60 protein-coding genes and 2 pseudogenes (2 of these 62 cut by a window edge) are annotated in these 57,329 nt (G+C 43.8%); 16 read left to right on the plus strand and 46 right to left on the minus strand.

Annotated elements, in window-relative coordinates:
* Positions 1–909, plus strand: the 3' portion of a protein-coding gene (locus NFS34_RS01570) for a 6-phosphofructokinase (protein ID WP_251358082.1). The gene continues 357 nt to the left of window position 1, outside the view; 909 of the gene's 1,266 nt are visible here — the last part of the coding sequence; its start codon lies off the left edge, out of view; its stop codon occupies positions 907–909.
* Complete coding sequence (locus tag NFS34_RS01575; RefSeq protein WP_251358083.1) at positions 902–1,594, plus strand: serine aminopeptidase domain-containing protein; 693 nt, start codon at positions 902–904, stop codon at positions 1,592–1,594. The genes NFS34_RS01570 and NFS34_RS01575 overlap by 8 nt, the downstream gene beginning before the upstream one ends.
* Before the next feature lie 106 nt (positions 1,595–1,700).
* On the opposite strand, the gene NFS34_RS01580 is transcribed toward NFS34_RS01575, so the two are convergent.
* On the minus strand, positions 1,701–2,258 hold the full coding sequence (locus NFS34_RS01580; RefSeq protein WP_251358084.1) for a TonB family protein: 558 nt from the start codon (positions 2,256–2,258) through the stop codon (positions 1,701–1,703).
* Between the two features lie 139 nt (positions 2,259–2,397).
* On the opposite strand from NFS34_RS01580, the gene NFS34_RS01585 reads away from it, so the two are divergent.
* Positions 2,398–3,894: a rhomboid family intramembrane serine protease gene (locus NFS34_RS01585; protein WP_251358085.1), complete on the plus strand. Its 1,497-nt coding sequence runs from the start codon at positions 2,398–2,400 to the stop codon at positions 3,892–3,894.
* Between the two features lie 55 nt (positions 3,895–3,949).
* Here NFS34_RS01585 and NFS34_RS01590 read toward each other — a convergent pair whose 3' ends face one another.
* Together NFS34_RS01590 and NFS34_RS01595 are read right to left on the minus strand one after the other, a co-directional pair.
* Entirely contained in the window at positions 3,950–5,377 is a 1,428-nt protein-coding gene (locus NFS34_RS01590; RefSeq protein WP_251358086.1) for a B-box zinc finger protein, read from the minus strand.
* A gap of 257 nt (positions 5,378–5,634) precedes the next feature.
* Positions 5,635–7,629, minus strand: coding sequence for a sodium-translocating pyrophosphatase (locus NFS34_RS01595; protein WP_251358087.1), 1,995 nt, complete (start codon positions 7,627–7,629; stop codon positions 5,635–5,637).
* Between the two features lie 190 nt (positions 7,630–7,819).
* On the opposite strand from NFS34_RS01595, the gene ppa reads away from it, so the two are divergent.
* A complete protein-coding gene (gene ppa, locus NFS34_RS01600; protein WP_251358088.1) occupies positions 7,820–8,353 on the plus strand; it encodes an inorganic diphosphatase in 534 nt (177 codons plus the stop codon).
* A 387-nt stretch (positions 8,354–8,740) separates the two neighbouring features.
* Here the strand turns inward: ppa and NFS34_RS01605 are convergent, their stop codons facing one another.
* The 8 genes from NFS34_RS01605 to NFS34_RS01640 all read right to left on the minus strand — a co-directional run bounded on the left by NFS34_RS01605 (position 8,741) and on the right by NFS34_RS01640 (position 13,613).
* A complete protein-coding gene (locus NFS34_RS01605; RefSeq protein ID WP_251358089.1) occupies positions 8,741–9,283 on the minus strand; it encodes a hypothetical protein in 543 nt (180 codons plus the stop codon).
* Between the two features lie 48 nt (positions 9,284–9,331).
* Positions 9,332–9,889, minus strand: coding sequence for an RNA polymerase sigma factor (locus NFS34_RS01610; protein ID WP_251358090.1), 558 nt, complete (start codon positions 9,887–9,889; stop codon positions 9,332–9,334).
* 560 nt (positions 9,890–10,449) lie between these two features.
* Positions 10,450–10,869 (minus strand): hypothetical protein, encoded by a 420-nt coding sequence (locus NFS34_RS01615; protein WP_251358091.1) that lies wholly within the window; start codon positions 10,867–10,869, stop codon positions 10,450–10,452.
* On the minus strand, positions 10,866–11,384 hold the full coding sequence (locus NFS34_RS01620; protein ID WP_251358092.1) for a hypothetical protein: 519 nt from the start codon (positions 11,382–11,384) through the stop codon (positions 10,866–10,868). Before NFS34_RS01620 ends, NFS34_RS01615 begins: the two co-directional genes overlap by 4 nt.
* Positions 11,336–11,674, minus strand: coding sequence for a hypothetical protein (locus NFS34_RS01625; RefSeq protein ID WP_251358093.1), 339 nt, complete (start codon positions 11,672–11,674; stop codon positions 11,336–11,338). The genes NFS34_RS01620 and NFS34_RS01625 overlap by 49 nt, the downstream gene beginning before the upstream one ends.
* Positions 11,652–12,122, minus strand: coding sequence for an RHS repeat domain-containing protein (locus tag NFS34_RS01630; protein WP_251358094.1), 471 nt, complete (start codon positions 12,120–12,122; stop codon positions 11,652–11,654). Before NFS34_RS01630 ends, NFS34_RS01625 begins: the two co-directional genes overlap by 23 nt.
* Positions 12,122–13,120, minus strand: a complete 999-nt coding sequence (locus tag NFS34_RS01635; protein ID WP_251358095.1) for a DUF2333 family protein — start codon at positions 13,118–13,120, stop codon at positions 12,122–12,124. The genes NFS34_RS01630 and NFS34_RS01635 overlap by 1 nt, the downstream gene beginning before the upstream one ends.
* A gap of 25 nt (positions 13,121–13,145) precedes the next feature.
* The gene (locus NFS34_RS01640) at positions 13,146–13,613 is read right to left on the minus strand and encodes a copper chaperone PCu(A)C (RefSeq protein ID WP_251358096.1); all 468 of its coding nucleotides are present in this window, start codon (positions 13,611–13,613) and stop codon (positions 13,146–13,148) included.
* Between the two features lie 77 nt (positions 13,614–13,690).
* On the opposite strand from NFS34_RS01640, the gene NFS34_RS01645 reads away from it, so the two are divergent.
* Entirely contained in the window at positions 13,691–14,371 is a 681-nt protein-coding gene (locus NFS34_RS01645) for a fumarylacetoacetate hydrolase family protein (RefSeq protein ID WP_251358097.1), read from the plus strand.
* Between the two features lie 14 nt (positions 14,372–14,385).
* On the opposite strand, the gene NFS34_RS01650 is transcribed toward NFS34_RS01645, so the two are convergent.
* The gene (locus NFS34_RS01650) at positions 14,386–15,291 is read right to left on the minus strand and encodes an MBL fold metallo-hydrolase (protein WP_251358098.1); all 906 of its coding nucleotides are present in this window, start codon (positions 15,289–15,291) and stop codon (positions 14,386–14,388) included.
* Positions 15,292–15,410: 119 nt separating this feature from the next.
* Here NFS34_RS01650 and NFS34_RS01655 point away from each other — a divergent pair, with 119 nt between their 5' ends.
* A complete protein-coding gene (locus NFS34_RS01655; protein WP_376707949.1) occupies positions 15,411–16,841 on the plus strand; it encodes a M20 family metallopeptidase in 1,431 nt (476 codons plus the stop codon).
* A 12-nt stretch (positions 16,842–16,853) separates the two neighbouring features.
* A complete protein-coding gene (locus NFS34_RS01660; protein ID WP_251358100.1) occupies positions 16,854–17,168 on the plus strand; it encodes a hypothetical protein in 315 nt (104 codons plus the stop codon).
* A gap of 71 nt (positions 17,169–17,239) precedes the next feature.
* Here NFS34_RS01660 and NFS34_RS01665 read toward each other — a convergent pair whose 3' ends face one another.
* The 11 genes from NFS34_RS01665 to dnaB form a co-directional block, all read right to left on the minus strand.
* Positions 17,240–18,310 carry a phospholipase A gene (locus NFS34_RS01665; RefSeq protein WP_251358101.1) on the minus strand — a complete coding sequence of 357 codons (1,071 nt, stop codon included), beginning with the start codon at positions 18,308–18,310 and terminating at the stop codon, positions 17,240–17,242.
* Between the two features lie 161 nt (positions 18,311–18,471).
* Positions 18,472–21,342 (minus strand): pitrilysin family protein, encoded by a 2,871-nt coding sequence (locus tag NFS34_RS01670; RefSeq protein WP_251358102.1) that lies wholly within the window; start codon positions 21,340–21,342, stop codon positions 18,472–18,474.
* Between the two features lie 142 nt (positions 21,343–21,484).
* Positions 21,485–22,021: an SRPBCC family protein gene (locus NFS34_RS01675; RefSeq protein WP_251358103.1), complete on the minus strand. Its 537-nt coding sequence runs from the start codon at positions 22,019–22,021 to the stop codon at positions 21,485–21,487.
* Between the two features lie 125 nt (positions 22,022–22,146).
* The gene (locus NFS34_RS01680) at positions 22,147–23,136 is read right to left on the minus strand and encodes a hypothetical protein (protein WP_251358104.1); all 990 of its coding nucleotides are present in this window, start codon (positions 23,134–23,136) and stop codon (positions 22,147–22,149) included.
* Positions 23,137–23,168: 32 nt separating this feature from the next.
* Entirely contained in the window at positions 23,169–24,143 is a 975-nt protein-coding gene (gene dusA / locus NFS34_RS01685) for a tRNA dihydrouridine(20/20a) synthase DusA (RefSeq protein ID WP_251358105.1), read from the minus strand.
* Positions 24,144–24,169: 26 nt separating this feature from the next.
* Entirely contained in the window at positions 24,170–25,066 is an 897-nt protein-coding gene (locus NFS34_RS01690; protein ID WP_251358106.1) for a toxin-antitoxin system YwqK family antitoxin, read from the minus strand.
* A gap of 94 nt (positions 25,067–25,160) precedes the next feature.
* Positions 25,161–26,063: a protease HtpX gene (gene htpX, locus NFS34_RS01695; RefSeq protein ID WP_251358107.1), complete on the minus strand. Its 903-nt coding sequence runs from the start codon at positions 26,061–26,063 to the stop codon at positions 25,161–25,163.
* A 261-nt stretch (positions 26,064–26,324) separates the two neighbouring features.
* Positions 26,325–27,026, minus strand: coding sequence for a PepSY domain-containing protein (locus NFS34_RS01700; RefSeq protein WP_251358108.1), 702 nt, complete (start codon positions 27,024–27,026; stop codon positions 26,325–26,327).
* 1 nt (position 27,027) lies between these two features.
* Positions 27,028–27,441, minus strand: a complete 414-nt coding sequence (locus NFS34_RS01705; RefSeq protein WP_251358109.1) for a secondary thiamine-phosphate synthase enzyme YjbQ — start codon at positions 27,439–27,441, stop codon at positions 27,028–27,030.
* 5 nt (positions 27,442–27,446) lie between these two features.
* Entirely contained in the window at positions 27,447–28,553 is a 1,107-nt protein-coding gene (alr, locus tag NFS34_RS01710) for an alanine racemase (RefSeq protein WP_251358110.1), read from the minus strand.
* Between the two features lie 103 nt (positions 28,554–28,656).
* Positions 28,657–30,045, minus strand: a complete 1,389-nt coding sequence (gene dnaB, locus NFS34_RS01715; RefSeq protein WP_251358111.1) for a replicative DNA helicase — start codon at positions 30,043–30,045, stop codon at positions 28,657–28,659.
* Positions 30,046–30,377: 332 nt separating this feature from the next.
* Here dnaB and NFS34_RS01720 point away from each other — a divergent pair, with 332 nt between their 5' ends.
* Positions 30,378–30,566, plus strand: a complete 189-nt coding sequence (locus NFS34_RS01720) for a CDGSH iron-sulfur domain-containing protein (RefSeq protein WP_251358112.1) — start codon at positions 30,378–30,380, stop codon at positions 30,564–30,566.
* Between the two features lie 127 nt (positions 30,567–30,693).
* Here the strand turns inward: NFS34_RS01720 and rplI are convergent, their stop codons facing one another.
* The 4 genes from rplI to asnC all read right to left on the minus strand — a co-directional run bounded on the left by rplI (position 30,694) and on the right by asnC (position 32,488).
* Positions 30,694–31,143, minus strand: a complete 450-nt coding sequence (gene rplI / locus NFS34_RS01725; RefSeq protein ID WP_251358113.1) for a 50S ribosomal protein L9 — start codon at positions 31,141–31,143, stop codon at positions 30,694–30,696.
* Positions 31,144–31,168: 25 nt separating this feature from the next.
* Positions 31,169–31,396, minus strand: coding sequence for a 30S ribosomal protein S18 (gene rpsR, locus NFS34_RS01730; protein ID WP_251358114.1), 228 nt, complete (start codon positions 31,394–31,396; stop codon positions 31,169–31,171).
* 13 nt (positions 31,397–31,409) lie between these two features.
* Positions 31,410–31,841 carry a 30S ribosomal protein S6 gene (gene rpsF, locus NFS34_RS01735; RefSeq protein WP_251358115.1) on the minus strand — a complete coding sequence of 144 codons (432 nt, stop codon included), beginning with the start codon at positions 31,839–31,841 and terminating at the stop codon, positions 31,410–31,412.
* A 182-nt stretch (positions 31,842–32,023) separates the two neighbouring features.
* Positions 32,024–32,488 (minus strand): transcriptional regulator AsnC, encoded by a 465-nt coding sequence (gene asnC / locus NFS34_RS01740; protein WP_251358116.1) that lies wholly within the window; start codon positions 32,486–32,488, stop codon positions 32,024–32,026.
* A 144-nt stretch (positions 32,489–32,632) separates the two neighbouring features.
* Here asnC and asnA point away from each other — a divergent pair, with 144 nt between their 5' ends.
* Positions 32,633–33,625: an aspartate--ammonia ligase gene (asnA, locus tag NFS34_RS01745; RefSeq protein WP_251358117.1), complete on the plus strand. Its 993-nt coding sequence runs from the start codon at positions 32,633–32,635 to the stop codon at positions 33,623–33,625.
* Between the two features lie 25 nt (positions 33,626–33,650).
* On the opposite strand, the gene NFS34_RS01750 is transcribed toward asnA, so the two are convergent.
* The 4 genes from NFS34_RS01750 to NFS34_RS01765 form a co-directional block, all read right to left on the minus strand.
* Entirely contained in the window at positions 33,651–34,328 is a 678-nt protein-coding gene (locus tag NFS34_RS01750) for a hypothetical protein (RefSeq protein ID WP_251358118.1), read from the minus strand.
* 53 nt (positions 34,329–34,381) lie between these two features.
* Entirely contained in the window at positions 34,382–35,119 is a 738-nt protein-coding gene (rlmB, locus tag NFS34_RS01755; RefSeq protein WP_251358119.1) for a 23S rRNA (guanosine(2251)-2'-O)-methyltransferase RlmB, read from the minus strand.
* A gap of 49 nt (positions 35,120–35,168) precedes the next feature.
* Entirely contained in the window at positions 35,169–37,610 is a 2,442-nt protein-coding gene (gene rnr / locus NFS34_RS01760) for a ribonuclease R (RefSeq protein ID WP_251358120.1), read from the minus strand.
* Positions 37,611–37,698: 88 nt separating this feature from the next.
* Positions 37,699–38,448, minus strand: a complete 750-nt coding sequence (locus NFS34_RS01765) for a class I SAM-dependent methyltransferase (RefSeq protein ID WP_251358121.1) — start codon at positions 38,446–38,448, stop codon at positions 37,699–37,701.
* Between the two features lie 314 nt (positions 38,449–38,762).
* On the opposite strand from NFS34_RS01765, the gene NFS34_RS01770 reads away from it, so the two are divergent.
* Entirely contained in the window at positions 38,763–40,529 is a 1,767-nt protein-coding gene (locus NFS34_RS01770; protein WP_251358122.1) for a choice-of-anchor I family protein, read from the plus strand.
* 122 nt (positions 40,530–40,651) lie between these two features.
* Here NFS34_RS01770 and NFS34_RS01775 read toward each other — a convergent pair whose 3' ends face one another.
* From NFS34_RS01775 to orn, 12 genes and pseudogenes are all read right to left on the minus strand, one after another.
* Positions 40,652–40,867 carry a DUF1653 domain-containing protein gene (locus NFS34_RS01775; RefSeq protein WP_251358123.1) on the minus strand — a complete coding sequence of 72 codons (216 nt, stop codon included), beginning with the start codon at positions 40,865–40,867 and terminating at the stop codon, positions 40,652–40,654.
* A gap of 68 nt (positions 40,868–40,935) precedes the next feature.
* On the minus strand, positions 40,936–42,237 hold the full coding sequence (locus NFS34_RS01780) for an adenylosuccinate synthase (protein WP_251358124.1): 1,302 nt from the start codon (positions 42,235–42,237) through the stop codon (positions 40,936–40,938).
* Between the two features lie 205 nt (positions 42,238–42,442).
* Positions 42,443–42,628, minus strand: a complete 186-nt coding sequence (locus NFS34_RS01785) for a DUF2065 domain-containing protein (protein WP_251358125.1) — start codon at positions 42,626–42,628, stop codon at positions 42,443–42,445.
* Positions 42,629–42,739: 111 nt separating this feature from the next.
* A complete protein-coding gene (hflC, locus tag NFS34_RS01790) occupies positions 42,740–43,624 on the minus strand; it encodes a protease modulator HflC (protein ID WP_251358126.1) in 885 nt (294 codons plus the stop codon).
* The gene (gene hflK, locus NFS34_RS01795) at positions 43,617–44,666 is read right to left on the minus strand and encodes an FtsH protease activity modulator HflK (RefSeq protein ID WP_251358127.1); all 1,050 of its coding nucleotides are present in this window, start codon (positions 44,664–44,666) and stop codon (positions 43,617–43,619) included. Before hflK ends, hflC begins: the two co-directional genes overlap by 8 nt.
* A gap of 100 nt (positions 44,667–44,766) precedes the next feature.
* Positions 44,767–46,071 (minus strand): ribosome rescue GTPase HflX, encoded by a 1,305-nt coding sequence (gene hflX, locus NFS34_RS01800; protein WP_251358128.1) that lies wholly within the window; start codon positions 46,069–46,071, stop codon positions 44,767–44,769.
* Between the two features lie 182 nt (positions 46,072–46,253).
* A pseudogene (gene hfq / locus NFS34_RS11615) lies at positions 46,254–46,583 on the minus strand (RNA chaperone Hfq); the annotation flags it as partial.
* A 102-nt stretch (positions 46,584–46,685) separates the two neighbouring features.
* The gene (gene miaA, locus NFS34_RS01810) at positions 46,686–47,630 is read right to left on the minus strand and encodes a tRNA (adenosine(37)-N6)-dimethylallyltransferase MiaA (protein WP_251358130.1); all 945 of its coding nucleotides are present in this window, start codon (positions 47,628–47,630) and stop codon (positions 46,686–46,688) included.
* Positions 47,630–49,333 (minus strand): DNA mismatch repair endonuclease MutL, encoded by a 1,704-nt coding sequence (mutL, locus tag NFS34_RS01815; RefSeq protein WP_251358131.1) that lies wholly within the window; start codon positions 49,331–49,333, stop codon positions 47,630–47,632. The genes miaA and mutL overlap by 1 nt, the downstream gene beginning before the upstream one ends.
* 10 nt (positions 49,334–49,343) lie before the next feature.
* Entirely contained in the window at positions 49,344–50,723 is a 1,380-nt protein-coding gene (locus NFS34_RS01820; protein ID WP_251358132.1) for an N-acetylmuramoyl-L-alanine amidase, read from the minus strand.
* Positions 50,724–50,753: 30 nt separating this feature from the next.
* On the minus strand, positions 50,754–51,236 hold the full coding sequence (gene tsaE, locus NFS34_RS01825) for a tRNA (adenosine(37)-N6)-threonylcarbamoyltransferase complex ATPase subunit type 1 TsaE (protein WP_251358133.1): 483 nt from the start codon (positions 51,234–51,236) through the stop codon (positions 50,754–50,756).
* Between the two features lie 92 nt (positions 51,237–51,328).
* A complete protein-coding gene (orn, locus tag NFS34_RS01830) occupies positions 51,329–51,901 on the minus strand; it encodes an oligoribonuclease (RefSeq protein WP_285834437.1) in 573 nt (190 codons plus the stop codon).
* Positions 51,902–52,025: 124 nt separating this feature from the next.
* Here orn and NFS34_RS01835 point away from each other — a divergent pair, with 124 nt between their 5' ends.
* The 4 genes from NFS34_RS01835 to NFS34_RS01850 all read left to right on the plus strand — a co-directional run bounded on the left by NFS34_RS01835 (position 52,026) and on the right by NFS34_RS01850 (position 54,942).
* On the plus strand, positions 52,026–52,394 hold the full coding sequence (locus tag NFS34_RS01835) for a 4a-hydroxytetrahydrobiopterin dehydratase (protein WP_251358134.1): 369 nt from the start codon (positions 52,026–52,028) through the stop codon (positions 52,392–52,394).
* Positions 52,395–52,418: 24 nt separating this feature from the next.
* On the plus strand, positions 52,419–53,408 hold the full coding sequence (rsgA, locus tag NFS34_RS01840) for a ribosome small subunit-dependent GTPase A (RefSeq protein WP_251358135.1): 990 nt from the start codon (positions 52,419–52,421) through the stop codon (positions 53,406–53,408).
* Positions 53,409–53,466: 58 nt separating this feature from the next.
* Positions 53,467–54,333: an archaetidylserine decarboxylase gene (gene asd / locus NFS34_RS01845; RefSeq protein WP_251358136.1), complete on the plus strand. Its 867-nt coding sequence runs from the start codon at positions 53,467–53,469 to the stop codon at positions 54,331–54,333.
* 78 nt (positions 54,334–54,411) lie between these two features.
* Positions 54,412–54,942, plus strand: coding sequence for a cytochrome b (locus tag NFS34_RS01850; RefSeq protein ID WP_251358137.1), 531 nt, complete (start codon positions 54,412–54,414; stop codon positions 54,940–54,942).
* Positions 54,943–55,024: 82 nt separating this feature from the next.
* On the opposite strand, the gene NFS34_RS01855 is transcribed toward NFS34_RS01850, so the two are convergent.
* Positions 55,025–55,552: a DUF937 domain-containing protein gene (locus NFS34_RS01855; protein WP_251358138.1), complete on the minus strand. Its 528-nt coding sequence runs from the start codon at positions 55,550–55,552 to the stop codon at positions 55,025–55,027.
* Positions 55,553–55,683: 131 nt separating this feature from the next.
* Here NFS34_RS01855 and NFS34_RS01860 point away from each other — a divergent pair, with 131 nt between their 5' ends.
* Positions 55,684–56,046: an MGMT family protein gene (locus NFS34_RS01860; protein WP_251358139.1), complete on the plus strand. Its 363-nt coding sequence runs from the start codon at positions 55,684–55,686 to the stop codon at positions 56,044–56,046.
* On the plus strand, positions 56,047–56,610 hold the full coding sequence (locus tag NFS34_RS01865; RefSeq protein WP_251358140.1) for a TlpA disulfide reductase family protein: 564 nt from the start codon (positions 56,047–56,049) through the stop codon (positions 56,608–56,610).
* Between the two features lie 176 nt (positions 56,611–56,786).
* Here the strand turns inward: NFS34_RS01865 and NFS34_RS01870 are convergent, their stop codons facing one another.
* Positions 56,787–57,128 carry a YqcC family protein gene (locus NFS34_RS01870; RefSeq protein ID WP_251358141.1) on the minus strand — a complete coding sequence of 114 codons (342 nt, stop codon included), beginning with the start codon at positions 57,126–57,128 and terminating at the stop codon, positions 56,787–56,789.
* A pseudogene (locus NFS34_RS01875) lies at positions 57,125–57,329 on the minus strand (DUF2889 domain-containing protein); it runs 353 nt beyond the window's last position. Before NFS34_RS01875 ends, NFS34_RS01870 begins: the two are co-directional and overlap by 4 nt.

Genomic DNA, 57,329 nt, shown 5'->3' on the forward strand with positions numbered 1-57,329 from the left:
ACTGCGCACAAGGTTTCACAACTCAGCGAAACCATGGGCTATCCGATCACCTGTATTGGCGTGCCAAAAACCGTGGATAACGATTTACCCATCACTGACAACTGTCCAGGTTTTGGTTCGGTGGCGAAGTATGTGGCGGTTTCGATCCGCGAAGCCGCTTTTGACGTTAAATCCATGGCGGAAAGCTCGACGAAAGTGTTTGTGATGGAAGTGATGGGACGTCATGCCGGCTGGATCGCCGCCGCAGGTGGTTTGGCATGTGAAAAAGAAGGCGATGCACCGCACATTATTTTGTTCCCCGAAATTGCCTTTAATAAAGAAAAATTCCTTAAGAAAGTCAATCGCACCGTTAAAAAGTTCGGCTATTGTGCGATTGTGGTATCCGAAGGTGCGGCATATAAAGACGGTACTTTCCTAGCGGATGCTGGCTCGGTGGATGCTTTTGGTCATAAGCAATTAGGCGGTGTTGCGCCGGTAGTTGCGCAAATGATCAAAGATGAGCTGGGCTATAAATACCACTGGGCGGTTTCCGATTACTTGCAACGTGCGGCGCGCCATATCGCATCGGCTACCGACGTCGAGCAAGCTTACGCTATGGGTCAAGCAGCAGTAGAGTTTGCCGATGCAGGAAAAAATGCAGTGATGCCGACCATTGTGCGCAAAAAGACTAAAAAATACTCCTGGACCATTGGCGAGGCACAGTTAGCGGACGTTGCCAACGTTGAAAAAATGATGCCGCGCAAATACATTTCGCGGGATGGCTATGGCATTACTGAAGAGTGTCGCGCCTATTTGCAACCACTGATCCAAGGTGAGTCTTACCCACCTTATAAAAATGGTTTGCCACAATATGTGGAACTAAAAAACGAGTTGGTGAAAAAGAAATTAAAGAAAAAGTTTAATGTCTGAGCCAGTATTTCCACTTTTGATATTGATGCCCGGCATGGACGGCTCCGGGCTTTTATATCAACCGCTAGGCGAAAAACTACAACAACTTGAGCTTCCGTTTGTAATAGAGCCACTCAATCCGCATCAAGACAAGTGGGCTTATATCGAATATTTAGAACAAAAGTACCCTGCGCAACCCTTAGTGTTAGTCGCAGAGTCCTATGCTGGCCATATCGCAACCCTAATGGCCATCAGGGGTAATTTAGATATCCAAAAAATCGTATTGATGGCGACATTTTTAGAAACGCCAACCAAACTGACCCAATTGGAAAAATTATTACCTACAAGCTTGATTCAAAAGCCGCCTTTACCTAACTTATTGCTTGGTAAAGCGTTGTTTGGCAAAAACAGCAGTCAAGAATTGTTAGATTTATTTTTCCAAGCTATGGATGACGTTAGCAGTGAACAACTGTCCGAGCGGATCCGCGATATGCGTCATTTGACCGCGCCAACGGAACAATTATCGATCCCTGCTTTGTATATCCAAGCCAGTGACGATTGGTTAGTTCCAGCGCGAAATTATCAGCCCTTCAAAAAAGTTTTTACCCATTTAGGTTTTAGCCAACTTAACGGCAGTCACCTTATTGCCCAAACTCAGCCCCGGCAGTGTGCTTTTTTAATCGAAAGTTTTGTTAAGAAGGCTTAGTAGCACAACTGCTGCTCATTTGTCCGCGACGTCTTGCTCTAAGTTGAACTGCATTTCAACGTACTGATTCTTGACCGCCACAGGCAAACCATTATGTTTTGCTGCTTTAAACTTCCACCGTTTTAGTGCTCTTTTTTGCCGCCAAATCAAAAACCTTGCGAGGCTTTGCCGCAATGACTTTAATATTTACCGCTCTGCCTGTCTTATCGACGTCATAGGCCAACTTAACCCACCCCTCTAACCCCTTGGATAAAGCATCGACGGGATATTGCGGCTGCGCTTGAAAAATGGCAACTAATCCAGAATCTACCGAATGAGCCGCTTGCTGAAAAGTCAAAGGCGCCAACGACATAAACTCATCGCCATTGGTTAGATCAACAGGAACCGAGTTGAGATTACTCATTTGATACGACTCTGTAACTGGCACTCCAAGCCCTTCAATCGCCGGTTCAATAACTAGCGCTGCCGGCTTTAGAGAGTTAGTGACTTTCTCAGGTTTCTGCGTTGGTTCGACACTATCGTCCGTTGGCGTTACCTCTAGCGGTTGAGCGATTTTAGGCTGCGGTGTGTGAATTAAGCTGGTCATGAAAACCAATAAACTGATGGTGATAAGCAAACCGATAAGCGATACAACAAACCCTTTGCCACCTTTTATGATGTTCATTTTTAACGCCTTTATCATATTCAACCCCTCTCAATAGTTTGTAATTTTGCTATTTATAACAACGCAGGGCTTAACAAAAAGGGTTAAAAAGTAACGAACATTAGGTTACAGTAAGCAAAAAAGAAGAGACAAGCCTCCCATGCTACTGATCCCTGCCGAAAATGGCTTTAACAAGCAACAATTGCCTTGGGTAACCTTTACTCTGATGGCGCTGTGTATTGTTGCTTACATTAGCTTCCAAGGTAATGATGCGAAAGTCATTCAAAAAGCACTAAACCATTACCAACAACAAAACCTCTTGGCACTGGAAAAAGAAACTTTTGTGCGCTACGCAGAGCGGTACCGTCCGCAATTTTTTTATGCCATAGAAGATCAAGCAATATCCGAGCAGGAGTTAATTCAGCTAATAGTATTTGATAAACACTTTACCGAAAGGCTAAAGCAACAAAGCAACCTATCGCAGTCATGGCAAAAAAAGCGGGAACACCTAAACCAATTGTTAGAGGAGTCTTCTACTCATAAGTATGCTTTTTACCCTTCCGAGCCCAGTTGGTTTATAGCATTCAGCCATATGTTCATGCATGGCAGTATCGATCACCTCATCGGTAATCTGATCGTTTTATTTTTATTTGGCTATAACCTTGAGCTGTTATTGGGTAAGAAAAAACTATTAGCTACTTACTTTATATCGGGTCTAGTAGCAGTGGCATTTTTTGCCATGACTACTGATGATAAGTTTATCCCCTTAGTTGGTGCTTCGGGAGCAATTTCAGGTCTGATGGGCGGCTTCGCTGGTTATTATGGACTGAAAAAAATACGCTACTTTTTCTGGATATTTGTGTTTTTCAGCTATATTCGCTTACCCGCATTATTGGTATTAGGTTATTGGCTGCTCAAAGAATTGTTGCAATCTGGTAATAATGATGGCGTAGCCTATATGGCACACTTTGGTGGCTTAGTTGCCGGATTTTTATGTGTTCTGCTGTTAAAACGTCAAATGGCGGCAAAGCAAGAGAGCATTGATACGAGCAAGGTAAAGAGCGTAGTTTCAACTAGTGATTCCTTTGCTCATTCGGTCGCTAACACCCAAACTAGCCCACAAATCGCCTTAAAACAAAAAGCCAAAGCAGCCGTTAAGGATCTGAACTTCGACTTGGCCAAAGATTATTATTACCAACTGTTAAACCAAGAACCGCATAATGCTGGGTATTTTCGTGAGCTGTTTAATCTTGAAAAGGATCAACCTAAGTCAAGAGCTTTCAAAGCCTTGGTCGAAAATATCGTAAGTAAATCCCAAACCAATTCCAGCCTTGAGCGACTTGCCGATACGGCGATGGCGGAAGTTAAGGCGCAGCTTATGGATTATCGATTATTGGATGTGGATATTTTGATGGGCTATTGCCAGCAAAGCCTGAAGCGCAAAAACCCACTAGCTATTCGCTCGGTGGTCAACTTTCTAATTAAAGTCTATCCCGAGCACCCTGCTTTACCCGATATTTTGCTGCATTTTGCTTTTGCTATGGAGCAAGCTGGCGACTGGAATACCAAACATAAGGTGCTAAGCTTCTTAAGCAGCCATTACGCCTCTACCTTTGCTGGGCGCGAAGCGCAAAAAGAATTAGCAGCCAATCACTAATAATCAACTGCTAAAGCTTTATCTAAGCAAGACGAACTAATCACTACACCAATGGCTAGGCCATCATGGCTTGGCAGGCTTTGAGCAATTGTTCAGCTTCGAATCGGTGTGCACCTTGGGGGTGGTTTTCGATAAGCTGCTTTAGAATCGTGGCAGCTTTGGTATCTTCATGCTCTATTTCGGCGAAGTATTTAGCTTGAGCCAATAAAGCTTGCGGCAAATTCGGATCCTGAGCGAATTTTTCTTCTAAATCCTGAGCTAACCAAGCTACTTCCTCTGCTTGGTTTTTATGCCGAACCTGCTCTATAAGGATCGCTCGAGCATTGGCATTCATGGGCCTAAAGCGCGGCTCTAACCTTCTGATCTGCTGATACAATGAAAAGGCATTATAAGCATGGCTCTTAAGCTCTGGATTATCAAAATATAATTTTGCAGCCTTAATGGTCCCAGCCATATCTTGCTTAACCAAGTTTAATTTAACCAACTTGTGATACGCCGCTTCTTGAAACTTTAAATTTTGCCCTGCTTCTAACAACTTGTCTTTTGCATCTTGATAGCGACCTTCTTGAATATAAATATCCGCGTGAGCCATGGCTCGTTGCTCTACTGTCAAATCAGCATTTTCATTAGTTGCTAATACCTCAATATCGACTCCATAGCCAAGTTCTGCATGATACTGATAAACCACATAACCCAAAATGTGGAACATCATTATGTAGAAAAACCCTGTTGCCGTTTGTGACATCAGGAAAACCACCGGATCGGGCAACCAATAATTAATAAAAAAGGTAGCCCAAGACAAGCTGTAGGTTATGACCGTCACCAGACCAAACAAAATTAAATACGGAAAGCCGATACCAGCAATAGTTTCCAGTATATTCAAAGGGTTTATCGAACTCGAAAGGTGTTTACTCATCCCCAAGGTTACTAATACTGCCGGAATAATAAAAGCGACAAACAACAGGTAGAGATAAAGACCCGTGTAAGAGAATTTACCGGTGATGGCGACACCGCCCAAAAATAACAGGATAAACAGACCTATAACTTTTACCGTCATTCCATCAGAATCATAAGTCACCGTTTGATCATAGGTTGGCGCGATAAAATCACCTTTAGCGGTTTTGCTCAATACTGAAAATACGTAACTGACAAGCATTGCCATTAAAGCCAGCCGTAAAATCAATCCAACAAAGCCAATAGGAATAATATCGATTAAAAAGCCTATCACTAAGCTGGCAATCGCATAAAATAACAAAAAAGACTTAGCCGGTTTTTGTAGCGGATATTGATAAAAGGTATTCAGACGATTCCAAAAAGGCTCTACGTGTTGGCTCACGCCGTAGGATGCTAGGTAACGACGGCATAAGACACAGCGCGGCGCACTCATCTGCGCTTCAACTTCAACGCAATCCATACAAAAAGGAATATCGCACTCCTCACAGTGCCATAAGGCTTGTTTATTATCGTGGTATTTGCAGTCCATAAGTTTCTCTTTTTATTGTTTTAAATTGGGCATAAAAAATGCGACCCTAAGGCCGCACTTTAGCAAGTAATTTTACTATTTTAAATATCTCTTTTAACTAGCCATTTCAGAAGGCACACAAGATAAAAATGAGGAAATTCAACTCTAACGAGGTAAATTGAGAATTTTAGTTAGGGAATTTACGTTTGTAAATGACCGCTTGGATTCTCAATTTAACAAAGTTAGAGCTTAATTTAACCATTTTTGACTCACCTCTCTTATCGCAATAGCGGCGCAATCACCAGCGACACAATCGCCATCACATTAATTAAGATATTCATGGATGGACCTGAGGTATCTTTGAAAGGATCGCCCACCGTGTCACCGACCACTGCGGCGCCATGAGTATCCGAACCTTTGCCACCAAAGTTGCCCTTCTCCACGTATTTTTTCGCGTTATCCCAAGCACCACCAGCATTGGCCATCATAAGCGCCATTAAAACACAGCCTAACAAAGCGCCAGCCAGCATCCCACCTAAACCAATCGCGCCAAGTGGCGAAAAGCCGATAATAACGGGGGCAGAAACCGCGATAACACCAGGCAGTAACATCCGTTTTAGCGCTGCAGTAGTAGCAATATCCACACACTTAGCGGTATCCGGTTCGGCTTTGCCTTCAAGCAAACCTGGGATTTCCTTAAACTGACGACGGATCTCGTTGATCATATCAAAAGCCGCATCGCCAACCGCAGTCATGGTGATCGAAGCGATTAAAAACGGAATGGTGCCGCCAATTAACATACCGATAAGCACGACTGGATTGCCTAAGTTTATCTCCGCCAGATTGATTCCTGCAGACTTAATAAAGGCTGCGATAATCGCCAAGGCAGCCAGTGCTGCTGCGCCAATCGCAAAACCTTTACCAATCGCCGCAGTGGTATTACCCAACTCATCTAGCGAGTCGGTAATTTCGCGCACTTCTTTGCCCATACCGCCCATTTCCGCGATACCGCCAGCGTTATCAGCAACTGGGCCATAAGCATCAATTGCCATGGTAATGCCGACCGTTGAGAGCATCCCCACCGCAGCAATTCCAACACCATATAAACCCGCCAACTCAGTCGAAGTATAGATAATGCCGCACAACACAAAAATTGGCAGTACTACCGATTGCATACCTACCGACAAGCCCGTGATCATCACCGTTGCAGGGCCAGTTTCACCCGACTTAGCAATTTTCTTCACTGGCGTTGAGCCGGTGTAGTATTCGGTGATTAAACCAATGGCGACACCACCTACCGCGCCAGCCACTACCGCCCACCAGTAGTTAGTCGGAATATTCATCTGCCCCGCCAAGAGATAAGCCGCGCCAATAAACAGCAGCGGCGCACCCATGGTGCCAATTCTTAAGGCTGTAGCTGGTGCTGAACTTGAGAAAAAGCGTACCACCACGATCATAATCATGGATGCAACCATGCCCACAGTTGCCAGCAGCAAGGGGAAAGTCATTAGCGAAGAACGCAAATCTGGCTGGGTTAAAGTCGCCGCAATGGCAATTGAAGCAATCATGGAGCCGCAATAGGACTCAAAAATATCCGAACCCATGCCCGCAACATCGCCAACATTATCGCCTACGTTATCAGCAATTACTCCTGGATTTCGTGGATCATCTTCAGGGATACCGGCTTCAACCTTGCCCACTAGATCAGCCCCAACATCAGCGGATTTGGTATAGATCCCGCCGCCGACACGTGAAAACAGCGCGACACAGGAAGCGCCCATACCAAAACCTTCTAAGGCATGTACCGCGTGCAAATCCGCGGCTGGATTAAAATACCAAAAAAGCCCGCCAAGTCCGATTAAACCGAGTGCCGCCACGCACAAGCCCATAATTGAGCCGCCAAAAAAGGCTACCGATAAGGCTGCTGGTGCGCCATCTTTTTGTGCCGCAGTAGCGGTTCGAACGTTAGCTTTAGTCGCAGCATACATTCCCAGCCAACCAGCGATGGATGACGATAAAGCACCGGCAATGACCGCGATGGCGGTTTGAGCGCCCAATTTCCACCAAACCAACACTACCAATACCGCCACAAAAGCGGCCAACATGGTGTATTCACGCTTCATAAACACCATAGCGCCGAGGTGGATCTGATCGGCGATTTTTTTGATATTGGATTCCCCTTCGGGATATTTTTTGACGAGCAAATAAATTACGAATGCAAAGATAAGTCCTACCAAACCCAGCACGGGTGGTAGCGCAAGATTTTCTAACATAGATCCCCCATTGGTCACTATCTCTTTGATTATTAAATGGTTTTTAGATAAAGCCAAACCAGTCTAACCAACTTACGACAAATGTACAATTTTTATGCATAAAGTTTAGAAGTTGAGCAGTGTTCTTTCCATTTAAACAGTTGTATAATGCGCGCCATTTTCCAATACTAACTGAATTTAAAGGTATCCCATGAGTTTGGACAACGTATCTGCGGGCAAAGAAGCTCCAGAAGAAATCAACGTCATTATTGAAATTCCAGCGCACAGCGACCCAATCAAATATGAAGTAGATAAAGAAACTGGTGCTTTATTTGTAGATCGTTTTATGGCCACCTGCATGCACTACCCTGCAAACTACGGCTACGTGAACCAAACTTTATCTGCTGATGGTGATCCCGTCGACGTATTGGTACCAACCCCCTTTCCTTTGCTAGCAGGATGCGTGATCCCGTGTCGCCCTGTTGGTGTTTTGAAAATGTCTGATGAATCCGGACAAGATGCTAAAGTAATCGCTATTCCAACAGGAAAACTCAGCACCATGTATCAAGGTATTCATGACATTTCTGAAATCCCAGAACTGCTAAGAAACCAAATCGAGCACTTCTTCGAACACTACAAAGACTTAGAGCCTGGTAAATGGGTTAAAATTGATGGCTGGGAAGGTGCAGAAGCCGCCAAGCAAGAAATTGTTGATAGCATCAAAGCTTACCAAGATCAGCTGTAAATTCTGATCCCAAGGTGGTTTTAAAAAGGCAGCTAAATGGCAAGAGGTTCACCAGCTCTGGACTTCTTGAACTTATAGAAAGACAAAAGCCCTTAATTCTAAGGGCTTTTTTAATTTTCAATCAGCAACATTCTAAATGAATATTTACTTACTCAGTACGTCATTCCCGCGAAAGCGGGAATCTATTCCAATGCTTGTATGATAGTTTAAGGTGGATTCCCGCTTTCGCGGGAATGAGAGAAAAGTCTAGTTTGGGTTAGTGCCTTGGCTAAATGGCTGCTTTTTTATTGTCACCAATTTTGGTATTACTTTTTGCGCTTGAGACCAAAATAATACCTTAGAAGCTTCGCAAAAGCCTTGCCCATCTCTAGTGCTAATTAACAAAACTTAACCAAGAAGATCTTGTAATAGATGACGCTCGGTTTCATAGCTACGAATCAAACGTTTAAACAACTGCTGATCGTGCGGGTTTTGCGATAACTCTTGGCGGTAGGATTTTTGCGCCATACGCAGATCTTCCAAAGTACTGCTTAAACTCTCAGGCAGCGCATTTTGCTGCGACTCCATTTTGCTACCCAAAGCTGAATAATAAAGGTTATTGGCTTGCTGCAAGCTTTGAATAGTTTTCACTTGCGCTAGATCCAGTTCAGGCATTTGCGGCGCTTTGAGCAAGTTAATGCTTAACAAAGCCACCAACATCACCGAAGCGGCGAGCGCCATCGGAAACACAAAACGGCGCGACTTCGGCTTTATCTGCGTGGTAGCCATCGAGCTCTGTTCCGAACTCTGTCCAGAACTTTCTAACGACTCGTCTAGCTCGCCTGGTCGCTCCAAGCCTTCAATCGCCGTTTTAATACTTGACCATTGATTTTTGCTCTCTACCTCTTTGGGTAAAGCCGCTAGCTGTTTGATTAAGTCTTGCTCATTCATACTTACTCTACCAATCGTATTTTTCTTGCTACCGACTGCTACCGACTGCTACCGATTGTCGCCGGTAAGCTGCTGCCGCACCAACAAGCGCGCCCGGTTAAGGTGGGCTTTGCAAGTTCCCACCGCTATTTTTAAGGACTCGCCGATCTCTTTGTGGGTCATACCCATCAAATCGTGCAAAATCAAAACATTTTTAGCCTGCATCGGCAAAGCCGCAATGGCCTTTTCCAGATCCAACTGCTGCGGATTATGGCTGGCAGCAAACTCGTCCTCAAAAGCCTGTTGCCAATCTTGATCCGCCAATACCTCGTATTGATATTTGCGCTGATGACCAAGCACCACATTCACCGCAATTCGATATAACCAGCTGCTAAATTTGCTCTTCCCTTGAAACTTTGGCAGCGCCTGCCAAGCTTTGATAAAAGCATCTTGGCAATGATCTTCAGCCAAATCCTTACGCCCTGTCATCCGCAAACAAAGCAAATAAATCTGCTTATGATTTTGCAGATACAAACGCTCAAAAGCCGATAAATCGCCGCCTGCCGCGGCTTGAACCAGTGGCAATTCGTCAGTAACCCTATCGTCTATTTCAATTGACTGGCTCAACACATTCGCTATCTATCTATATCCTTCTAACTATAGGATACCAAAAGTTGCTAAAAGGTTTAGTCTTACTTCAAAAATGGCTCATAAACTTCAATTAAAAGGTTCATAAAAGGTGCATCGCCAAGATAACGCACTAGGTGACTAGTATTACCTTTAATAAAAACACCAAATATTTTCTATTTTTGCCGAAAAAGCTGAAACTGTAAGCACCAGCCACATTTGACCATCAAACCAGAACAACCTGACTAACGAATCCAAAATACTCTGACCAGTCCGCTGGGATAAACTGACGATTTTATGGGCGAAATACTCGGAGATTTAACAGCAGCGTTCGGATACCTAAATGGAAACTACTCGGAGGACAAACTGGAAATGCTTCGGAGAATTGCTGGTTTGAAAATTTACTGGCACCGCCCCAACTTCCGAGCCAAAACACTCAGACTTCCGAGCCAAAACACTCAGACTTCCGAACCCAAACCAGAAAGCTCTCCGAAGGCTGCTGGCAAATATCCGAACAATAGACAACGAAAGCCGTCAATATGACGGCATAAAAAGTTTTGCTACCAAATTGATATTTGTACTATTTTACTTTCAAGGTCTAAGAACGGATTTGAGCCATGATCATTACAGGTAAAACCTATTCCTTCGATACTTTCTATTAAAACCATTTCTTCGACGTCATCCCAGTATATATCAGGAAACTTGTCTTGAAGTTCTTTTAAAGTATCACCAAGAGAAATTCCTTGATAACTTCCTTGGTAATCATCTCGACATGAAATACTTATGATTTTCTTCTGGTTTTCATCATATATAAAACTCAAGTTCTCAACGAAATATTTAGAAAATTTAGTCCCAGTAAATGCAATATCATTGTTAGATTTCTTAATAGAGCTAAATGCCTTCTCAATATCTGAAATTGTATTTCCTAACTGTATGCCTGATATTTGTTTTCCTGGAACTATTTCATAGCAATCATTCATTGTTGATCTCTCATAAATATAAAGTCGGCCCACTCTTCATTAGGATTTCCCCTGTATGAACTTCTATTACCGCCAACAACTTTAACATTAATATTATTCCCAGACATTTGATATCTTTGAGAGTGATGCCTACCACCGCCGCCATGAACTTTGATTAAATTTATTTGATGCCCTTCAATCATTACTTTAGAGCCTCGACCAGAATTTAAAGGCACAACTTTTGCTTTATACCCAGCTTTTGTAAAAAGCTGGGCTATTTCATCAGCTGATTTACCCCAAATTTTAGCAGGGTTTGAAGTCATTTTGCTTATAGCTGCCTGCGCTCCACCAGCACCGAAGCCTACTTTTCTTTGAATCCAGTTCCAAACGCCGCTAGACTTGGTGGCATTTCTAATATTTTCAGCTTTTTTCTTAGCTCCGAAAACACCTCCAAACGTCCACATATATGTAGTTTCTACACCACTACTTACGTCTTCAGAAATAAAATCATCGACTTTTTTGAACGAATTAGCCATTCTCTGTCTATCTTGCATAATTCGATATATTCATCCATAACCTGATCATCATTTGTCGAAGCAAATAATAGGCTATCAGGTATATTTCTTGTAGCTGCTCCATAATCAAGCTCCAGAGCTCTTCGACCCTGCGATTCGAGCGCCCCGATGATACTCTTATCTTTTTCCTGCTGGGCAGCAGAAATTTTTTGTGACAACGATTTGCCATTGCTACCGACACCTTGACCTGCAAAAGTGAACCCAGCCAATAGCTGCTTTTGTATACACTTAATAGTAGCACTTTCCGTCATCAAGCATCCCAGAATAAACAGCCATATACCCACTCGGATCAGTACCTGCCAATGGATTATTCATAATGTATGAATACGGATTCATACTTTGACTGTTGCCAGGCGCCTGTATGAATGGATCTACACTCAAGAATCTACCTAAGTTGTAATCATACGCGCGTCCATTCATATGAATGAGCTCATGATCATCTAGGTGCTCATGATTTGTAAAACCGCGCTCGGTAGTACGATTCGCTTGCGTTAAGCCAGTAATACTACTAAAAGTGCTTTGACTTGAATTTGTAAAATCACCCTTACGTGGTTTTCCAAAAGGGTCAAAGCTTCGGTGTTCCTTGATGTTGCCATTGTAATCCGTGACAGTAACTACCGAACCCAGACGATCGCGGTGGGCGTCTACAATTATACTCCCTTCACAAGGGCTCTGCTGGTAGGAAGCAAAGTTAGTCATCATCCTCTTTTCAGTAAATCAATCAGATCGATTATGGCGGCGTTAGCACGGGAAACGTAGGAGGACATGACTAGCGAGTGGTTGGCTACAAAACCAAATTCACGACCATTAACAATCATCGGACTCCAAATCGCTTCTTGGGTCGCTTCCAGTTCTAGAATAATTTGTCTAAAGCTGGCTTGCGCATTTTTATCTTTGATCACCACATCAAAGTCCTGCTCCACCGCTTTCATAAACTGAACGATAGCCCAAGTCGAGCCACGAGCTTCCCAGAAAATATCGTCAATTTCTAGCCATGGGGTTTTGACTTCGACTAATTGTCCCGAGTTGGTCGACTGCTGCGCAGATTTGTCGCCCGCTAAATCGGTATTAATTCGAACGCGGCCAACGCTAGCACTCAAGCGCTGCGATAAGGATCCTAGTCGTTTGCTAACTAAATATAACCAAGAGCGTAAATTATCAGCCCGTGCATAAAATTGAGTATGAGTAATCTCAGGATCGGTTAAGCGATCTCGATAATCACGCAAATATTTAATACCTTTACGGTATTCGCCTTCAGCTCTTGGCAATAACCATTTGGTATGATTAATGTTAAAAGCGGGTTCGGCTTTGTGTAGGGATTCGTCTTCGGTAGATTGCGATTGAGAGCGGCTAATATCATTACGCAAAATTTGCGTGATGTCGCGAATTTGCACCAAGGCGCCAAACTCAAATGATGGCATGTTATCCATAAAAATACTGGGTGGCGTTATATCATTACTCAAGAAGCCACCACTTTTATCAAGCAAGGCTTCCATGGTTTGCGCTACCGTTTCAACCGTGATGTAACCTACCGGCGGCTCTCCAGCAGGATAAGATTGACGCACCTTAATCGGATCGATGGGTTCAGGCTCGCTACTCCAGACAAAGATAAAAATGATCATGACAATCACCAACAGTAGCAATGTCACCAGAATGGCCCTAAGCTTTTTACGTTTTTTTGGAGTTTCAGTTTCCATAAATTAACCCAGTTAAATTTTTTAGTTATTGATTAGCTTGACCCAGTTTAAATTTAACTGCAAGCGGCTCGCGATCGGCAAAGTGTAAAAAAATATTATAGTCTTGCCCATCCACAAGAGGCTGATCGATCCCCATTACCATGATATGCAAGCCACCTGGCTTAAATTCAAGGCTATCATCAATTATGAGTTGATCTTGATGCTCCATTTTTGCCATACCATCGACTATCTTGGATTCATGGATCATCCCCATTCGCGCCCAGTCCAAGCTAACATCCTCAAGAGTTAGCGGTTTTCCCGTATGGTTTTTAATGGTCATAAAGGCTGCGGTATTGTCCATCCCCGGAGGCATCTTACGCAGCCAAGGATTGATCACTTCAATTGAGCTGGATGCTTTTATAGCACCTTTTTCTGGCTCTGGATTCGACGGTTCGCAGGCCGTGAGCGAGACAACAATTGTTACAGTTAGGAGCAGTTTTAAGCAATTTAACATGGGCACTTATGTCCAAATCTTGAGTAAAATGGATAAAGCCGCTATTGTACTGACAATTGCCATACAGCACTAGCATCATGAAATTTCGCTTTCCGCCTAGCCCAATCACGGCTTTACCCATTCTCGATTCTACAGATGCCTTTCCCGTCAGGAGAGTCTATTGCGTTGGCCGAAACTATGCCGAACATGCGCTTGAGATGGGGCACTCGAAGCGAGAAGCGCCCTTTTTCTTCTCCAAACCTGCGGATGCTTTAGTAATCAATCCTGAAACGATTAATTATCCTGCCATGACAAGCGAGCTGCACCATGAAGTCGAATTGGTGATTGCTGTTGGACAATCGGGATTTAACATTCAACTAGAAAATGCTTGGAGTCACCTGTTCGGTTATGCTCTTGGCATTGATTTAACCAAGCGCGACTTACAGTCTGAGTTTAAAAAAAAATCACGCCCTTGGGATTTGGCTAAAGGCTTTGATCAATCAGCCCCTATCAGCTCTATTGTACCTTTTGCAACAGCAGGCAAATTAGAAGAAGGCGACATTGAACTTTCAGTTAACGGAAAAATGCGGCAACAAGGCAATATCAACCAAATGATTTGGTCGATTCCTGAAATTATGGTCGAGCTATCAAAGCATATTGAATTACAAGCTGGCGATTTAATTTTTACAGGAACACCAAGCGGCGTTGGTGAAATTGAAAAAGGCCAAACTGTTAACGCAAAACTGCTTGGCCTTGGTCTGGATTTTAAGCTTATCTAAAATAACAAAATTGCTTATAAACTTTTGTAAATGGCGGTTACGATTTGTGCTGGTTTGATAAAAGCTTTACCATTTTTTTCATCGTATTTAGCGCTAGGTTTTGCCGCCACCACCTCTTCTAAAGACTTACCTTCAGCTTTAAGCTCAGCAACTTGATTACGAATATCTTTTAGCATGGCAACGTAAGCACTCATTTGTTGTTTAGTCGCCATAGGACCATGCCCCGGAATAATTTGCGTCTCTTCATTGGCAAGCATCAAGCCTTTTTCTAAAGCGCTGATATAGCCGCTAATTGAGCCACCAGAGCCAATATCAATAAAGGGATAGCCAATATTGAAGTAGCAATCCCCCATGTGTAACACATTGTCTTGCTCAAAGAACACTAGGGAATCGCCATCAGTATGCGCATTGGCCACGTGAATAATACGCATCTTGTCGTTGTTTAACTTCAAGCTCATTTCTTTTTGATAAGTCACTTGCGGCTGGGCCATTTTAGGCGCAGCTTCCACTATCCGATTAAAGGCTTTCATTTCTTGTCGCGTACTCATACGCTTATAGACATTATCATGCGCAACAATAGTTGAGCCTTGTTTACCAAAATTTTCATTACCGCCAGTGTGATCACCGTGCCAGTGGGTATTGATCACATACTTTACTGGCTCTTTGGTAATAGCATCAATTGCAGCATCAATTTTCTCGGTTAAGGGCGCAAACTGATCGTCAATAATGTAGGCACCATCTTCGCCCACCGATAAACCGATATTGCCACCTTGTCCAAACAATACGTAAATACCCTCGGTCAGTTGTTGCGTTTTGATTTGAACTTCCTTTTTCTGCCCAGCGTGAGCGAACACTTGAGTGCCGGTAATGGCCCAGACTAATAAAGAGCTTGCTAAAGCTGTAGTGGTGATTTTCTTCATCTTTTTACTCCAGTGAATGGATGCCACAAGGCAAGCCAATTGGCGAAGGATAGATTACAGTTTACTAAAATTTTGGTTAGAATGAAGTGTTTGCACCAATCAAAGGAGTCACGGATATGTTGGATTTTGCTAAAGCCCAAGCCTATATTGACCAAAAGTGGGATGAAGAAATTGTTCCTGAGTTAGTCGAATACATAAAAATCCCCAATAAATCGCCGCATTTTGACCCAGATTGGGAGCAACACGGCTATATGGAGCAAGCGGTTCAACAAATTGCCGCTTGGTGCGAGGCGCAGGATATTCGCGGTAAAACTCTGGATATTGTCCGGATACAAGGTCGCACCCCAGTGATTTTTATGGAAGTCCCTGCCAGCGACGGTAGCAATAATCCGCAAGACGATACTATTTTAATGTATGGTCATTTGGATAAACAACCCGAAATGGAGGGCTGGGACGAGGGGTTAGGACCTTGGCTCCCCGTTATCAAAGATGACAAACTCTATGGGCGCGGCGGTGCTGATGACGGTTATGCCGCCTACGCCTCTTTAACCGCTTTGATCGCATTGAAACAACAACAGCTACCGCACGCCAGAGTGGTGGTTTTGATTGAAGCTTGCGAAGAGTCTGGTAGCTATGATTTACCCTATTATATTGACCAATTGCGCGATCGAATTGGCGAGCCTTCTTTAGTCATCTGTCTGGATTCTGGTGCGGGCAATTACGAACAGCTTTGGTCAACCATGAGCCTGCGCGGCATGGCAAGCGGTACTTTAAAGGTCGATGTGCTCAAAGAAGGGATCCATTCAGGTTACGGCAGTGGTGTAGTTCCTTCTTCATTTCGCGTCATTAGGCAGCTTCTTAGCCGACTCGAAGATGAACATACTGGCCGCATGATCCCGAAAGCGTTTTACGCTGACATTCCCGAGCAGCGCTTAGAACAAACCTTACAGGTAGCCAAAGTGTTAGGTGATGATATTGTTAACCCTTACCCATGGGCCGACGATACCGAACCAATGGCAGAAAATAATTTTGAACGGCTGTTGAACCGTAATTGGCGTCCGGCTCTATCTTATACTGGAATCGCAGGGATGCCGGGAATTGAGAATGCCGGCAATGTGCTTAGGCCCACCACTTCCATAAAATTATCGCTGCGACTACCACCAACTGCCGACAGCGAAGCTGCCAACAAGCAACTTGAAGATTTGTTATTACAAGATCCGCCATCCAATGCCACCGTCACTTTTCAGGCAGATCAAGCATCCGACGGCTGGAACGCACCGGACGTTGAGCAGTGGCTAGCAGACTCGCTTGAAGAGGCCTCACAAGCCGTTTACAAAAAACCGGCGATGTATATGGGCGAAGGTGGCACCATTCCTTTCATGGCGATGCTTGGTGAGAAATTTCCCGAAGCGCAGTTTATGATAACAGGTGTGTTAGGGCCCAACTCTAATGCACATGGTCCGAATGAGTTTTTGCACATTCCTTTTGCCAAAAAGCTTACCACCTGTGTAACCAAGGTGATTGTTGATCATTACCAAAGAGAGCGCTAACAAGAGGTCAAAATGTCATCGATTTTATTGGTTTTTGCCATTCCGGTACTGGCGATTTTTGCACTTTTTAGTTCGCTGAAATACCGTAAGCAAATCGGTCTTGGCTATTTTTGGCAGCTAGTTATCAGCAGCTTATTGTCGATTCTTGGAGTGCTGCTGAGTTTTATCGCTCTAGATACCATGACTTCTGGCAGAGCGAGTCTGGTGTCAGGGATCAATCCTTACCTATTTGTTGGGCTTATGTGCATCGCTGGATTGTATTGTTTTATTATCTCAATTATAACATTGGCCAAAGCGCATCAAGCCAAACTAGCACTTCAATATTAGCACCTTAAATAATAGCTCGGCAGATTGCGACTTTTACCCTTAACCCTTACTACTAGCTCTTAACTGCGACTTTACAACCAATCGGTTAGCAAGATCCCTACACCAATACGACTGGTATTACGGTTGTAGTCTATGAGACTTTCTCCGTAACCATTGAATAACTGAATATAACCTCTAAGCTTACCCTTATCATCCAGCGGGAAGGTCCAATCGAACTGAGTAGCACCACGGTTATCGCTGCGTAAATTGTTTCTCAGCATGATTCCAAAGTTATGCTCGTTCCACTGATAGCGAGTCTGGAGTTCAAAATAACCCATATAATCATCAATATCGGGATTATCGTCACCTTCTGCGTCAAACGGATCATCTTTTTCGTCTTCAGGAATTCGCCACCAAGGCTTGAACGAAATCACCCAACGATCCTTTTCAAAAACCCATTGAGTATAGATTCTATTCCAGCTTCTAGACAGTAAACCGCTGCGGCCATTTGATTGATGTTCTATACCCGCCCAAAAAGTCGGGATTTGCCAATCACCAATTTTCCAATCGGTTACCCACTGGGCAAAAAATTCCGGTTGATGGTTAGTTTCTCTAAATGGGCTCGAGTATTCGGAGTTATAAGCCTGCCAATAGGATTGGCCGGTGTAAGCAAAAAATAAGGCGGTATTGTCACCAAAAATACCATCCCATATCGGGGTTTTAAAACTGACTTGGAACTTAACCTCTATTTCATCCAGCTCGCGCCCATCATCTGGTAAGTTAAGCACATCCTCATTAGGACTATCGTTATAGCTAACTGGTAAAATATAATTTGGTTTATGCGGTAAAATAGCAAATCGATTATTACGTGCTCGATATTCTTGGCGCATCCTTGATTTAACTAAATGGGATTCTTCTTTGGCCGCCTCTTGCGTCTCACTTGCAGGCTTCTCGTCAGGAACTTTAACTACTAACTCCGGTATTTCAGGAGCTTCTTCTTTCTTACAAGCCGCCTTTAACTCACTGACTTTGGTATCATCCGAAGCTTCCGATAGCTTCTTTAATAAACATGCTTGTAAAGATTCGTCCGCCTGCAGTGGCGTTGAAAAAAGGGTTAACGTAGCTACTAGAGAAAGTGCTACTGAGGCCTGAAAATGGTTCATAATCGATAGTCCCTTTCCACTAATTATTGAAAAAATAATCACTAATAGAATATACCATACACAAAATTAGCATAACTTGGAATGACTAACATCATGCTTAATAAGACGGACATAAAAAAGGAGTCTTTACGACTCCTTTTTCTATCAACGACCAACAAAGTTTAACGCATCAACTCTCCAGTGATGGTCAATTCAACAATGTCATAACCCAATTGCTGCAATCCAGGCAAAATTGATTTTTTATCTCCTACTACCACAACGATCATTTCGTCACGAACCAAGTGCTTGCTAGCCAGTTCGTTTAGATCTTCCAGCTCAATATCTTCTAAGATATCGTTTTGCTCTTCAATATAATCATCGTCTAAGTCATAGGTCAGGATTCTTGATAATAAGCCCAGTTTTTGCGAAGGAGTTTCATATTTTCGCGCATCACTTTGACCCAATGAATTTTTCATAAACTCAAGCTCCTGCTCCGTCATACCTGCGGCTTGATAATTATCAATTTCTTTGAAAAATTCGATAAGTGATTTATCAGTCACGTCGGAGCGAACCCCTGCGCTGGCAGTATAGGTTCCATGATCACTCGATCCACGGAAACTTGAACGAGCGCCATAGGTATAACCTTTATCTTCGCGTAAATTGATATTAATTCGCGAATTAAAAGCACCGCCTAAATTGTAATTCATTAAGCTAGCGAGATAATACTCGCCATCAGCATCATAAGGTAAAGCACGCTTTCCTATGCGAATTTCCGACTGAGCAGCGCCAGGTTTATCCACCAAATAAATTGCCTTTTTCAGTTTAGGCATTGGGTTTAGCGGTGCTTTAGTGACTTCAGCTCCTTGCCAGTTGCTAAAACGCTTAAGTTTATCAACAATCGCTTGCTCACTTAAATCTGAAACCACTACTATATTGGATGCTTGCGGCGAGTATTGAGTTTTATAAAAGTTTTTAACGTCATCCAAACTAATATTTGCCACAGAAGCCAAGGTGCCGCCTGACGGTAAACCAATCGAGTTGTCGCCATAAATCAGCTTGTTATAAACATTCCAAGCAACCGTTGAAGGTTGTTTTTGCGAAAACTTGATACCTTCAACCGTCTGATCTTTGATTCTCTTAAAATCTTTGTCATCAAATCTTGGACTGAATAATTTTTCCGAAGCGATCCACAAAGTTCTATCCAGGTTTTCGGTCAAAGACGAAATGGTCATGGTGGTATAGTTTTCACCCGCCGCAAAGCTAATCGAACTACCTAACTTTTGTAGCATATTGCTTAAATCTTCGCTTGAATAACTTTCCGAAGCCTCATTCATCATCGAAGCGGTCATCGACGCTAAACCCGCCTTGGCTAAAGGATCATTACGATGACCATTTTCAATTCTAAAGCTAATAGCGGTAGTCGGGGTTTCATTATTATTAGCACCTAACACTTCGATACCATTGGCCAATTTCGAGCGCCAAATTTCTGGAAGCGTAATTGACGGATTTTCGCCAGAGGCTGGTTTGACACTGCGATCAAAGTTATCTTTGGCAATGCGTAATTCCAGCGTGGAATCATCACTTGTTTGCGGAATCGTTCGCTTTTTCACTTGGTAAGTATCTTGCTGCGCTACTAATTGCGGCTTGCCGTTAGGCACGATACTCATAATCACCGCCGATTTATTCTTTATATAGCGGTTATAAACGCGCATCACGTCTTGCTTAGTCACATTTTGATAACGAGCTAAATCAATTCCAATACGGTTCGGGTTACCCTCAAAAGTTTGGTTAGCGGCTAATTGTGAAACCTTACCCGATACGCTCTGCAAACCATAAATCAAGCTTGACTTCATACCCGCCTTTACCCGCTCGAGATCATCGTCTTGCACTCCGCGTTGCTCAAACTCCTTGAAAGTATCACGCATGATTTTCTCTAAATCCGCCAATGATTTGCCTTTTGCCGGATTGGGTAAAGCATACAAGGTAAACTGGCAGGCTAGTTCCGAACACGGATGGCTGACTCCCGATTGCACGGTTAAACCTTGCTTATCTAAGTTTTTATAGAATAAAGAGGTTTTTCCCTGACCTAAAATTGACGATAAAACGTCTAATGCGGCCTCATCTTGACTGCGCCCATAGGTAGTAGGGAAAGACATATAAATCAAAGGTAACGAAACGTTATCTTCCATCGAGATATAACGGTCTTGGTCTAAAACAACCGGCTGTGGCGTTGGGTCAGCCACTTCTGGACCCGCTGGAATCGAGCCAAAATATTTTTTCACCCAAGCAAGGGTTTGTTCTTCATCAAAGCGACCGCCAATGGTTAAGGTTGCGTTATTTGGGCCATACCAGCGCAAAAAGAATTTCTTCAAATCGTTAACATCGGCACGATTAAGATCTTCCATCCAACCAATAGTTGGCCAAGAGTAGGGATGTCCTTCTGGATATAATGCTTGTGATACACGCTCACTCAGGCGACCATAAGGACGATTGTCGACTCGTTGGCCGCGCTCATTCTTAACCGTCTCACGCTGCACTTCAAACTTCTCTTGTGTTACCGCATCTAACAAGAAGCCCATTCGATCGGCCTCAAGCCACAACATCTTTTCCAACTGATTCGAAGGCACAGTTTCAAAATAATTAGTGCGATCACTATTAGTAGTACCGTTTAGAGTACCACCGGCTTCGGTAATGATCTTGAAGTGCTCTTCATCGGCGACATTTTCCGAACCTTGGAACATCATATGCTCAAAAAAGTGTGCAAAACCTGACTTGCCAATATCTTCTCGTCCTGAACCTACATGATAAGTCACATCCACATGCACTAAAGGATCACTATTATCTTCATGTAAAATAACTGTGAGTCCATTAGCCAGTTGGTACTTTTTATAGGGTATTACCAGCTCACCAGCCGATTTCTTAACTTCTTCAACCAGAGTAATACCAGCCGTCGCTTGCTCCAAATCAACCGTTGGGGTCGAAGAACAAGCCACTAAACCTGCAATCCCCACCGTGACCGCAGCAGCGATAAGGTTAGATTTTATTAATTTCATAGATTTTTCCCGTTTGGTATTAACGTAACTAAAAACTGTGCTTATTATACGAATTTTAAAATAGAAAACCGTGCAAGCTCACACTTTGAACGAATTTACGACAAAAAGCCATAATCAAGTAGCGTTTACAAACTGATTTCGCTTAATTTTCGAGCAGTTGCCTAAGGCGGCTCAAACCTTTTTCGTAATCTGGCCCTAGCATTGAATCCATCATCAGGCCAAAATAGCGACCAACCAGCGACTCGGAGAAATCCGCATCAAAACTCCAGGTCAATCTCGTCTGATCAAAACTAATTTCCTCAATACTAAAGGTCGCAAAACCCGGATTGGGGTCATCACCAAATAATAATTTAGTTTTTACCTTTTTCGGATACTGACTTTCAATAATTTCCTGCGAGCCTTGGCCCACTTCTGGTTTATCGCTCGACCAGCTCATTTTATTACCGACCCCCGCCTCAGGGCCTGAGTAGCTGTAAGTGGCGTTCGGATCTTTGTCGGCCCAAGGTGACCACTGATTAAAGTTTTTAAAACTGTTGACTTGATTAAATACCGCATCTTGAGTGGCGTTGATAGTGATGCTGCGTTCAACGTGTGACGTTTTAGGTAAGAAGAAAGCGATTACCGCCAGAGAAACCACTAATAAAGCAATGATGATCAGTAGCCATTTTAAGAATTTCATACAACCCCCTACAGTTGTGATTAGCAAGATTATTCTAGGCTAATTTTTAAGCAATGATCAATAGCTTCAATATTTACTTGCGAAATGTAACCGCTAATAAAGCTCTATTTATAGCTTACTACTGATCAGCTTTGGGTATTCCAACAAAGCTTTTGGGCTTGCAAACTGTAATCCTCAAGCTTTCTTTGCATCAATTTAGGAAATGCATCTTCGCCAAGATACTCACGATCTTTAACCCAAGCTTGCTTTAGTTCAAGGAACAGCTTTTGCGAACGTGATTCTAAATCACTCAATAGTGACTCAATTTCTGACTCGGTTTTGTCAGCATGAAGTGTCGCCAAAGTCTCTCTATCACGCCGATTAAGACTTGTGTAGTCAATTGATTGCCATAAAAATTGATCGTTTTGATGGACTGCTTTGAACAACTTTTGGTGAGCCCATTTATTCACTAAGACCGCCTCAATAGTCTCCGCATCGTATGCTTTTTTTACTAATTGACGTTGCAGCAAGCCATGAATTTGTACTAGCTCCATCAAGGCTCCAAATCGACCTAAAGCTGCCGCTTGGTATAACAACCTTTCGCCTTTTTCAAATTGCTCAAAATCTATTTTATGTTGTTTAACAATATCCCTAACTTGCGCATCAGTATACTGCTTAGAGCGATTCATCATGCGAACGCCCAAAACCGCATCCCATAAAAGATCGGTTCCTTGCACTAACATAGCAGAAGTATCTTTTGAATCAGCTAAACTGGCCAGACTCTCGATCGGCATGGTGGAATAAGAACCGGTTGCCGCCAAGTCTTCCACATTAATAAATATATCCTCCATCAAAATGTTAAATTCAGACTCACACTCAGGGCACTGCTGATTAAGCTGCTCACAGGTTTTTGCTTCAGCATATTGAACTGGGCTAGAACTGTCATCACTCACGACTCGCTTACTAAGCTTCTGTTGTTTTTCAGCGATAACCGTTTTACTTTTTTCGTTCTTTTGCGACTTATCGGTAAGTTCGTTAGACTCAAGGGGCGATTCTTTTTCTGCTAAAAACCAATAAACACAGGCTAGTACCAACAACCCCAAGACCACTACTATTAAAGCCTTTTTTCCTGTCATCTTCTTTTTACTCCTTTTTTATTGCTTTTTTTCTAATCGAAAACCTGCAAAGCTTGTTTTATCACCTCTACTCCTGCGCCTTTTTTATAGGCATTTTCGCTTAAATAACGGCGCCATAGTTTGCCTTTGGGTTGGGCATGGAACAAGCCTAAGATGTGCCGCGTCATATGACCCAAATAAATATCCTGCTCGATTTGAGATTGCGCATAGTCGATAAATTCTTCAGCAACTTCCTGCCGTGATTTGTTGCTCGATGATTCTTTATAATAGCGACTATCCGCTTCGGCTAAAAAGTAGGGGTTATGATATGCCTCTCGCCCAATCATGACTCCATCCAGCTGCTGCAAGTGCTCATCAATTTGTTCAAAATTAGTAATGCCGCCATTGACGATAATTTCCAGCTCAGGAAAGTCTTGTTTAACTTGATAAGCGACATCATATTTAAGCGGCGGAATTTCTCGATTTTGTTTAGGACTTAACCCTGACAGCCAAGCTTTACGCGCATGAATAATAAAGGTTTTTACCCCAGCATCAGCAACGGTAGCGATAAACCGATGCAGATGCTCGTAAGAATCTAGATCATCGATACCAATCCGACTTTTAACCGTCACAGGAACCGACACCGCCTTATCCATCGCCGTCATACATTCGGCAACCAGCTCTGGCTCGGCCATCAAACAAGCGCCAAAACGACCATTTTGCACACGATCGCTGGGGCAGCCCACGTTCAAATTGATTTCATCATAACCATAGTCTTCACAAATTTTAGCGCACAACGCCAAGTCTTTCGGATCGCTGCCACCCAATTGCACCGCAACCGGATGCTCTTCTGCATTAAACTGCAAATGGCGCTTGGCATCACCATGCAAAATAGCGCCAGTTGTGATCATTTCGGTATAAAGCAGCGCTCGCTTGGTAATGATCCGCATAAAACGCCGTTGATGGCGATCCGTCCAATCGAGCATTGGAGCAATAGAGATGGTTCGATCGATAGCGGTCTTTGTCACAGCTTTGCCTTAATTTTCAACTTTGCCTATCCGTTGGTTTTTGACCAACCTTGTTGGGCGATTTCCTGATCGTTTTCAAAGTATTTAATTTGTTTGGTTACGCCCTTTTTTTCCAGATCATACTCAATCCACTTTCCATGCAGTTTGCCATTTTGGTAATGCTTTAAGATCCAAACTTCACCCTCTAAATACATCCAAACGCTACCATGCAATTGGTTATCTTTGTAATTTGCTTCAAACGATTTTTTACCATCGGCAGCAAATTTAATATGCCGACCATCCAATTCACCGTTTTGATAAAGCTGACGAAGCTCCACTCCGCCTTCCTGATAGTAGTAGGTTTCTTGACCGTGCTTTTGATCGTTTAAAAACTCGCTACGGCTTTTCACCCCTTCCAGACCTTGCTCAAAATAGAGCACTTCAAAGCCGTTTTTTTTACCTTGGCGATAGCGAGTTTTTCTGACAATACGCCCATCGTCTTTGCTGTAAACCTTAAAATCGCCTTCTAGCTGGTTCCATTTATTATATTGCTTATGTTTGGCCAGCTTACCGTCCGCATAATACTGCTTATAATCACCGCATGGCCTGCCATCACAATACTCAATTAAAAAGGCCGTTTTGCCTTTCTTGACCTGCTTAAAAACGCCATTGATAAATCCTTGTCGATAAGTGGCTTCAATATAGCCATTGTCTTGAATAATTTTTACCGCTCCGCTCAATGCCTTGTTATCACCATCAGCTACTTTTTCGCTAAAAAATAGACGACCGTTTTTCTTCTCCATCGCTAGCTGGGCGGCTGCCAGCTCTCGATAACTAGTCTCGCCCTCGCTTGAAGCGGCGGCCAAAGGAGCACAAACAAGGCTAGAAACGCTTAAAGTGATTACTACAATAAGGTATCGCCAACGATTAAAAAATGGATTCATGGCTTCACTAAAACAAAAACATGCCCGCATTTTACCGAAGCTGCGAATAAAAAAAAGCGGGCAATGCCCGCTTTATTCTTACCCTAACCAATGCTTAGATATTTCTTAGCGCGTTTATCCGGTCGTCAAGCGGCGGATGCGACATAAATAAGTGACCAAATTTTTCTTGGAAAGAGCCGGTTTTACCATTTTTTAGGCCAAACGCAGTAAAGGTTTCGCCCATATCCGACGGCATATCATACTCAGCTTTGAGTTTTTCCAAGGCAGAAATCATAGCGCCAGTTCCGGCTAATTGAGCGCCCGCTTCATCAGCACGGTATTCACGCTTGCGCGAGAACCACATAACCACAATGCTAGCCAGAATGGAAAAAACAATCTGCGCTATCATTACCGAGACGAAATAACCAATACCGTAGCCACGCTCATTTTTCAGGATAACTTTATCCACCACATGGCCAACCACCCGCGCAAAGAACATCACAAAAGTATTCACAATTCCTTGAATTAGAGTCAGCGTCACCATATCGCCATTGGCGACGTGACCAATTTCATGCGCCAACACTGCACGCACTTCATTGCGATCCATTCTTTGCATCAAGCCTTCGCTAACGGCCACTAAAGAGTTGTTTTTATTCCAACCCGTGGCAAAAGCATTCGATTGTGGCGAAGGAAAAATACCCAATTCTGGCATACCAATCTTGGCATCATGGGCCAAACTGGTAACGGTATCCAGCAACCATTGTTCACGCTCAGATTTAGGATTATTAGGGTCAATCATCTGCACACCCATGCTGCGCTTGGCCATCCATTTGGAGATAAAGAGTGAGATAAAAGAACCAATCATGCCGAACAAGGCACAGAACACCAATAAGCTCATGATATTTAGATCTGAGCCATTTTGGGACAAGGTCTGCTCTAATCCCAGCGCGTTCATAATCACGCCCGCTAGAATTAAGACTAAAAAGTTGGTCAGTAAAAATAAACCAATGCGTAACATAAAGTCTCCACGCGTTTTCCACGCTAATCAAAATATACCCCAATATTATGGGGGCAAATGCCATAGTGGCAAGTGAGCAAAGCTCAAGAACTGTAATATTTTATGTCAAATGTTCATTTATCTTATCAAAATTAGATTAAATATTTAAATATCAATAGCTTAAATAGCCAATAGGAGCAAAAACCAATCACGAACCACCAAAGGATTTTACGCTTATTGGAGCTTGTTTTAGGATTTTGTTGAGCTTTGTTTTCAGGAATATCAGACATTCAGTTTCCTTTTTAGAAAAACAGTTTTCACCACCAAATACACGCCCGTTAAGCTAAAGAGCAAACCTAACAAGGCAGCAATTATCAGCAAAGGATGGTTAAAATCATCCCGCTCTTGGTAATCCATAATGTGCAGCATCCAGAAAAAATCAAATAACCGCCAAGTATCGTTACGCCTTGCGACTACCTCGCCAGTAGCCGGCGAAACATAAATACGGGTATTATCCGCATCATCGAACTGCATTTGCCACAGCGGCAGCTCGCGCCCTCGGATCTCGTAACTGGATTGCTCGATTAATTGGCTAGCAACCAACTGACCATTGCCGGAAAAGTCTCGGTTAGCCACTAGCTCAGCGCTGACTTGATTAAAAGGTGATAAAACGTCACCGCTTTGCGCATCAACAATTTGCACCTGCTGCTTATTCGAGGCGCGCCAAACCAAACGATCTTGCCAATGGGTCAGCTCAATTTTAGTAGCCGTAAATGGTAAAGACGCTATTAACTTAGAACTGTCGAAGCTAACCTTTTGCTCAATAGCAACAGGTTGCACTTTAACGCTATTATGGGAACCACGAACCTGATCGATATCAAAAAAGCTCATCACCAAACCGCCCGCTAGCCATAAAACCACTTGTACACCAATCAAGAGCCCTAACCAACGATGGAATTTGCGGATAACAATATGCGGTTTCATACTAATCGCTCAGAGTCATAATAATCTTACGATGGTGTGCAGCATGCCGATGCTCCCATAAATAAACCCCCTGCCAAGTACCCAGCGCCAATTGACCCTCGATAACCGGAATACTTAAATGGGTTGCCGTTACAATTGATTTAATGTGCGCAGGCATATCACCAGCCCCTTCAAAAGTATGGGTATATAAAGGATCATTTTCCGGCACCAAGCGATTCATCCAAGCTTCTAGATCGGCCTTAGCGCTGGGATCGGCATTTTCCTGAATGATCAAACTGCAGGAAGTATGCTGAATAAAAAGATGGCAAAGGCCGTTTTTTACCGTTTCTTGACCAACCAACGACTGTATTTTTGCAGTAAATTCGTAGAGTCCTTGACCTGCGGTTGACAGTGAAATTTTATGGTGCTTTGTCATAATCTTTAGTCATGATGGCTGTCATCGGCATTAATATACTCAAAGGGCACTCGACTAGTCACACCACAGCATAAGGTATAGGGGATCGTATCGGCAAAAGTAGCAACCGTTTCCATCGACAACTCTTTGCCCCAAAGCACCACCCTGTCGCCAATGTTATCCGCCGAATCTGCCCCTAAGTCCACCGCCAATATATCCATCGAAACCCGTCCCACCAGCGGTACTTGCCGGCCATTTACCCAAACGGGAGTGCCGTTTTTAGCATGCCGCGGATATCCATCGCCATAACCAATCGCTACCAAGCCAATGTTACCATTTGTTTTAGCAAACCAATTACGGCCATAACCTACTGACTGACCTTGCCGAATCGGCTTAATTGCCATCAATTGCGACTCTAACGACATCACCGGCTGCAAGCCAAAATCACTAGCCATTGAGTCCAGCATGGGGGAGGCACCATAAATCAACAGGCCCGGTCTAACCCAATCCCAATGAGCATTTGGCTGGGTTAAAATTCCCGCCGAATTGGCCATAGAGCGCTGACCGACCAAGTCTTGAGTGGCCTCTGCAAACTTACTAATTTGTGCTTGCGAAAATTCCTGATCCGAATCGGCGCAGGCGAAATGCGACATGAGTTTGATCGGTTGTTCAATGATCGACAGCGCACTCAGAGCTTTTTCCGCAGCGGCAACCTGCTCTAAAGCAAAGCCCAATCGGTACATGCCCGAATCACACTTAAGCCAAACTTTGATAGGGTTTGGGTCGCTTGTTATGGTTTGATAAGCTGCTAGCTGCTCAATTTGTGCCTGATGGTGTAGAACCAGCTGCAACTGATTTCGTTGGATTATGGGTAACTCTTTGGCTTGGAAGAAACCTTCCAGCAACAAAATATCTTGTCGGATCCCCGCTTGGCGTAAAATTAGCGCCTCATCTAAACTGGCGACCGCAAACATATCAGCGCTTGGCAATGCCTTAGCAACTTCGACCAGACCATGCCCATAAGCATTGGCCTTGACCACTACCATCACCTTACTATCGCTAGCAATGGTTTTAACTCGCTCAAGATTATGTCTTAAGGCGGCGAGGTCAATCACCGCTTTGGTTGGGCGCATAGAGAAATTATCCGTTTAGCAATACCACATTAAGAAGCGTACCTTTAGAAGTTTCACGCTCAGAAGTCTTGATCTTAACCACTTTGCTCTTAACAGCCTTAGGTTAAAAACCTTGTGCTTCGTAATCTTGGTGCGCCAGATTATCGAAACGACAGACTTCGCCGCGAAACGCCAGATCGACTTTACCGATAGGGCCGTTACGCTGCTTACCGATAATGATCTCGGCGCGGCCTTTATTTTCTTCCGAATCCTTGTTGTAAACCTCGTCGCGGTAAATAAACATGATCACATCCGCATCCTGCTCAATCGCACCTGATTCACGCAAATCCGCCATCACTGGACGGCGATCGCTATGATTTTCCAAGGAGCGGTTGAGCTGCGATAAAGCAATCACTGGCACATTCAACTCTTTAGCTAAGGCTTTTAAAGAGCGCGAAATTTCACTCACCTCTTGGGTGCGGTTTTCACCATAACCAGGCACCTGCATCAACTGCAAATAATCCACCATAATCAAGGCCATACCGCCATTCTCACGGTAAACCCGACGCGCCCGCGAGCGCATTTCTGCTGGCGAAATACCCGCCGTATCATCAATAAAGAGCTTAGTATGGTTTTTCAGCTGCAAAACGCCGCTGTTAAATTTATCCCAATCGGCCGAATCTTTAATTTGCCCCGAACGAATTTTATTTTGCTCGATGCCGCCTAACGACGAGATAGATCTCATGATGATTGATTCGCTTGGCATCTCTAAACTAAACACCAATACCGGCAGATCGCTATTAAGCGCCGCATGCTCCACCATATTCATGGCAAAGGTGGTTTTACCCATCGAAGGACGCGCCGCCACAATCACCAGATCGGCTGGCTGTAAACCTGAGGTCATGCCATCGAGATCGCTAAAACCGGTTGAAATACCGGTAATGCCACCTTTATTCTTTTGAATTTCTTCGATGCGATGAATGGTGGATTTTAAAATCGCTTCAACGCCTGTAGGCCCCGCATCGTTAGTCTCGCGCGACTCGGCGATCTTGAAAATGGTACGCTCAGCATGATCAATCAACTCCGAAAGCGAACGCCCTTCCGGATTAAAACTGGCATCGGCAATTTCGTTAGAAGCTGCGATTAACTGACGCGTCACCGCCTTTTCGCGCACAATTTCCGCATAGGCTCGAATGTTGGCGATACTCGGCGTGTTTTGCGCCAATTCGCCCAAGAAAGCCAAGCCAATGTCTGAATCGCCTTGTTTTTCAATGTATTCCGACAGGGTTATCACGTCCATCGGCTGACCAACATTGGCCAAAGCTTCCATCGCCGCAAACACATCGCGATGATTTTTGACGTAGAAATCCGTTGCCAGCAACATTTCAGAAACCAGCTCCCACATCTCATTATCCAGCATCACACCGCCAAGCACCGACTGCTCGGCTTCTATCGAATGAGGAGGAACTTTTAAGTCTTTGATTTTATTATCAGTTTGTTGGGCTGCCAGCATGTTTCAATTTTGCCTTGTCATCAAATGTGTTTATCAATAAGCCGCGGTTGATATGGTTTTAGAATCTATACAGGCGGCTTATTTTGCCCAGTTATTTTTGCATTCTACGGCTACTCGATCAAGCCAATAAGTCTGTGCAAAGGTATGTGTAAAGGCTTGTGGATAAGTTCTGAATAACCTTTATCAAACCATTTTAGATGTCATGATTTCGCGCTAGCGATCACTAATCTGAGTAGCAGATAGTAAGAATCGGTAGTTTTGTCTTTACTAGCAAGCTTGCTATATTGAACAGTATTGATTCAATTTTGCGCAATTCCAAAGGAGTAACGCTTATGGCAACTATCAAAGCAACGGATCACGGGCCTTTATTATTAACAGGCGAATGCGCCATTGAAGACGCAGACGGCCAAGCAGTCGCCACTAAAAAAGTGACGGCTTTGTGCCGCTGCGGCGCTTCTAATAATAAACCCTTTTGTGATGGCAGCCATAAGTCCATTAACTGGCAGGAAAGTAAAAGCTAAGCTTTGGGCAAAGCTTAGCCATATTGGCTCGCAGAATTTTTAGCCCATAAGTAATAATACTACTAAGGGGCTGTAAAAAAGGCGCCAATTGGCGCCTTTTTTATATTTCACAAGGTGTTGGTAAAAATTACTCTTCGCCAACCACTTGAACTTTGATGTTAGCTTCCACTTCTGGGTGCAAGTGAACTTCAAAGCTGTATTCGCCAGTTGCGCGAATCGCACCTTCAGGCATACGCACTTCTTTTTTCGCCAAGTCGATACCTTGTGCCGTTACCGCATCTGCGATATCAGCCGTACCAACCGAGCCAAAAAGCTTGCCTTCGTCGCCAGCGTTGGCAGTGATGACTACTTCCAAACCGGCTAACTTGTCAGCACGCGCTTGTGCAGTAGCTAAAACGTCAGCCGCTTTAGCTTCTAGTTCAGCACGACGCTCTTCGAAGTGTTTGATGTTTTCTTTAGTTGCAGGAACCGCTTTGCCTTTTGGCAATAAGAAGTTACGACCATAACCAGCAGCCACAGAAACTGTGTCGCCTAGATCGCCAAGGTTGCGGATTTTTTCAAGCAAAATAACATTCATGTGATTATCCTCTTAAAAATGCCGCTTATTCGTGGCTATCGGTGTATGGTAACAAAGCGATGTAACGAGCGCGTTTAACCGCAGACGCCAATTGACGTTGGTATTTTGCGCTAGTACCTGTGATACGGCTAGGAACGATTTTACCGGTTTCAGTAATGTAGTTCTTTAAAGTAGCTGTATCTTTGTAATCGATTTCAGTAATGCCATCTGCAGTGAAACGGCAGAATTTACGACGACGATTAAAACGAGCCATGATAATTCTCCTATTATTCAGCCGCAGCTTCAGTTGATTCTGGTTGTGCTTCCGCTTTTTCAGCAGGAGCCGCTTCTACAGAGGCTTTCTCTTCAGAGCGAGCTGGACGAGCAGGTTTCTCTTCGTCTTTAGCTTTAGCCATTGGAGAAGCTTCAGTCACTGCTTCTTTACGACGGATCACCATGTTACGCAACACAGCATCGTTGTAACGGAAAGCATCTTCTAATTCTTCGATAACTTCGCCTGTAGTCTCAACGTTCATAAGAACATAGTGAGCTTTGTGAAGTTTCAAGATTGGATAAGCTAGTTGACGACGACCCCAGTCTTCCAAACGGTGAATAGTACCGTTAGCGTCTGTAATCATCTTAGTGTAACGTTCGATCATGCCTGGTACTTGATCCGATTGATCAGGATGCACCAAGAATACGATTTCGTAGTGTCTCATTTAAATATCTCCTTTCGGTATCCAGCCAGCTATAAGCTATTGATTTACAAGGAAACTTACAGTCAGCAAGGAGTCAACCAAATTGTTTAAAACTTAGCCGCTTTTCACAACGAGTACGACTAAGGGCGCGTATTTTAGGGATTTTGCGGCTAAAGATCAACCAATTTAAGCATGAAAACTTGCTAAAGCAGTCCATCAATATCGCGGTAAATCGGGTTTTGTAGCGAGATCATGGTTTCGGTGGAGCGCACCTGATCAATGGATTGCAATTTATTGATTAACACCTCTTGAAAGCGCTCCATATTCGGCACGATAATTTTCACCAATAAGCTATATTGGCCAGTGGTATAAAATGCCTCGACCACTTCAGGGATCTGCTCGAGTAGCTGAGCCACTGGATGGTAATCCTTGGCACTTTTTAAGTATATCCCGACAAAACAGCAGACATCGAAACCTAAAGCCTTAGGCGCGATCTTGACCTTAGTGCCTTGAATAATCCCTGCTTGGCGCATTTTCTCGATACGCACATGGATAGTTCCAGGGCTAACCTCAAACTGTTTGGCCAGCTGCGCATAGGGCGTTTTTGCTTCTTGTAACAATTCTGCCAATATTTTTTTATCCAAATTGTCGATTTGATAATTTTCCATTGCTTTTACCCACTGCTTTTATACGTTATCTAACAAAAGGCTTAAATATTATTAAAAATCCACCGTCAACAATTAATTTATATACAGATATTGAATTTTAAGCAAATAAATTAGATAAATAATAACGAGACAAGGAGATTTATTATGAAAAAGTTATCGCACATACCTTTTATCGAAGATCAAAAACTGATCCAAATGATTAAAAGTGATTTTCTGACAGAGCTGAGCCAACAACTTGACTTGCTGGAAGTTCAAGCGCCAATTCTAACGCGACAAGGTGATGGCATTCAGGACGATTTGAATGGCATCGAACAACCCGTTTCCGTATCCAGCAAGGCAATGCCGCAGACGATGCAAGTAGTACATTCCCTAGCAAAATGGAAGCGTCAATTATTGGCACGCGCAGATTTTGCCGCAGGCAGTGGGATCGTCACTCAGATGCGCGCGCTGCGCCCCGACGAAGAACTCTTAAGCGAACGCCACTCTATCTGTGTCGACCAGTGGGATTGGGAAAAAGTTATCACTGATCAAGAGCGCAGCTTGGACTACCTTAAGTCCACGGTAGAACGGATTTATTCGGCCATGAGAGCGATTGATAAAAAACTCGCCAAACAGCTTGCGCAAGGTGAGCTACTACCTGAAACAATCCACTTTGTGCATAGCGAAGAATTATTACAGCAATACCCAAGATTAACCCCAAAAGAGCGCGAATATCAGATCTGTAAACAGTATGGTGCGGTGTTTTTAATTGGCATTGGTGGCCAGTTAAGCGATGGCTCGATCCACGATGGTCGCGCGCCGGATTACGACGACTGGAGCAGCGAAACCGAGCTAGGTTGCCGCGGGCTAAACGGTGATATTTTAGTCTGGAGTCCAGTTCTTGAGGACGCTTTTGAATTATCCTCGATGGGCATTCGAGTGAGCCCCGAAGTAATGCAACAGCAGCTAACAATTCGCGGCTGCGAACAACGGCTTGATTTCGAATGGCACCAACAGCTCATGGCCGGAAAACTACCGCAAACCATTGGCGGCGGTATTGGTCAGTCGCGATTAGCGATGTTTTTCTTACAAAAGCCCCATATTGGACAAGTGCAATTTAGTATCTGGCCTGAAACAATAGCGATTGATTTATTATAAAAAGGCTTCTTACGAAGCCTTTTTTCTAAATTTCAGTACGTTTAGCTATATAGAGCTCAACCGTTTCTTGCTCATCTTTATTACCAAATTTTAAGGTGGTTATATATCCGCTAAGCTCTTTATCTTTACCGATACTCATCATGGCATTCATACCTGAAGCCATGCGCGACCCCTCTGAATTTCTAAAAGGCTTAATGGATAGCTTGCAAACACTAGTCTTGCATTCAAGTTGAGATATTTCGTAGAGGCTAGTATCACCTCTTGCGTTAAGAACACGACTAATCTTGTCTTGGTATGTATAAGCCCATTGTGAATCAACCTCTTCTGATTGAAACAACGATTCTAGCGTTTTTTTCTGTTTCTGAGCCTTCTCAAAATATTCTTTAGTAGGCTGACTATCTGGACTGGTATCAATCTCAGTTACTGTTAGCTCTTTATCAAGATTTGCAACTTCAATTCTATCATTCAATAACTTTAATTCATTCTGAACTGCTGCGAATTCTTCTTTTAATATCTCTAACTCTTTTTTCGTTCTCGCATATTTAAATTTTATCTCTTTATCTTCTAACGTTACCGTTTCAGTTTCTGTGATAACTACTTTTTCTGGCTGCAACTCTTTAACCATAGCTTCTTTGGGCTTCAGCAACAGAAAAGCATTTCCAGCAATAGATAGCGCTAACAAGCCTATTAATAGCTTATTCATTTCCTTCTCCTTATATAATTATATTTTCTTGGTTTATTTTATATTAAATTAGTTCAATTTCTTTGGCGCACCACTTCAAATAGAGTCACACCGGTAGCAACCGAAACATTGAGGCTAGAGACCTCGCCTGCCATGGGAATTTTAATCAAATGATCACAGGTTTCTTTGGTTAATCTGCGCATTCCATCACCTTCAGCGCCCATCACAATGGCAATTGGACCCGTTAAATCCGACTGGTAAATATCCGCTTTCGCTTCACCCGCAGCACCGTAAATCCAAATACCTTTTTCTTGGAGCAATTTCATGGTGCGCGATAAATTGGTGACGCTAATAAAAGGGATCGCTTCAGCTGCGCCGCAGGCCACTTTGCGCACTACGTCAGTAATGGTCGCCGCGTTATCTTTTGGTGCTATCACCATATCCACGCCGGCTGCATCGGCGCTACGCAAACAGGCGCCGAGGTTATGCGGATCGGTAATGCCATCTAGAATTAAAATAAAAGGCTGTCCTTGCAATGAATCGAGTAATTCAGGAATATGCTTTTCATGATAGCTGGTTTTATTCAAGTTACCACACTGAGCGATAACGCCCTGATGGCGTTGAGCGGTTAATTCATCCAGTTCTTCGCGGCTCTTTTGGCTAACAGTTATGTTCTTGCTTTGTGCTAGCTTAATCAACTTATGTAGCCTTTGATCACGCCGATTATGTTGCACATAGATGGTCTGAATGGCTTCGCTATTTCTTTTTAGCAAAACCTCAACTGCATGAATTCCAAATACTATTTCTGACATACTTTTCTACACTAGATTACCGCTTCGCTTCTCGCGCGGGCGCTATTGTTTATTTACGTTTCTTTTTACCACTTTTACCGCGTTTCTTCTTAGCGTTTTTGCCAAAGCCGGACTTGCTGTCTTTACTCTTACCTTTAAACTTTTTATTCGAAGCATCTTTGTCCGCTAAAGAGCCGCTTCGCTTGGCTTTAGCGAATAATTTTCGGCGCTCGGAACCTTTAACTTCCTCTCGCTTTACTGACTCTCTTTTTACCAAATCAAAGTCAATTTTTTTATCTTCGAGATCCACTCTGCTAACTTTAATCAAGCAGCGATCGCCAACTCGAAAACTTTGCCTAGAGCGCTCGCCAATCAAACGCATTTTAGCTGCATCAAAGTGGTAGTAATCCCCCTCTAACGCACTGATATGAATTAACCCATCAATATGTAACTCATCTAACTGCACGAAGAGCCCAAAGCTCGTGACGGTAGAAACGGTTCCCCAATATTCTTCGCCAACACGCGTCAACATATATTCACACTTGAGCCAGTCCACCACTTCACGAGTTGCTTTGTCGGCGCGGCGCTCGGTCATGGATGAATGTTCTGCAAAGTTTACTAGCTCGGCATTGGTGTAGGCATGACCTGACTCGGTGCCAACAAGCTGCTGCTTTTCCGATAGGATTTGCTTGATAACTCGATGTACTAACAAATCAGGGTAGCGTCGAATTGGCGAAGTAAAGTGAGTATAGGCATCAAAGGCCAAACCAAAATGCCCCTCATTTTCAGGGCTATAAACCGCCTGCATCATGGAGCGCAACATCATTGATTGAATCAATTCATAATCGGGACGCTCAGAAATTGCATCGTGTAGCTCCCGATAATGTTTAGGCTGCGGCTTCTCGCCACCAAACAAAAACAAACCCAACTCGGCAAGAAAGGCGCGAAACTTTTCTAAGCGCTCTTCCGATGGCCCTTCGTGAATTCGATAAACCCCGGGCACTTTATGCTTTAAGATAAACTTAGCCGCTGCAACGTTCGCACAAATCATGCACTCTTCAATAATTTTATGGGCATCGTTTCGAGTGCGGCCAACGATCTTGTCGATTTTGCGATCTTCAGTGAATAAGATTTGGGTTTCAGTGGTTTCAAACTCAATTGCACCTCGCTGATTCTTTAACTTCAAACGTGCTTTAAATAAATCATAAAGGTTTTCTAAATCCTTAACCAAAGGTGCATATTCTTTCCTTAAGGCTTGGTGTTCTTCTTCCAGATCATTCAAAATCCCCCAGACTTTGGTATAAGTAAAACGTGCATGAGAGTGCATTACCGCTGGATAAAACTGCGAATCCACCACTTCACCTTGCGCATCCAGATCCATTTCCGCGACCATACACAAACGATCCACATCGGGATTTAAAGAACATAAACCATTTGATAAGAGTTCAGGCAACATGGGCACCACATAATTCGGAAAATAGACTGAATTGCCGCGCTTAATCGCCTCATCATCAAGCGCCATATCTGGTCGCACATAATGACTAACGTCTGCAATCGCCACCCACAATTTCCAACCGCCATTTTGTTGTGGCTTACAATAGACCGCATCATCGAAGTCGCGCGCATCTTCGCCATCAATGGTGACCAAGGGTAAGTGACGTATATCTATTCGTTTTTGTTCGCCTATTCGCCAATCTTTGTCGGAGATCTCAACTGGTAGATCAGTTACTTCTCGATTAACTTCTTCGGGCCACTGGTGTGGAATTTGGTGAGATCGAATGGCGATTTCAATTTCCATTCCTGCGGACAAATAATCTCCTAGAACTTCGGTAATGCGTCCAAGCGCATGTCGATTCTTGCTTGGTCTTTGCGTGATTTCAGCTACCACAACTTGACCCATTTCAGCTTTTAAACCTGAACTAAGATCAACAATCAAATCGTGCTGAATCCGCGCATCTTCCGACGAAACAAAAGTCATGCCATTTTCTTCAAACAAGCGGCCAACTAGATGCTTAGTCGAACCTTCTAAGATTTCAACGATATCCGCTTCGGTTTTTCCACGACGGTTAATTTTTTTAACTCTCGCTAAAACCTTATCTCCGTGAAACACATTATGCATTTCACGCGGCGACAAATACCAGTCTTCACCGCCACGCTCTAGCTCTAGATAACCGAAGCCATCGCGATGCGCCAACACAGTGCCACGAACCAAATCAGTAGCATCGACCAAACAATAGTCGCCTTTACGATTACAGATCAGTTGTCCATCGCGCTCCATAGCATTTAAACGTTTTTGTAAAGCGCTTTGGTCTTCAGACTCAACTAACTTCAATAACTCACAGAGTTTTTCAAACGAAGCAGGCTTACCGTTATCTTCTAGCACTTGCAGAATATATTGACGGCTGGCAATCGGGTTTTGGTAGCGCTTGGCTTCAAGCTCCGCCTGCGGATCTTGTGAGTTAGGCTCTTTAGATGAGCTGCATGAGTGTTTAGGTGTTTTTTTGGCTGACAATATTTCCGACCAGGGCGGTTATAATTCGATTAATATAACTGCATTGTAGCGGCTTATGAATAAAGATGCGATCTTCTCATTTTGCCCATCACAAAGGCTTGCGACAAACTTTCAAGTTAAGCTCCCAGATTACCTTCTTCATATGCGATATGTCACACCAAGCAAATTCTAAGGGCTTACTAATGATTTGAACGGGATCTTCTTGATTCTCTTCAATATAGCGCTGTGTGGCTGACCAGGTTTCTAAATAACCCATCAATTGTTGGTAGGACCAAGTCTGTTGCATGCTAAGGTTAGGTACCATTTCTAATGGATAGGGAAAGCTAAGGTTAGCATAGCTTTGCTCGACCCATTGTCGCCGTTGCGACCAATAGTCTTTAAGTAGGTTGCCATACAAATCTTGTACCACCTTATCTACTTGCGGATTAACACTCAGCAAGGGGTAGCTCCAGACTGCCAGTACTCCGCCGGGTTTCAAAACCCGCTGTACTTGCTCAAAAAACGCTTGCGGTTCCAGCCAGTGCAGAGCCTGCGCAACGGTAATTAAATCCACACTATTATCCGCTAAGCTACAACCTTCAGCAGCTTCAACTTTATATTCAATGTTAGGTTTAGCTTTGGCGTGTTCAATTTGTTGCTGGCTAATATCGGTAGCGACGACCTGATCAAACTGGTTGGCTAATAAATAAGCCGCTTGTCCACTGCCGGTAGCCGCATCCCAAGCAAGCTGATAATCATTGCATGACATGGCTAAATATTGGAACAATTCGGCAGGATAATCCGGACGGTTGCGCTGATAACGATTGGCAATCCCAGAAAAGTAGTTTTTAGTGTGCATTTTTTTGCTAACCTTTTACCCTTTATTGACCCTTTAAGATTTACCCTAAAAGCGCTTCCGTTTTACCCTGTTACCTTTTTAGCCTTCTTAACTCGCTTATTTTTCTTAGCTTTAGTATCTTTCGCCATTATTAGACTAGCAGTTAAATTAATGATCTGTACGCAATTTTCGTTTTTTGCCAAGAATTGAATCAGAATACGCCTCAAGTGGCTTAAAATCAAAAAAATAATGTATCATCAAAACTACATGATCATCAATTTGTCATATTTGTCCGCCATAATAAAACCCACCTTAATTATGTTACTATTTTCATCATGAAGATTTCACTACCACTGCAAGCTTTTCTACTAACCGCAACTGCTTTAGCAACTTTAACCAGTTGTAAAACTCCGGTGGAATCATGGGCAGTTGGCACTAAAACACAAACGACCATCCAGTTAGAACTGATAGGCCGCCATACCGCTGGGGTTTATGGTGAAGGCGCTGCCGAAGTGCTAGCTTTTCATGAATCATCAAAAACCCTATGGACGGTTAACGGCGCTGCCAATCGTTTGGATATAGTTAACATTCGGGCCATACCAAAACAAAGCCTAACGCTTCCCTTTACTGGCTCAAACCTCAGTAGTCATGCGTTGAAATTACCCACAAAAGTACAAACGGCGGATGGCGATTTGCTCCTAAAGAGTCCGAACTCCATTGCCATTCATGATGATTTGCTTGCGGTTGCGATGCAAAATAAAAACAAGCAAGGCAAGGGTGCAGTTTTGTTCTACGGTATTGCTAGCGAGCCGCAACTGCTCAAAGCCGTTCAAGTGGGCGCTCTGCCGGATATGCTGACCTTCAGTCCTGACGGTACAAAAGTGGTGGTAGCCAATGAGGGCGAACCGAGCAAAGATTATCGGCATGATCCTGAAGGCTCAGTCAGCCTTATTAACCTTGATAACCAAACTGCCATTGCCGATCATGCTATAGAGTTAAATTTCCATGCTTTTAATGATAAAAGAGCCCAGTTGAGCGCCCAAGGCGTAAAATTTGCCAGCCCCGAAGGCACCAGCGTGGCGCAAGATTTAGAGCCAGAATACGTTTCGGTGTCTGAAGACAACCGATGGGCCTACGTTACCCTACAAGAAAATAACGGTATTGCGATTGTCGATCTGAGCCAACCGCAAATGGTTGATATCAAAGGGTTAGGTTATAAAAACTGGAACCACTATGCGCTCGACGTTAGCAACAAAGATGGAGTCCAGATCAACCAATACGAAAATTTATTTGGCTTATACCAGCCAGATAGCATCGCCAGTTACCAAGTCAAGGGCAAAACCTATTTAGTGACCGCCAACGAAGGTGATGCACGCGAATACATCTACCAAGCTAACGAAGCTGACTGTCAAAAAGCCGGTCATAAGTTTGATGAGGAAGATGGTTGCATCAGTTATTCGGAAGAAGTACGCGCCAAAAAGCTAAGTTTTAAATCGCCTTCGGTGATCGACTCTTATTATAATAAAAATGGTATTGGCCGCTTAAAAGTTACCAAAGTTTTAGGTGATAAAGATCACGATGGCTACCATGAAGAACTCTATGCCTACGGCGCTCGTTCTTTTAGCATTTGGGACGAACAGGGCAAACAAGTTTTCGACAGTGGCGATCAATTCGCGAAGTTGTTACTCGCTAAAGATCCGGTGAATTTCAATACCAATGAAAACGCCAACCAACCCGATAGCCGCTCCGATGATAAAGGAGCCGAACCAGAAGCGCTGACGCTTGGTGAAATTGATGGTAAGACTTATGCCTTCATTGGCTTAGAGCGTCAAGGTTGTGTGTTAATTTACGACATCAGCAATCCGCAGGCCCCCTTCTTCGTCAATCAAATTGAAAATCGTAATTTCAATGTTAGCTTTAAAATTGATGACGATACGGATCCGGTAACCTTAGAAGGCGATTATCAAAATGCTGGCGATCTGGCGCCAGAGGGCTTACAGTTTATTTCAGCTAACCAAAGCCCAACAGGCAAACCTTTGTTAGCGGTGGCGAATGAAGTAAGCGGCTCCGTTTCGATTTATCAGATCAGATCAACTTTCTAACCCCAAAAGTCTGCGATAGAGCAAGGCTTTTATCAATACTGAAATTACCCGCCACCCCCGCGAACGAGAGAAGAAAGTCCCTTTTGGGGAGCGGGGGTCTCTCTTAAACTATAATCAGAACCTTAAGCAGCTGGTGATAAGAATTCAAACCTATTAATTCTTGTTCCATCGATTTTAATCGTTTCCGTAAACATTTCTAGCGGTCTGATCCAAGTTCCGAAGTCACCGTACAAGGCTTTATAAACTACATATTGCTCACCGGTTTCAGAATGGGTCGCCACATCCAAAACTTGATACCTTTGTCCTTTAAAGTGCTGATAAACACCTTTTTTAATCATAATATAAAACTCCGTTACATAAAAAAGCGACCATTAGGCCGCTTTAATCTAAATCATCTAGAACTTGATCAATCCGCAAACGGATGACGCTTAATAATGGTTTCTACCCGATCAGGGCCTGTTGAAATAATATCCACCGGCACGCCAACAATCTCTTCAACTTTAGCAATAAAGTCCAAAGCATTCTGCGGCAAGTCGTCTAATGATTTAGCGCCAAAGGTAGTTTCCGACCAACCCGGCATTTCGAGGTACACCGGCTTAAGCGAATCATAGTCATCGGCTCCACAAGGTGTATTGCTAAGTTCACCCTTTTCATCGCAGTTGTAGGAAATCGCGATTTTAACCGTTTCCAAACCATCCAAAACATCAAGCTTGGTCATGCAAAGACCGGAAACCGAGTTAATATCCACCGCGCGTTTTAGCGCTACCGCATCAAGCCAACCACAGCGGCGTGGACGCCCAGTTGTTGCCCCAAACTCATTACCCACTTTCGCTAAGCGCTCACCAATTTCATCAAACAATTCGGTTGGGAATGGACCACCACCAACTCGGGTGGTGTAGGCTTTAGTGATTCCTAAAACGTAGTCGATATGGCGAGGGCCAATACCGGCACCGGTAGCAACACCGCCAGCAGTCGTGTTAGACGAGGTTACAAACGGATAAGTACCATGGTCAATATCCAACAGCGTGCCTTGCGCACCTTCAAACATCAGCTTATCGCCAGCCCGACGCATATCCGCCAAAGTTGCCGGCACGTCGTCAATCATAGGGCGTAAAAACTCAGCGTATTGTTTGCACAAAGTCAGAGTTTGCTCATAATCAATCGCTTCGACACCATAGAACTCGGTTAAAGCAAAGTTATGCAACTTAACCACTTCTGCTAGCTTTTCTTCCAAACGCGCATCGTCAAAAAGATCTTCAACTCGCAAACCGCGGCGCGAGACCTTATCTTCATAGGCTGGGCCAATACCGCGACCGGTAGTGCCAATTTTCTTTTCTGGGTTACGGGCTGCTTCGCGCGCAATATCCAATGCAATATGGTAAGGCAAAATCAATGGGCAAGCAGGACTGATGCGCAGCTTGTCTTGGACTGGCACGCCACGCGATTTGAGCATATCCATTTCTTTTTTAAGCGCATCGGGAGCCAAGACCACGCCATTACCGATGTAACACATGACGCCATCGTTTAAGATACCTGAAGGAATAAGATGTAGAACGGTTTTTTCGCCTTCGATCACCAGAGTGTGACCAGCATTGTGTCCACCTTGATAGCGAACCACCGCTTTTGCTTGTTCGGTTAACAGATCGACAATTTTACCTTTGCCTTCGTCACCCCATTGGGTGCCTAGAACCACCACGCTTTGTGCCATTGCTAGAACTCAAATTTGATTAATCAAGGACGCATTTCTGCGACAAGAAACCGCGCATTTTACCGCTTATGCCAATGAAAATCCTCTATTTTTTGAAATTTAGACTAAATAAATCAGCCCGTAACAAACAAGTTGAAATCTATGCTTTCAGATCAACCACTTAGCTAAGACAATTCGCTAGTTAGTTGAATTGGAACTTGGATAACTAGCTGATAAAGTAAATCCAAACCAACCCTAAAATCATGCTAATCAGCCCCATAATTCGTAAACTTGAATCGGGATGTTTAGCGATTTCAGACATCGTCTGTTTCCATTGCTTAGGCAGTAGCGCAGGCATCAAACCTTCAAACACTAAAAATAAGCCGATTGCTATTAACCATTCTTGTGACATTTTCGTTCCTATTTTTTCAAAGCCTAAAACAAAGATCCCAGCTTTCGCTGGGATGACAGTTGTATCGAGCGTATGTCACTCCAAAAGTAATTTGGAGTCTTTGCTATTGATTTATCGGCCTTTGGCGTCTTTAAAATATTTAAAGAATTCACTGTCCGGCTTAATCACCATAATATCACCTGAGTCTTTAAACGAAGCTTTATAAGCGTCTAAGCTGCGCAGGAAAGCATAAAATTCAGGGTTTTTATTGTAGGTTTCGGCGTAAATCTTAGCCGCTTCGGCGTCGGCCTGACCACGGAGTTCCCGAGCCGCACGATCCGCTTCGGCGATAATGATTTTTTCCTTAGCATCGGTATCAGCACGAATTTTTTCCTCTTCCTTACGACCTTCAGCACGGTTGGCGTTAGCAAACTCTTTACGCTCCGAGCTCATTTCTTGGAAGACTTTTTCGCGAATTTCGTCAGGATAGTTCACTTTTTTCACCTGAACATCCACCACCTCGATACCAAACTCAGGGGTTTTGGTGGCAACTTCCGCCATAATCGCTCTAATGGTTTCATCACGATCTTTATAGATCAACTGCTCAATGCTGCGAGTACCGAATTGGGCGCGAGTCGACGCATCCACAAAGCGGTCGATAAAGGCATTGGCTCTTGGGATTGAGCCTTGAGTTCTTAGATAAAATTGACCAAAATCCTTAACTCGCCATTTAACGTAAGTATCCACAATCAAATCGGTTTTGTCGGAAGTAGTGATCCGATCGGCACGACCATCAAACGTTTGGATACGTGAATCCAATTTCTTAACAGTGTCGATAAACGGAATTTTGAAATGTAAACCAGGATTCTTTACCAAAGGCTTGTCATCTGGGCCTTTCAGAACCTGACTGAAACGCAAAATAAAGCCTTTTTTCTGCTCTTTAACGATAAACATCGACTGCGAAACCACCAGTAAAGCTACCACGCTCAAGAATATAAGGATTGGAGATTTATTCATTGTTATTCTCCTTTTTAGTATTTGTTTTCTTATTCACAATTTGATCCAAGGGTAAATAGGTCAAGTTATTACCGCCCTCGGTATCTAGGACGACTTTGCTGACCTTCGACAAGACTTCCTCAACCGTTTCTAGGTACAAACGTTGACGGGTCACTTCCGGCGCCAGCTCATATTCGGGTAACAATTTTTCAAAACGCGCCACTTCACCTTTAGCACGCTCGACTACTTGGCTACGATACGCTTCGGCATTTTTGATAATTCTAGCCGCCTGACCTTCGGCCTTTGGCAGCTTGTCGTTTTGATACGCTTTGGCTTCTTGTACGTAACGCTTTTCATCACTTAATGAGCTGGTCACGTCATCAAACGCCGGACGCACCTGAATCGGCGGCTTAGAGTCGGCCATATTGACCTCGTAAATCTCCACGCCCATCTTGTAAGGTTCTAAAATACGCTCCATTTCGGTCATGGTGTCTTGCATGATGCGAGTTTTATTATCTTTCAACACATCATCAATCACCGACTGACCAACTACCTGACGAATCGCCGCTTCCGCCACTTGCTCAATGGTTTTGTCTTGGTCATAGACGTTAAACAAATAATCTTCAGGAATATCCACCCGGTAAACAATGGTGAAATCCACATCCACAATATTTTTGTCTTTGGTCAAAATATTGCCCGAGACTTCTTTTTGTTGCTGGGTGTTAACGTCCACTTTATACAGGCGATCAATAAATGGCGGCATCCAACCCAAACCAGGACCCACCGTATGGTGATAAGCACCGAAACGGGTAATAACACCCTGCTCTGCTTCTTTGACCGTATAAAAACCTTTGACCACGTAGAAAGCAACAAAGACTAATAAACCAATAAAGAAAAAGCTTTTGTCGCCGCCTTTACCTTTACCACCCTTGCCACCGAACATTTTACCGAACTTATCGCCAGCATCTTTAATCATCTTGTCCAGATCATTTTGATTATTGGGCTTTTTCTTGCCCCACGGGTCCTGGTTATTACCATTGCCGCCTGGTTGATTCCAAGCCATTAGACTCTCCGAATGAATAGTTAGAAATAATAATTACTTATCTGATTAATTGTATGGGCGCTGGCAGCCGCTTTCAAGGTAAATGCTTTATTTGATAAGACTATTCTGCATTTATTATGTAACCGGATAAATCCTCTTCCAACTGCCGCGAGAGGCGGATCCAGTCCGCTTTGGGCAGCTGCACCTGCAATACAAGGTCACCATTATCCGAATACTGTTCCTGTTCAATAGCATTCAGTTCATACAAATAGCCTCTTAAACGCCCTTTACTTGGCGGGATTTGTAGCCGCCCAGTGAACTGCTCTTCGATCGCCAATTCCTCGATAGCTTCTTTTAATAGCTCGATTCCTTGGTTTTTTAGCGCTGAAACCCAAACTCGTATCGGTTTACCCGAATCATCTCGATCGATCCGCGGCTCGGCGCCTTCAATCGCATCAATTTTGTTGAACACCTGCAACATCGGGATTTCATCAGCACCAATTTGCTGCAACACTTTCATCACTTCTTCCATGTTCTCTTCTCGCCGCTCCGAAGCCGCATCAATCACGTGCAACAAGACATTAGCCTCGACCGATTCTTCCAAAGTGGCCCTAAAAGCAGCCACTAGATCGTGTGGTAAATGGCGAATAAAGCCCACCGTATCAGCCAAAATTACATCCGTACCTTGCGGCAAAGAAATCCGGCGTAAAGTAGGATCGAGCGTTGCAAAAAGCTTATCTTCGGCTAATACCTGCGCATCGGTGGTCAAATTGAATAAAGTAGACTTGCCAGCATTGGTGTAACCAACAATTGAAACGGTTTTGATGTTTGCTCTTTTACGCGAACGACGTCCCTGCTCGCGTTGTTTTCCCACTTTTTCTAAACGCCGCTCAATGTATTTGATTCGATCGCGTAGCAAACGTCTATCGGTTTCCAACTGGGTTTCACCCGGACCACGCATACCGATACCACCTTTTTGGCGCTCAAGGTGAGTCCAGCCGCGCACTAAACGCGTCGATAAATGCTTAAGTTGAGCTAGCTCTACTTGTAGCTTACCTTCAAAAGTAAAGGCACGCTGGGCAAAGATGTCCAAGATCAAGCCAATACGATTAATCACTCGTGCTTGTACCGCCTTTTCAATATTACGCTCTTGCGCAGGTGATAGGGCATGGTTAAAAATCACTAGATCAGCATCCAACGCGTTTTTAACGTTGATAATCTCTTCGATTTTACCGCTGCCAATAAAGTACTTCGGATCAGGCGCGCTACGCTTGGCGGTAATGATATCCAGTACATTCAAGCCAGCCGAGCGCACCAGCTCGACAAATTCGCTTAAATCTTCTTGGTTCTTATCTTGACTGAGATCTTGTTGAAAATCGATATGAACTAAAATGGCTGACTCACCGCCAGCGTGACGATCAAACACTCTATATTGACCTCAATGAATGGTTTAGGCGCGCTATGGCCGCGCAAGTGCATGGTTATATACTAAGGCTATTATAAGAAAAATAGACAACAGAAAGCCAGTTGCAACCCAAAAGTTACAACCGGTTCTTAGTACTTGATAGCGCTAAATAATCGCAGTAAAGGCTCAGTGGGGAACTAGAGTCCGCCCATCTGACCGCCGGAATAACCGCCTGACATAGGACCTGGTCCCATACCTTGGCCGCCAGAGCCTTGATCATCCCCTTGGCCACCCTGCCCGCCATTGTCGCCATTATTGTATTGGCTACGAACATTGCGAATTGGAACCACGGTGGACACTGCATGCTTATAGACCATTTGATTGACTGTATTTTTCAATAAAATCACAAATTGATCAAATGATTCGATTTGCCCCTGAAGCTTAATACCATTGACCAAATAAATGGAAACTGGCACTTTCTCACGTCTTAACGCGTTTAAAAAAGGGTCTTGTAGTGATTGCCCCTTTGACATAGTTACTACCTCTTATGATTAAACATCCTAAAATTGTTTTCTATCTACTAACGCTTAAAAGTCTAACTCAAACCCTTTAGGAAATCGAGTTTTCTCAAAGACTTATGTCAATTTTTTAAATGAGAGTAAGAACTGAGTCACTTCTTTATACAAGGAACTAGCCAATTGGTCTGATTGTACCGGAATAACCTCATTCCAGCCCCTTAACCAGGTCAGTTGACGTTTTGCCAATTGGCGGGTGGCAATAATCGCTTTTTCGATGGCTTGGTCAAGTTTTAGCTCGCCTTCAAGGTATTGCCAAAGCTGTCGATAGCCCACCGAACGAATGGCTGGCAAGTCGGCAGTTAAGTCCTTTCTTTGATAAAGCTTGCGTACTTCATCCAAAAAGCCCTGCGCCATCATCAGCTCAAAGCGCTGCGCTATTCTTTGGTGCAACAACGCTCGATCCGCTGGTAGTAAAGCCATTTGCAACACCTCATAAGCAAACTCTTGAGTTTGTTGCTCACGATGCAGCTGACTTAATGGTTTCCCGCTAATTCGAAACACTTCCAGCGCGCGCAAGGTTCTTTGCGGGTCGTTAGGATTAATTCGCGTGGCTGATTCAGCATCAACTGCAGCCAGCTCTTGATGCAAAGCAGCTAAACCTTTTTGCTCCAGCTCAGCTTGCAATTGCTGACGAATGTCAGGGTTTGAGTCAGGCAAGTTATCCATACCCTGCAATAAGGTTTTGTAATACAGCATGGTACCGCCAACCAGCAACGGAATTTTGCCTTGCTCGGTGATGGTTGCCATTTCCCTTAACGCATCGTCGCGAAAACGTGCTGCTGAATAAGGATCGTTTGGCTCACAAATATCAATCAAACGATGCGGAGCCAGCGCCAGTTCGTGCTGCGGCGGCTTAGCAGAGCCAATGTCCAAGCCCTTGTAGACCATTGCCGAGTCGACGCTGATAATCTCGCAATCATGCTCTTGTACTAACTTAATTGCCAAGTCGGTTTTACCGGCAGCGGTGGGCCCCATCAAGAAAATTGCTTGCGGTTTGCTCATCAACTTTGGGCCTTTAGCCAACTTGAAAATTGAGCCTCTTGTAGCCGCAGACAAAACTCCGACTGGCTCCAACCCGAGGGCAAGCGGCGCTCAAGCAATTCGGCCCAATCAGTATTCGCCTCAAGTTCGAGGGCGCCAGCTAAGGCAGCGATTAATGCTGCTTGCGGCTCGGCTGGTTGTTGCATTAGCGCGGTTTGTAACCATAACTCCAGATTAACTTGTTCGAGAATTGACGGGACTTTTCGAATAATCAAACTGCTTGGCCCTGCTTGAACCGCTTCGATTCCAAGTGCCGTCCAGCTTTGTGCTAATTGTTCCGTTGCAGCCTCATTGGCGAGGTTAATGCGATAAGGGATCAATAAGGTTTTTTGTTTAACACTACCCTCGCGCCACTCCTGTTGCAATGTGTGCTTGGTCGACTCAAGCAAAAAGCTTTTAAGATCAAAAAGCAATAAATCTTGACCTTGATGTTCAAAATAATAGCGGTTAAAAAGTAACGGATTGGTCGCCTTTGATTTTCTTGAAGCAGCTTGATAGTGTTGATTCGCCTCAGAAACTCGCTGCTTTTGATAGGGGTTTTGATACTCAAAAGGCATATTGCCGTCAGCCTGCGAAGCTTGTTGTCCTGAATATACTTGCGTTTGTTCTTCTGCTTGGCTTTCTGCTTTTACGTCAATGGGGGCAAAGTCAACTGCTGCTAATTGTTGCTCTTGAGAAAGCGCAAGCTGCAGCGTTTTGGCGATATAATCATGCACAAAGCGAGCGTCATGAAATCGCACCTCATGTTTGGTTGGATGCACATTCACATCCACTTGATCGGCTGGCAGTTGTAAGTAAATCAAATAGGCGGGGGAACGCCCTGCGGGCAGTCGATCTTGATAGGCCTGGCGTACCGCATGATTAATGGTTCTATCGCGCACTGGCCGACCATTAACGAAAAAGTATTGGCTGTAACTTGAGCTTTGATGATAATCCGCAGGGCCAACCCAGCCGGATAATTGCAATTGCTCCAAACTCTGCGCCAAGGGGATCGCTTTGGCGATAAAACTACGTCCGAGAATGCTGGCAATCCGTTGTTTGATTTGTTCGGGGGAGTTAGCCGCTGGAATACGTTTCACCACCTTGCCATTATGCTTTAAAGTGATAGCCACATTTTGATTGGCTAAAGCAATTTTTTTCACCGTTTCTTCGAGGTGAATAAATTCGGTTCTTTCGGCTTTTAAAAATTTTTGTCGCGCAGGGGTATTAAAAAACAAATCCTTAACTTCGACAATAGTACCAAACGGCAAAGAATGGGGTTGCAGAGCCACCTCCATATCGCTACCTTCGGCATAAGCTGACCAGCCCATATCTTGGGCTTCTGGCTTAGAGCTCAGCGTCAGCTTTGCAACCGAACTGATACTGGCAAGCGCCTCACCGCGAAAACCTAAAGTATTAATTGCCGCTAAGTCTGTAGAGGTTGCGATTTTGCTGGTGGCATGGCGAGCTAAGGCCAAAGCCAATTCTTGACGAGGGATCCCTTGGCCATTATCGGTAATTCGGATCAGCCGTACACCGCCGCGCTCAATGTCAATTTGAATCCGATCCGCTTTTGCATCAATAGCATTTTCCAACAACTCCTTGACTACCGATGCAGGTCGTTCCACCACCTCGCCAGCAGCAATTTGGTTTGCAATTAACGGAGATAATTTTTTTATGGGCATTTTTTGAAGATTAATTTGCCGTGGGAATAATAAGTTTTTGTCCAATCCTAACCGTGTTGGATTTTAAATTATTGGCCAATTTTAAATCTTTGATCGAAACGTCAAAGCGATGAGCGACCTTACTCAAATTATCACCACGACGCACTCGGTAAATGTTTTGCCGGAAGGTTGCGGCGTAATAAGTACCATCTGGCGCGTTACTTTTAAAGTAGTTTTTAATGCCATCTTTTACCGCTTTTGCCAGTTTGTTACGGTAATTTTTAGTTTTTAACAGCTTTTCTTCCTGCGGGTTCGAAATAAAGCCTGACTCCACTAGAATTGATGGAATATCTGGATTTTTAAGCACCACAAAGGAGTTTTTCTCAACGTGATTTTTATGCATTTTTGGCGCAACTTTGGCAATTTTTCGATGCACTTCTTTGCCAAGAGTTAAACTAGCTTCAATCGAGTGGCTCATTTGTAAATCCAAGAGCACTTCCGCAATCGGTTTATCGTATTCAGATAACTTCACATTAGAGTTAACCCCGCCCAACAGTTCCGAGTCCGCTTCTTGCTTTTTTAACCAACGGGCAGCTTCCGAAGTGGCTCCGCGAGTAGATAAAATCCAGACCGAAGCTCCGCGCGCTTTTTTGTTGGTAAAACTATCGGCGTGCACCGAAACAAACAAATCAGCACGATGTTGACGAGCAATTGCCGTACGCTTCCGTAGCGATAAATAATAGTCGCCACTGCGCGTTAAGATCGCTTTTAGGCCTTTTTCTTTATTAATTTCTTTGGCTAAAGCTTGCGCTAAGGCTAAGGTGATTTTCTTTTCGCGCGCACCGGTTGGGCCGCGCGCCCCAGGATCTTCGCCACCGTGACCAGCATCAATGGCAATAATAATGTCTCTTTGCTGTTTTTTGGTGGCTTCTTTTTTAGGCTTTTCTTGAGCTAGGCTTTGCTTTTTGTCATCCAGTAAATCAATAACCAAGCGATCGCCATAATCTTGATAAGGCTTTAAACTAAAACTTTTTGGGGTTGCGGCTTTTGCTAAGTCCAGCACCAGCCGTAAGTCGCCGGCTTTTGCTGGTTTGGATTTGCGAACCTTTTTGATCAAGCTACTGTTGATCTCAAGTTGCGAAAGATCCACAGCAACACTCGATTCAGCAATATCAATCACGATCCGATCGGGACCTTTTAACACTTTAATTTGATGCTCAACTTCCGAGCTTAAATCAAGCACTACTCGTGTAGATTCCGGCGACTGCCAAAAGCGCATACTTTTGACCACTGCGGCGTTGAGATTTGAAGAAAAGACGGCAAGCAACAAGGTCGTCAGAATTGCTAACGAAAATTGATAACCCTTGAGCCTACAAACTAGGCCTTTAGTAGTGTTTAGCGCTCTTGTCATCTTGTCACAGCTTTGGCTTTTGCCAAATTATTATTCATTCTCATTTTGGCACAAAATATCACCAAAATTCCAGTTGTTGCTTACTTTTCCTGCAAAATCTTTTAACACAAGCTGTCGACCATTTTCCGAGTAGCTCAGCTCGATCGATAAATCCGCTGGCGGGATCATGCCAATACCCTTAGTTGGCCACTCAAAAATCAGCACCGATTGTTGCGTTTGGTATTCACGAATACCAATATACTCAAGCTCTTCAGGATCGGCTAAGCGGTATAAATCAAAGTGATAAACCGATACATCATCTAACTGATAAGGTTCAACCAAAGTATATGTCGGGCTTTTGGTAGAGCCTTGATGGCCTAAGCCTCTTAACAACCCCCTGACTAAGGTAGTTTTACCAGCGCCAAGTTCACCCTGCATGTAGATAGTCACTGGCGCTTGCAACGAACCAGCTAAAGCCAAACCAAAGGCTTCAGTTTCGTTTTCGTTAGCTAAAAAGGCTTCGATCTTGTTCATAGCAAATTGTAAGTTTTAAATCATTCTAGGCTTGGCAAGCTGACTAGAGGCTTAACGCGTAACCATTAAGGAGCTAATGGCTTTTATACGACCTAAGCATTCAAATCAATAAAATGTTCGCGGTAGTAAGCGCATTCGGCTATCGACTCGCGAATATCGTCCAGCGCTAAATGGGTCGCCTTCTTGCCAAAACCCGGCAAGATCTGAGGTTTCCAGCGCCGAGCTAGTTCTTTCAAGGTGCTCACATCCAGATGACGGTAATGAAAATAAGCTTCGAGCGAGGCCATATGTTTGACCATAAAACGACGATCTTGGCAAATCGAGTTTCCACACATGGGCGATTTACCCTCTGGCACCCATTCGCGCAAAAAGTCTAAGGTTAGTTGACAAGCAGTTTCTTCGTCGATATCCGATTGTCGCACCCGCTCAGTCAAACCGGATTTACCATGCTGCTCAATACACCATTGATTCATATTGGCCAAAACCTCGTCCGACTGATGAATCGCCAATACCGGACCTTCCGCGAGAATCGTTAAGTCCTTATCAGTAACAATGGTGGCTATCTCAATAACCTTGTCGCTTTCCGGATCGAGTCCGGTCATTTCTAAATCGACCCAAATTAAATTATCGGCATGGCCTTTTACGGCTTGGCTGGAGTTGCTCACACGGCTTTCCTCAAAATTTGTTGTTTTGATCTAATATTCAGGATTAATATCGGCTATTATAGTCGCAAATCGGCGTTAATGTTTAGCAATTGCTAACCGATGGCAACAAATCCTGAGGATAATCATGTTATTAAAAGATCAAAAATGCGTCCATAACGATACTGCTCGCAGCGCTTTGGATGCGAACACTCGCGATCAGCTTTTATCCGAGCAGCTTGCTGACTGGGAGTTTGATGCACAAATAGGCGCGATCAAGCGTAAATTCCGCTTTAAGAATTATTACCATACTATGGGCTTTGTTAATGCAGTGGCTTGGATCGCCAACAAGCAAGCGCATCACCCTGATCTGGAAGTGAGCTATGGTCACTGTCTGGTCAAATACACCACCCACGATGCGGGTAATAGCGTTTGCATGAACGATTTAATTTGCGCAGCTCAGATTGATGCCCTCGACACTAACGGCTCTTTTGGTCCGAATTTTGTTACCGAATAAATCCTATCAAGGGCGAAAGTCCTAATGGCACGGCGGCAAGGTAAGCACATTACCGACAAACAACACAATAAGAAAAAAGCTTCTATAGATGAGTCTAGCCTACTGGCGCCAGAACGAGGCATCGTAGTCAGTCGCTTTGGGCAACAAGCAGATATTGCCAATAAAGACTTTACTATTATCCGATGCTTTATTCGTAAATCTTTGGATATTCCGGTGGTTGGCGATCAAGTGGTGTTTTGTCGCCAAGAACAAACAGATCAGGGTGAAGAAAAAGGCGTTATCACCGAATTGTTACCACGCAACAGTTTACTAAAACGCCCCACGCCGCATCATGGTATCAAGCCCGTGGTCGCCAATATCGATTTTATTGCGTTACTATTAGCGCCCGCTCTGGGCTTTTCAGAAATGATGCTTGATCGCTATTTAGTCGCAGCCAAAGCCAGCGACTTGCCGGTTTGGATCCTTTTCAACAAGTGGGATCTGTTAAACCAAGACGAGCAAACTGTCATACAACAGCGGTTAAAAACTTATCAAGATCTTGGTTACCCCTTATACATTATCAGTGCCAAGCAAGGTTTCGGGATAGAGTCATTTATTAAAGACAGCAAGGGTAAAAGCCTGTTATTAGCAGGTCAATCCGGTGTCGGTAAGTCCACCTTGATCAAACATTTGTTTCCACAGCATCAAGTAGCCACCTCCGAGATTTCCGAAAGCTCAGGGCTTGGTACTCATACCACCACCGCTTCACGGCTTTATCGCTTAAGCCAAGACTCTTATATAGTAGACTCACCTGGAGTGCGAGAGTTTGGTTTATGGCATTTGGACGCCCAATTGATTCAACAAGGTTTTATTGAAATCGCGCAATTATCAGAAGACTGTAAGTTTCGCGACTGCAAACACTTGAAAGAGCCAAAATGTGCGGTATTGGCGGCGGCTGAAGCTGGCGAAATCGCGGCTTCCAGACTGCAAAACTATCAATACCTGATCCAAAACTTCGAACAGGTTAACGGCTAACATTTCAGCAAACTTAGTGGTAAAATCAGTTTTTTGCATGCAATGACACCTCCACAAGATGGCCGAATCTTTTTCTAACCAATTAAAAGTCTTTTCTCAATATTTAATTCCGCAACACTGGGTCTCGCTTTTTATGGGCAGAGTTGCCGACTCAAACAATAAAAGCGTCAAAAATGCTTTTATCAATTGGTTTATCAAAAAATACGACATCGATATGAGCATTGCCGAGCGGCAAACAGCGGAAGAGTTTGACACTTTTAACGATTTTTTTACCCGCTCGCTAAAGGACGGTGTTCGCCCAATCGCTGAAGATCCCAAGGTTATTGTCAATCCTGCGGATGGCAAAATCAGTCAATTAGGAAAAATCGAAAACGGTTTTATTTTCCAAGCCAAAGAGCATTTATTTTCCGCCAAAACCTTGCTCGGTGGTGATGAAGCTCTCGCGGCGCCTTTTAAAAATGGTGAATTCGCAACTGTCTATCTTTCACCCAAGGATTATCATCGTGTGCATATGCCAATGGATGGTCGTTTAACTCAAATGATCCACGTTCCTGGTAATTTGTTTAGCGTGAATCCTTTGACCGCGCGGAACGTTCCAAACCTATTCGCGCGGAACGAACGTGTGGTTGCCATGTTCGATACTGAAATCGGACCTATGGCCATGGTGCTGGTCGGGGCAACCATTGTGGGCAGCATCGAAACCGTTTGGCACGGCACCATTACCCCGCCCACTCGCGATAAACTCAAAGTCTGGAACTATCCTATCGAGGATGAAGTTGAACTCAAGAAAGGCCAAGAAATGGGGCGCTTTAAATTAGGCTCAACGGTAGTATTACTATTCCCCGAAAATAGCCTTGAATGGAGCAAGGGCATGAAAGCACATGCGCCTACGGTTATGGGCAGCAAACTTGCCTACCGGACGTAAAATTTCGATCAAGTATTTGATTTTTAGGGTAAAAGCTTTTTATAGTGTCTCATCAACATCCTAAATGTGAGGGGCACTATGACAGAAAAATATTCTTTAACCATGCGGATTCTGCATTGGTTTATGGCCTTATTGGTTCTAGGCTTAATCTGCACTGGCTGGTATATGGAAGGCATCCCCAGAGATGCCCCGGATAAATTTGCACTCTATCCATGGCACAAATCCTTTGGCCTGACACTATTTTTACTACTTATCGTTAGGCTTTTGGTGCGCTTTACCAGCAATAAACCGACTTTACCGCAAGCGCTACCAGCTTGGGAAAAAACCTTAAGTAAGGTCGGTCACTTCCTGCTTTACGCATTAATGCTGATGGTTCCTTTAAGCGGCATTATCATGTCCGATATGGGTGGTGGCGGCAAACTGAACTTCTTCTTCACAACCTTTGATATTTTAGAGTCCAACAAAGAAGTGGCTGGCAAAGCCCGTGGCGCACACGGTGTCTTACCTTATGTACTGCTGGGGATTGTGGTTTTGCATATTCTTGGTGCACTCAAACACCGCTTTATCGACAAAGATCCAGAAGTGGACGTGTTAAAGCGCATGCTATAAGTATGGTAGGCAATTCTTAAACATTAAAAAAGCCCGCAGAGGTTAATCAACCGCGGGCTTTTTATTTACGTTAAACTTTTGTTTAGCGGAATAATTTTCCAGCCATTCCTAGCAAATCGTCCATCATAGAACCATCGCCATCAGCATCCAACAAGCCTTCAATCATACTTTGATTACCGCCCATTGGTTGTCTGGCTTGCTCTTTTCCTAAGGATCCCATCAAAACGGAAGCTGCCATCGGTAACATCTTCTTCAGCATAGAAGAATCCAAACCAGTCTGCTGCGAAGCCTGTTGTGCCACCTGACGAGAAACTTCTTTAGAGCCAAAAATATGACCCAAAATGGAGTTACCATTGTCAATCGCTTGTGGCTGTCCTAGTAATTCAGGTTGGTCGACGTATTGTTGGTTTTGATTTTTATTCAAAGTTCCCAACAAAGATTCCAAACCACCTTGTTGCTTAACATTGCGCTGCATGCCGCCTTGTAGTGCTGGAAGTAAAGAGCCTAACGCCTTAGTGGCATCCCCCATATCCAAGTCAAAATTCTTGGCAATTTGACCAATCGCGCCAGAATTCTGTTGGCCCAATACCATTTCTAATAGATTACCCATAAAATCGATCTCCTAAATCAAAGCAACAAGACGCTGCATAACAATAACTAATACACTATATGGTGTGCGCCAGTTATAATCCAATAGTAGAATCCAACATTTAACACTATTTAACGGTTTGCGATCAACTGATGACCTCGCACATGGAATATTTTCGACAGCAAGTTTACTTATGTGTTGCCCAGATCCCCGCGGGTAAAGTTGCTAGCTACGGACAAATCGCGCGGTTAGCGGGTTTTCCAAGGCATGCGCGGCACGTTTCAAAAGCTTTAGGCGCAGCCGATAAGTCCTTACAACTGCCATGGCAAAGAGTGATTGGCGCTAACGGTAGAATTGCTTTTAAAGCCGACTCGGATCATTACGCGCGCCAAGCAGCCCTGCTAAAAAAAGAAGGCGTTAAGATCATTAACGGCAAAATAAATATGCAACAATTTGCTTGGCAATACGTCAAAGATAAACAATCTGATTTTAGACCGGAAGAGTTTTTTAAATAGATGAAGCAAACACCGAATAGTCCTGCAAAGCTCCATTCTCGACAAACAAAAATAAAACCGAAAAAGCCGATCTGGCGTCATCTGCTCGAGATTGCACTGCTATTGGTGGTGGTTTTTGGGATCCTTTGGTGGCAAGAGCGACACCTTCTCAGCCGTGATGATAAGCCTCTTGCTCCCTCCCAACAGCTGATTAGCCTTGACGAAAAGCGCTATCAAATTCCAGCCGCGGGACAAAAGCAGTTGCTCTACTTCTTCGCTCCTTGGTGCAAAATTTGCCGTTTTTCCATTGGTAATATTGAAGCACAAAAGCCAGCGCTGCTTAAAAAGGGATTTCAGGTACGTTATGTCGCGTTAGATTGGCAAAACAAGACTGAAGTCGCTGCTTTTGCCAAAGAACAAAAACTTACCTTCCCCGTCCTGATGGGCACTCTTGAAACCATGCAACAATACCAAGTGCAAGGTTTTCCAACTTATTATTTAGTGGACGAACAAGGCCGGATCAGCGCGGGGTCTCAAGGCTATTCCACCAGTTTGGGGATCTGGCTTCGTAGCCTGAATAATTAGACTTAAATAATAACGATTATCATTTGCATTTAAAGAGGCGTTCTCTTATACTTATTTTAGTGCTTGCTGCAAGCTAGTTTCTAATAACTATAATGAGCCCACAGGTCTCTTCACGCTAATCAACCCCGCCGGTTGCTAACTGCGAGGGGCTTTTTTTTACAATGTCTATATGGATATTAGTGTAAATGGCTCAGATGAGAAATTTCATCAAATTTTCGCAATGCATCCAGCAATGGCTTCACCAAACTCAGTTGTTCTTTATAGACTTCTTCAGCGATCGGTAAAATTTGCGCGGGCCCTGGGGGCAGCTGACGAAGCCTTATCGCCTCATTCATTCGCGGCAAAAAGATATACTGTAACCAATTTTCAAACGGCATCGTATCCACCGCGAAGGGCATACTCGATTGCATCGCCTCATGACTTGGCGGGGTCTTGCTCCATAGATTGGTAATCTTTAGTGCTTGCTCGATAGTGGCAAGGTTATCTTGGTATTTGCTAAACCAATCAATTTGGCTCATTTAGGGTCCTTTTGTTGTTTAAATTGCTCTGGGGCGAGAACTTCAATCACTTCACCATCTTCGGCAAAGCCGTAGCAAGAATTTATCAAGCCCTCAGTGATGGGAAAAGTACCATCTTCGGCAAAAGTCAGATAAGGATAAATCGCTTGTATCGCTGTAGTTGCCATTGGCCTTAGTAACTCGACCAAATGCGAACAACCC

The sequence above is a fragment of the Kangiella sp. TOML190 genome (assembly GCF_023706045.1).
GTDB lineage: Bacteria > Pseudomonadota > Gammaproteobacteria > Enterobacterales > Kangiellaceae > Kangiella.

Coding starts and splice junctions, on each gene's coding strand:
- NFS34_RS01780 (WP_251358124.1), bottom strand. CDS start 42,237: ATGGCACAAAGCGTGGTGGTTCTAGGCACCCAATGGGGTGACGAAGGC.
- NFS34_RS01625 (WP_251358093.1), bottom strand. CDS start 11,674: ATGACGGAAAGTGCTACTATTAAGTGTATACAAAAGCAGCTATTGGCT.
- rsgA (WP_251358135.1), top strand. CDS start 52,419: ATGGCACGGCGGCAAGGTAAGCACATTACCGACAAACAACACAATAAG.
- NFS34_RS01675 (WP_251358103.1), bottom strand. CDS start 22,021: ATGAAATTCTTAAAATGGCTACTGATCATCATTGCTTTATTAGTGGTT.
- asd (WP_251358136.1), top strand. CDS start 53,467: ATGGCCGAATCTTTTTCTAACCAATTAAAAGTCTTTTCTCAATATTTA.
- tsaE (WP_251358133.1), bottom strand. CDS start 51,236: ATGAACAAGATCGAAGCCTTTTTAGCTAACGAAAACGAAACTGAAGCC.
- NFS34_RS01665 (WP_251358101.1), bottom strand. CDS start 18,310: ATGAACCATTTTCAGGCCTCAGTAGCACTTTCTCTAGTAGCTACGTTA.
- NFS34_RS01620 (WP_251358092.1), bottom strand. CDS start 11,384: ATGGCTAATTCGTTCAAAAAAGTCGATGATTTTATTTCTGAAGACGTA.
- miaA (WP_251358130.1), bottom strand. CDS start 47,630: ATGAGCAAACCGCAAGCAATTTTCTTGATGGGGCCCACCGCTGCCGGT.
- NFS34_RS01835 (WP_251358134.1), top strand. CDS start 52,026: ATGTTATTAAAAGATCAAAAATGCGTCCATAACGATACTGCTCGCAGC.
- NFS34_RS01650 (WP_251358098.1), bottom strand. CDS start 15,291: ATGAAGAAAATCACCACTACAGCTTTAGCAAGCTCTTTATTAGTCTGG.
- NFS34_RS01605 (WP_251358089.1), bottom strand. CDS start 9,283: ATGAATGAGCAAGACTTAATCAAACAGCTAGCGGCTTTACCCAAAGAG.
- NFS34_RS01700 (WP_251358108.1), bottom strand. CDS start 27,026: ATGAAACCGCATATTGTTATCCGCAAATTCCATCGTTGGTTAGGGCTC.
- ppa (WP_251358088.1), top strand. CDS start 7,820: ATGAGTTTGGACAACGTATCTGCGGGCAAAGAAGCTCCAGAAGAAATC.
- asnC (WP_251358116.1), bottom strand. CDS start 32,488: ATGGAAAATTATCAAATCGACAATTTGGATAAAAAAATATTGGCAGAA.
- NFS34_RS01750 (WP_251358118.1), bottom strand. CDS start 34,328: ATGAATAAGCTATTAATAGGCTTGTTAGCGCTATCTATTGCTGGAAAT.
- hflK (WP_251358127.1), bottom strand. CDS start 44,666: ATGGCTTGGAATCAACCAGGCGGCAATGGTAATAACCAGGACCCGTGG.
- NFS34_RS01690 (WP_251358106.1), bottom strand. CDS start 25,066: ATGAATCCATTTTTTAATCGTTGGCGATACCTTATTGTAGTAATCACT.
- asnA (WP_251358117.1), top strand. CDS start 32,633: ATGAAAAAGTTATCGCACATACCTTTTATCGAAGATCAAAAACTGATC.
- rlmB (WP_251358119.1), bottom strand. CDS start 35,119: ATGTCAGAAATAGTATTTGGAATTCATGCAGTTGAGGTTTTGCTAAAA.
- rpsR (WP_251358114.1), bottom strand. CDS start 31,396: ATGGCTCGTTTTAATCGTCGTCGTAAATTCTGCCGTTTCACTGCAGAT.
- dnaB (WP_251358111.1), bottom strand. CDS start 30,045: ATGCTGGCAGCCCAACAAACTGATAATAAAATCAAAGACTTAAAAGTT.
- NFS34_RS01590 (WP_251358086.1), bottom strand. CDS start 5,377: ATGGACTGCAAATACCACGATAATAAACAAGCCTTATGGCACTGTGAG.
- rplI (WP_251358113.1), bottom strand. CDS start 31,143: ATGAATGTTATTTTGCTTGAAAAAATCCGCAACCTTGGCGATCTAGGC.
- NFS34_RS01660 (WP_251358100.1), top strand. CDS start 16,854: ATGTCATCGATTTTATTGGTTTTTGCCATTCCGGTACTGGCGATTTTT.
- mutL (WP_251358131.1), bottom strand. CDS start 49,333: ATGCCCATAAAAAAATTATCTCCGTTAATTGCAAACCAAATTGCTGCT.
- NFS34_RS01645 (WP_251358097.1), top strand. CDS start 13,691: ATGAAATTTCGCTTTCCGCCTAGCCCAATCACGGCTTTACCCATTCTC.
- NFS34_RS01870 (WP_251358141.1), bottom strand. CDS start 57,128: ATGAGCCAAATTGATTGGTTTAGCAAATACCAAGATAACCTTGCCACT.
- NFS34_RS01820 (WP_251358132.1), bottom strand. CDS start 50,723: ATGACAAGAGCGCTAAACACTACTAAAGGCCTAGTTTGTAGGCTCAAG.
- NFS34_RS01705 (WP_251358109.1), bottom strand. CDS start 27,441: ATGACAAAGCACCATAAAATTTCACTGTCAACCGCAGGTCAAGGACTC.
- NFS34_RS01855 (WP_251358138.1), bottom strand. CDS start 55,552: ATGGGTAATCTATTAGAAATGGTATTGGGCCAACAGAATTCTGGCGCG.
- alr (WP_251358110.1), bottom strand. CDS start 28,553: ATGCGCCCAACCAAAGCGGTGATTGACCTCGCCGCCTTAAGACATAAT.
- NFS34_RS01850 (WP_251358137.1), top strand. CDS start 54,412: ATGACAGAAAAATATTCTTTAACCATGCGGATTCTGCATTGGTTTATG.
- htpX (WP_251358107.1), bottom strand. CDS start 26,063: ATGTTACGCATTGGTTTATTTTTACTGACCAACTTTTTAGTCTTAATT.
- NFS34_RS01720 (WP_251358112.1), top strand. CDS start 30,378: ATGGCAACTATCAAAGCAACGGATCACGGGCCTTTATTATTAACAGGC.
- NFS34_RS01580 (WP_251358084.1), bottom strand. CDS start 2,258: ATGAACATCATAAAAGGTGGCAAAGGGTTTGTTGTATCGCTTATCGGT.
- NFS34_RS01630 (WP_251358094.1), bottom strand. CDS start 12,122: ATGACTAACTTTGCTTCCTACCAGCAGAGCCCTTGTGAAGGGAGTATA.
- NFS34_RS01770 (WP_251358122.1), top strand. CDS start 38,763: ATGAAGATTTCACTACCACTGCAAGCTTTTCTACTAACCGCAACTGCT.
- NFS34_RS01615 (WP_251358091.1), bottom strand. CDS start 10,869: ATGAATGATTGCTATGAAATAGTTCCAGGAAAACAAATATCAGGCATA.
- NFS34_RS01585 (WP_251358085.1), top strand. CDS start 2,398: ATGCTACTGATCCCTGCCGAAAATGGCTTTAACAAGCAACAATTGCCT.
- NFS34_RS01595 (WP_251358087.1), bottom strand. CDS start 7,629: ATGTTAGAAAATCTTGCGCTACCACCCGTGCTGGGTTTGGTAGGACTT.
- NFS34_RS01865 (WP_251358140.1), top strand. CDS start 56,047: ATGAAGCAAACACCGAATAGTCCTGCAAAGCTCCATTCTCGACAAACA.
- rpsF (WP_251358115.1), bottom strand. CDS start 31,841: ATGAGACACTACGAAATCGTATTCTTGGTGCATCCTGATCAATCGGAT.
- NFS34_RS01635 (WP_251358095.1), bottom strand. CDS start 13,120: ATGGAAACTGAAACTCCAAAAAAACGTAAAAAGCTTAGGGCCATTCTG.
- NFS34_RS01765 (WP_251358121.1), bottom strand. CDS start 38,448: ATGCACACTAAAAACTACTTTTCTGGGATTGCCAATCGTTATCAGCGC.
- NFS34_RS01680 (WP_251358104.1), bottom strand. CDS start 23,136: ATGACAGGAAAAAAGGCTTTAATAGTAGTGGTCTTGGGGTTGTTGGTA.
- NFS34_RS01670 (WP_251358102.1), bottom strand. CDS start 21,342: ATGAAATTAATAAAATCTAACCTTATCGCTGCTGCGGTCACGGTGGGG.
- NFS34_RS01575 (WP_251358083.1), top strand. CDS start 902: ATGTCTGAGCCAGTATTTCCACTTTTGATATTGATGCCCGGCATGGAC.
- NFS34_RS01640 (WP_251358096.1), bottom strand. CDS start 13,613: ATGTTAAATTGCTTAAAACTGCTCCTAACTGTAACAATTGTTGTCTCG.
- NFS34_RS01860 (WP_251358139.1), top strand. CDS start 55,684: ATGACCTCGCACATGGAATATTTTCGACAGCAAGTTTACTTATGTGTT.
- NFS34_RS01785 (WP_251358125.1), bottom strand. CDS start 42,628: ATGTCACAAGAATGGTTAATAGCAATCGGCTTATTTTTAGTGTTTGAA.
- hflC (WP_251358126.1), bottom strand. CDS start 43,624: ATGAATAAATCTCCAATCCTTATATTCTTGAGCGTGGTAGCTTTACTG.
- NFS34_RS01775 (WP_251358123.1), bottom strand. CDS start 40,867: ATGATTAAAAAAGGTGTTTATCAGCACTTTAAAGGACAAAGGTATCAA.